General features: G+C 35.6%; 47 protein-coding genes (2 of these 47 running past the window's edge). 28 read left to right on the forward strand and 19 right to left on the reverse strand.

Going from position 1 to position 57671, the window contains the following annotated elements:
• The 3 genes in view from AACZ92_RS00480 to AACZ92_RS00490 are tightly spaced (at most 22 nt apart) and all read left to right on the forward strand, a layout consistent with a single transcriptional unit that may run on beyond the window.
• A protein-coding gene (locus tag AACZ92_RS00480; RefSeq protein ID WP_339695618.1) for a TolC family protein crosses the window boundary here: on the forward strand, positions 1 to 553 show its end. It extends 821 nt beyond the left edge of the window; only the last 553 of its 1374 coding nucleotides appear in the window; the start codon falls outside the window, past its left edge; it ends in the stop codon at positions 551 to 553.
• A gap of 22 nt (positions 554 to 575) precedes the next feature.
• Complete coding sequence (locus AACZ92_RS00485; RefSeq protein ID WP_339695621.1) at positions 576 to 1748, forward strand: efflux RND transporter periplasmic adaptor subunit; 1173 nt, start codon at positions 576 to 578, stop codon at positions 1746 to 1748.
• Positions 1749 to 1758: 10 nt separating this feature from the next.
• On the forward strand, positions 1759 to 5277 hold the full coding sequence (locus AACZ92_RS00490; protein ID WP_339695624.1) for an efflux RND transporter permease subunit: 3519 nt from the start codon (positions 1759 to 1761) through the stop codon (positions 5275 to 5277).
• A gap of 68 nt (positions 5278 to 5345) precedes the next feature.
• Here the strand turns inward: AACZ92_RS00490 and AACZ92_RS00495 are convergent, their stop codons facing one another.
• Complete coding sequence (locus AACZ92_RS00495) at positions 5346 to 6674, reverse strand: RagB/SusD family nutrient uptake outer membrane protein (protein WP_339695627.1); 1329 nt, start codon at positions 6672 to 6674, stop codon at positions 5346 to 5348.
• Positions 6675 to 6685: 11 nt separating this feature from the next.
• Complete coding sequence (locus tag AACZ92_RS00500; protein ID WP_339695748.1) at positions 6686 to 9610, reverse strand: SusC/RagA family TonB-linked outer membrane protein; 2925 nt, start codon at positions 9608 to 9610, stop codon at positions 6686 to 6688.
• Between the two features lie 188 nt (positions 9611 to 9798).
• On the opposite strand from AACZ92_RS00500, the gene aspS reads away from it, so the two are divergent.
• The 6 genes from aspS (at position 9799) to AACZ92_RS00530 (ending at position 15385) form a co-directional block, all read left to right on the forward strand.
• Positions 9799 to 11553, forward strand: a complete 1755-nt coding sequence (gene aspS, locus AACZ92_RS00505) for an aspartate--tRNA ligase (protein ID WP_339695630.1) — start codon at positions 9799 to 9801, stop codon at positions 11551 to 11553.
• A 1-nt stretch (position 11554) separates the two neighbouring features.
• Positions 11555 to 12115: a hypothetical protein gene (locus tag AACZ92_RS00510; protein ID WP_339695633.1), complete on the forward strand. Its 561-nt coding sequence runs from the start codon at positions 11555 to 11557 to the stop codon at positions 12113 to 12115.
• The gene (locus AACZ92_RS00515) at positions 12099 to 12929 is read left to right on the forward strand and encodes a hypothetical protein (protein ID WP_339695636.1); all 831 of its coding nucleotides are present in this window, start codon (positions 12099 to 12101) and stop codon (positions 12927 to 12929) included. Before AACZ92_RS00510 ends, AACZ92_RS00515 begins: the two co-directional genes overlap by 17 nt.
• A gap of 101 nt (positions 12930 to 13030) precedes the next feature.
• Positions 13031 to 14839: a chloride channel protein gene (locus AACZ92_RS00520; RefSeq protein ID WP_339695639.1), complete on the forward strand. Its 1809-nt coding sequence runs from the start codon at positions 13031 to 13033 to the stop codon at positions 14837 to 14839.
• Between the two features lie 10 nt (positions 14840 to 14849).
• Complete coding sequence (locus AACZ92_RS00525) at positions 14850 to 15095, forward strand: hypothetical protein (protein WP_339695641.1); 246 nt, start codon at positions 14850 to 14852, stop codon at positions 15093 to 15095.
• 95 nt (positions 15096 to 15190) lie between these two features.
• Positions 15191 to 15385 carry a cold-shock protein gene (locus AACZ92_RS00530; RefSeq protein ID WP_339695644.1) on the forward strand — a complete coding sequence of 65 codons (195 nt, stop codon included), beginning with the start codon at positions 15191 to 15193 and terminating at the stop codon, positions 15383 to 15385.
• Positions 15386 to 15445: 60 nt separating this feature from the next.
• On the opposite strand, the gene AACZ92_RS00535 is transcribed toward AACZ92_RS00530, so the two are convergent.
• Positions 15446 to 15901, reverse strand: a complete 456-nt coding sequence (locus AACZ92_RS00535; protein ID WP_339695647.1) for a nucleoside deaminase — start codon at positions 15899 to 15901, stop codon at positions 15446 to 15448.
• A 54-nt stretch (positions 15902 to 15955) separates the two neighbouring features.
• Here AACZ92_RS00535 and AACZ92_RS00540 point away from each other — a divergent pair, with 54 nt between their 5' ends.
• Positions 15956 to 17731 carry a 1-deoxy-D-xylulose-5-phosphate synthase gene (locus tag AACZ92_RS00540; RefSeq protein WP_339695650.1) on the forward strand — a complete coding sequence of 592 codons (1776 nt, stop codon included), beginning with the start codon at positions 15956 to 15958 and terminating at the stop codon, positions 17729 to 17731.
• Between the two features lie 218 nt (positions 17732 to 17949).
• On the opposite strand, the gene AACZ92_RS00545 is transcribed toward AACZ92_RS00540, so the two are convergent.
• Complete coding sequence (locus tag AACZ92_RS00545; RefSeq protein WP_339695751.1) at positions 17950 to 19290, reverse strand: deoxyguanosinetriphosphate triphosphohydrolase; 1341 nt, start codon at positions 19288 to 19290, stop codon at positions 17950 to 17952.
• Positions 19291 to 19475: 185 nt separating this feature from the next.
• Here AACZ92_RS00545 and AACZ92_RS00550 point away from each other — a divergent pair, with 185 nt between their 5' ends.
• Positions 19476 to 20750 (forward strand): hypothetical protein, encoded by a 1275-nt coding sequence (locus tag AACZ92_RS00550; RefSeq protein ID WP_339695653.1) that lies wholly within the window; start codon positions 19476 to 19478, stop codon positions 20748 to 20750.
• 84 nt (positions 20751 to 20834) lie between these two features.
• Positions 20835 to 23663, forward strand: coding sequence for a TonB-dependent receptor (locus tag AACZ92_RS00555; protein ID WP_339695656.1), 2829 nt, complete (start codon positions 20835 to 20837; stop codon positions 23661 to 23663).
• A 73-nt stretch (positions 23664 to 23736) separates the two neighbouring features.
• On the opposite strand, the gene AACZ92_RS00560 is transcribed toward AACZ92_RS00555, so the two are convergent.
• A complete protein-coding gene (locus AACZ92_RS00560; RefSeq protein ID WP_339695658.1) occupies positions 23737 to 24108 on the reverse strand; it encodes a nicotinic acid mononucleotide adenyltransferase in 372 nt (123 codons plus the stop codon).
• Between the two features lie 414 nt (positions 24109 to 24522).
• On the opposite strand from AACZ92_RS00560, the gene AACZ92_RS00565 reads away from it, so the two are divergent.
• Positions 24523 to 25749, forward strand: coding sequence for a porin (locus tag AACZ92_RS00565; RefSeq protein ID WP_339695660.1), 1227 nt, complete (start codon positions 24523 to 24525; stop codon positions 25747 to 25749).
• A gap of 76 nt (positions 25750 to 25825) precedes the next feature.
• A complete protein-coding gene (locus AACZ92_RS00570; protein WP_339695663.1) occupies positions 25826 to 28069 on the forward strand; it encodes an inorganic phosphate transporter in 2244 nt (747 codons plus the stop codon).
• A 78-nt stretch (positions 28070 to 28147) separates the two neighbouring features.
• Here the strand turns inward: AACZ92_RS00570 and AACZ92_RS00575 are convergent, their stop codons facing one another.
• Positions 28148 to 29014 carry a cupin-like domain-containing protein gene (locus tag AACZ92_RS00575; RefSeq protein ID WP_339695666.1) on the reverse strand — a complete coding sequence of 289 codons (867 nt, stop codon included), beginning with the start codon at positions 29012 to 29014 and terminating at the stop codon, positions 28148 to 28150.
• 317 nt (positions 29015 to 29331) lie between these two features.
• On the opposite strand from AACZ92_RS00575, the gene nhaA reads away from it, so the two are divergent.
• Positions 29332 to 30651 carry a Na+/H+ antiporter NhaA gene (gene nhaA, locus AACZ92_RS00580; protein WP_339695668.1) on the forward strand — a complete coding sequence of 440 codons (1320 nt, stop codon included), beginning with the start codon at positions 29332 to 29334 and terminating at the stop codon, positions 30649 to 30651.
• Between the two features lie 6 nt (positions 30652 to 30657).
• Here the strand turns inward: nhaA and AACZ92_RS00585 are convergent, their stop codons facing one another.
• The 8 genes from AACZ92_RS00585 to AACZ92_RS00620 form a co-directional block, all read right to left on the reverse strand.
• Complete coding sequence (locus tag AACZ92_RS00585; RefSeq protein WP_339695671.1) at positions 30658 to 31134, reverse strand: hypothetical protein; 477 nt, start codon at positions 31132 to 31134, stop codon at positions 30658 to 30660.
• Positions 31135 to 31215: 81 nt separating this feature from the next.
• Positions 31216 to 31491 (reverse strand): F0F1 ATP synthase subunit epsilon, encoded by a 276-nt coding sequence (locus AACZ92_RS00590; protein ID WP_339695674.1) that lies wholly within the window; start codon positions 31489 to 31491, stop codon positions 31216 to 31218.
• A gap of 41 nt (positions 31492 to 31532) precedes the next feature.
• Positions 31533 to 33038, reverse strand: coding sequence for a F0F1 ATP synthase subunit beta (atpD, locus tag AACZ92_RS00595; protein ID WP_339695677.1), 1506 nt, complete (start codon positions 33036 to 33038; stop codon positions 31533 to 31535).
• Positions 33039 to 33180: 142 nt separating this feature from the next.
• The gene (locus AACZ92_RS00600; protein WP_339695680.1) at positions 33181 to 34077 is read right to left on the reverse strand and encodes an aminotransferase class IV; all 897 of its coding nucleotides are present in this window, start codon (positions 34075 to 34077) and stop codon (positions 33181 to 33183) included.
• A 2-nt stretch (positions 34078 to 34079) separates the two neighbouring features.
• Positions 34080 to 34802: a sulfotransferase family protein gene (locus AACZ92_RS00605; protein WP_339695683.1), complete on the reverse strand. Its 723-nt coding sequence runs from the start codon at positions 34800 to 34802 to the stop codon at positions 34080 to 34082.
• Between the two features lie 134 nt (positions 34803 to 34936).
• Entirely contained in the window at positions 34937 to 36784 is a 1848-nt protein-coding gene (gene glmS, locus AACZ92_RS00610) for a glutamine--fructose-6-phosphate transaminase (isomerizing) (protein ID WP_339695686.1), read from the reverse strand.
• Positions 36785 to 36790: 6 nt separating this feature from the next.
• Positions 36791 to 38368 carry a DUF4270 domain-containing protein gene (locus tag AACZ92_RS00615; protein WP_339695688.1) on the reverse strand — a complete coding sequence of 526 codons (1578 nt, stop codon included), beginning with the start codon at positions 38366 to 38368 and terminating at the stop codon, positions 36791 to 36793.
• Positions 38369 to 38403: 35 nt separating this feature from the next.
• A complete protein-coding gene (locus AACZ92_RS00620; RefSeq protein WP_339695690.1) occupies positions 38404 to 39210 on the reverse strand; it encodes a glycogen/starch synthase in 807 nt (268 codons plus the stop codon).
• 105 nt (positions 39211 to 39315) lie between these two features.
• On the opposite strand from AACZ92_RS00620, the gene panC reads away from it, so the two are divergent.
• From panC to AACZ92_RS00640, 4 genes are all read left to right on the forward strand, one after another.
• Positions 39316 to 40161: a pantoate--beta-alanine ligase gene (gene panC / locus AACZ92_RS00625; protein ID WP_339695693.1), complete on the forward strand. Its 846-nt coding sequence runs from the start codon at positions 39316 to 39318 to the stop codon at positions 40159 to 40161.
• Between the two features lie 12 nt (positions 40162 to 40173).
• The gene (gene panD / locus AACZ92_RS00630) at positions 40174 to 40524 is read left to right on the forward strand and encodes an aspartate 1-decarboxylase (RefSeq protein ID WP_117158498.1); all 351 of its coding nucleotides are present in this window, start codon (positions 40174 to 40176) and stop codon (positions 40522 to 40524) included.
• Between the two features lies 1 nt (position 40525).
• Complete coding sequence (locus AACZ92_RS00635; RefSeq protein WP_339695697.1) at positions 40526 to 41491, forward strand: lysylphosphatidylglycerol synthase transmembrane domain-containing protein; 966 nt, start codon at positions 40526 to 40528, stop codon at positions 41489 to 41491.
• A gap of 68 nt (positions 41492 to 41559) precedes the next feature.
• Positions 41560 to 42708, forward strand: coding sequence for an alpha/beta hydrolase-fold protein (locus tag AACZ92_RS00640; RefSeq protein WP_339695699.1), 1149 nt, complete (start codon positions 41560 to 41562; stop codon positions 42706 to 42708).
• Here AACZ92_RS00640 and AACZ92_RS00645 read toward each other — a convergent pair.
• Together AACZ92_RS00645 and AACZ92_RS00650 are read right to left on the reverse strand one after the other, a co-directional pair.
• The gene (locus AACZ92_RS00645) at positions 42705 to 43352 is read right to left on the reverse strand and encodes a response regulator transcription factor (protein WP_339695702.1); all 648 of its coding nucleotides are present in this window, start codon (positions 43350 to 43352) and stop codon (positions 42705 to 42707) included. The genes AACZ92_RS00640 and AACZ92_RS00645 overlap by 4 nt on opposite strands.
• Position 43353: 1 nt before the next feature.
• Positions 43354 to 45366, reverse strand: coding sequence for a histidine kinase (locus tag AACZ92_RS00650; protein WP_339695704.1), 2013 nt, complete (start codon positions 45364 to 45366; stop codon positions 43354 to 43356).
• 47 nt (positions 45367 to 45413) lie between these two features.
• Between AACZ92_RS00650 and radA the strand changes: the two genes are divergently transcribed.
• The 3 genes from radA (at position 45414) to AACZ92_RS00665 (ending at position 49373) form a co-directional block, all read left to right on the forward strand.
• Positions 45414 to 46775: a DNA repair protein RadA gene (gene radA, locus AACZ92_RS00655; RefSeq protein ID WP_339695707.1), complete on the forward strand. Its 1362-nt coding sequence runs from the start codon at positions 45414 to 45416 to the stop codon at positions 46773 to 46775.
• 35 nt (positions 46776 to 46810) lie between these two features.
• A complete protein-coding gene (locus tag AACZ92_RS00660; protein WP_339695710.1) occupies positions 46811 to 47941 on the forward strand; it encodes a M23 family metallopeptidase in 1131 nt (376 codons plus the stop codon).
• Positions 47942 to 48008: 67 nt separating this feature from the next.
• Positions 48009 to 49373: an acyl-CoA dehydrogenase family protein gene (locus tag AACZ92_RS00665; protein ID WP_339695713.1), complete on the forward strand. Its 1365-nt coding sequence runs from the start codon at positions 48009 to 48011 to the stop codon at positions 49371 to 49373.
• A 4-nt stretch (positions 49374 to 49377) separates the two neighbouring features.
• Here the strand turns inward: AACZ92_RS00665 and AACZ92_RS00670 are convergent, their stop codons facing one another.
• From AACZ92_RS00670 to AACZ92_RS00680, 3 genes are all read right to left on the reverse strand, one after another.
• Positions 49378 to 49872, reverse strand: coding sequence for a DinB family protein (locus AACZ92_RS00670; protein ID WP_339695716.1), 495 nt, complete (start codon positions 49870 to 49872; stop codon positions 49378 to 49380).
• A gap of 90 nt (positions 49873 to 49962) precedes the next feature.
• Complete coding sequence (locus AACZ92_RS00675) at positions 49963 to 50916, reverse strand: OmpA family protein (RefSeq protein WP_339695718.1); 954 nt, start codon at positions 50914 to 50916, stop codon at positions 49963 to 49965.
• 27 nt (positions 50917 to 50943) lie between these two features.
• Positions 50944 to 51708, reverse strand: coding sequence for an exodeoxyribonuclease III (locus AACZ92_RS00680; protein WP_339695721.1), 765 nt, complete (start codon positions 51706 to 51708; stop codon positions 50944 to 50946).
• 234 nt (positions 51709 to 51942) lie between these two features.
• Between AACZ92_RS00680 and AACZ92_RS00685 the strand changes: the two genes are divergently transcribed.
• From AACZ92_RS00685 to serS, 6 genes are all read left to right on the forward strand, one after another.
• Positions 51943 to 52884, forward strand: coding sequence for a ribose-phosphate pyrophosphokinase (locus tag AACZ92_RS00685; protein WP_339695724.1), 942 nt, complete (start codon positions 51943 to 51945; stop codon positions 52882 to 52884).
• Between the two features lie 121 nt (positions 52885 to 53005).
• Complete coding sequence (locus AACZ92_RS00690) at positions 53006 to 53674, forward strand: 50S ribosomal protein L25/general stress protein Ctc (RefSeq protein WP_339695727.1); 669 nt, start codon at positions 53006 to 53008, stop codon at positions 53672 to 53674.
• An 81-nt stretch (positions 53675 to 53755) separates the two neighbouring features.
• Entirely contained in the window at positions 53756 to 54388 is a 633-nt protein-coding gene (gene pth, locus AACZ92_RS00695) for an aminoacyl-tRNA hydrolase (RefSeq protein ID WP_339695730.1), read from the forward strand.
• A 1-nt stretch (position 54389) separates the two neighbouring features.
• A complete protein-coding gene (locus tag AACZ92_RS00700; protein ID WP_339695733.1) occupies positions 54390 to 55322 on the forward strand; it encodes a bifunctional riboflavin kinase/FAD synthetase in 933 nt (310 codons plus the stop codon).
• A complete protein-coding gene (locus AACZ92_RS00705; RefSeq protein ID WP_339695736.1) occupies positions 55315 to 56655 on the forward strand; it encodes an HTTM domain-containing protein in 1341 nt (446 codons plus the stop codon). The genes AACZ92_RS00700 and AACZ92_RS00705 overlap by 8 nt, the downstream gene beginning before the upstream one ends.
• 479 nt (positions 56656 to 57134) lie before the next feature.
• Positions 57135 to 57671 carry part of the coding region annotated (gene serS / locus AACZ92_RS00710; protein ID WP_339695739.1) for a serine--tRNA ligase on the forward strand (this coding region is incomplete at its 3' end). The annotated region continues 697 nt past the right edge of the window, so 537 of the 1234 annotated nt are shown.

Genomic DNA, 57671 nt, shown 5'->3' on the forward strand with positions numbered 1-57671 from the left:
TGAAGACCAAACAAATCTTTCAGAAGTAGAGGTGAAGCTTGAAAAAAGTAAAGCGCTACCAACGCTTTCTGCTTTCGTTAATTATGGTGTTGCGGGTTATGGTGATGAATTCACATTTTTTGATAGCAATCAAGAATATTTTACACAATCCGTTTTGGGAGTTAATTTAAGTATTCCCATTTTCAGTAGTGGTATGCGAAGTGCTAGAACAGCTCAAAAACAATTGGCTTTTGAGCAATCTAAATTAGAGTTAGAGCAAACCCGCAATCAAGTAAAATTAGAAATTGCAAACGCTCGTAACGATTATCAATTTGCTTTGGAAAACTACGAAAACAAAGAGCGCAACTTAGAGTTGGCTGGACGTATTGAAAAGAAAAACAGCATTAAGTTTTTTGAAGGAATTGCAACTAGTTTTGAACTAAGTGAAGCCCAGCAGCAACTTTTTCAAGCACAACAAGATTATTTACAAGCTATGTTAGATGTTATAAACACTAAAGCAGAGCTTGAAACATTATTGGACACAACAAAATACCCTGAGACTAAAGACAACTAAAAACACCACAATCCATACAATTATGAAAAAGTTTATATACCTATTATTAATCACAATTACAGTAGCCTCCTGTGGTGGCGAAAATAAAAAAAACTCAGTAGAGAGTGTTATAGAAAGTAATGACCTAGAGGTAATACGTGAAAAACGCTCCAATCTAGTAAATGAGCAGCAAGTTCTTCAAGAAAAAATTAAAATGTTAGATGGTGCTATTTCAAAAATTGATACTGTAAAAAATGTTCCTTTAATTACAACCCTAACAGCAAAAGAAGAAATCTTTAATCACGTCTTGGAAATACAAGGGAATGTAACAACTAAAAACCTATTAGTAATTACCCCCGAATACAATGGTATTCTTACCAACGTGTATGTAAAAGAAGGACAGAGAGTAACAAAGGGGCAAACTTTAGCTAAGATAGATGATGGCGGATTAAGCCAACAATTAGCACAATTAAAAATACAAACAGGCTTAGCAAAAACTACTTATGAACGTCAAAAACGTTTATGGGAACAAAGTATTGGTAGTGAAATTCAATTTTTACAAGCCAAGTCTAATTACGAATCACAAAATGAAGCTGTTAATCAACTAAAACAACAAATAGCAAAGACTGTTGTAAAAGCTCCTTTTACCGGAACCATTGATGATGTAATTACAGAACAAGGAAGTGTCGTTGTATCAGGACAAACACAACTTATGCGTATTGTAAACTTAAAGGACATGTATATTGAAACCAATGTTCCAGAACGCTACATAGCAGATGTTACTAAAGGCAAGCAAGTAGAAGTAGAATTTCCTGTAATAGGAAAAACTATTGATACTGAAATTAGACAAGCGGGAGACTTTATAAACCCATCTAATAGAACTTTTAAGGTAGAAGTTGCTATTCCTAATGCAGATAAAACCATAAAGCCAAACTTAACCGCTAAACTTAAAATAAACGATTACACTAACGAAGAAGCGATTTTAATTCCACAAAGTATTATTTCAGAGAATGCAGAAGGTGAGCAATATATATATGTTGTTAATGAAAAAAATGCAAAAGATGAGGGTATAGCCAAGAGAGTGATCATTGAAACTGGAAAAACACAAGGCGATGTTATTGAAGTTCTTGACGGTATTGAAAGTGGCGCAGAAATAGTTCAAGAAGGTGCACGTAGCGTTAAAGACGGGCAAACTGTAAAAGTGATAAAATACTAAACCCCAAAACATGACAAAAAAGAAAAAACAAGTCGATAAAGAATTTGGTTTATCATCCTGGGCAATTGACAATAAAACTACGATGTATGTTTTAATTGCTGTTATTTTTTATTTAGGGGTTTCTGCATTCTTCAATATGCCAAGAGAAAGTTTCCCTGAAGTAAATGAAACTAAAATATATGTCAGTTCAGTATTTCCAGGAAACACAGCTGAAGATATAGAAAAGCTCATTACAGACCCTCTTGAAGACAAACTAAAGACCGTAAGTAACGTAATTGAAATAACCTCAACCTCACAAGAGGATTACGGGATGATCATTGTTGAATTTGATGAAAATATTACCGTTGAGCAGGCAAAGCAAAAAGTTAAAGATGAAATTGATAGCGAAACAGCAAGTGAAGACTGGCCAACTTTTAACGGCGCAAAAGTAGAACCTGATGTTTTTGAGTTAAGCTTATCTGAAGAAATGCCTATTCTTAATATTAATATTTCGGGTGATTATACCATTGAAAAATTAAAAGAATATGCTGAATATCTTCAAGATGAAATAGAAGATATACAAGAAATAAAAAAAGCAGATATTCGTGGTGCACAAGAAAAAGAAGTTGAAGTTGCTGTAGACATATATAAAATGATGGCTGCCGATGTAACTTTTAATGATATTATTAGTGCTATAAACAATGGTAACGTAACCATGTCTGCTGGAAATTTAAAAGCCAGTGGTCAACGTCGTACCATTCGCATATTAGGTGAAATTGACGACCCAAAACAATTAGAAAACTTTGTTGTTAAGTCTGAAAACAGCGACGCCATTTATCTAAAAGATGTAGCAACAGTTTCATTTCAAGAGGAAGATAAAACTACTTATGCACGAGAGTTTGGACATCCGGTAGTTATGCTAGATGTAAAAAAACGAGCCGGTAAAAACATGGTTGCTGCAGCAGAACAAATTCAAGTTATAGTAAAGGATGCTAAAGAAAATGTACTGCCACAAGACTTAACCGTAACGATTGCTAACGATCAATCTTCTGTAACTATAGGGCAAGTAGATGATTTAGTAAACAACATCATATTTGGTGTAATTCTAGTAGTTACTGTATTAATGTTCTTTTTAGGGTTTAAAAATGCCATTTTTGTTGGCTTCGCTATCCCTATGTCCATGTTTATGTCTCTCATGATATTAAGTTTATTAGGACAAAGCTTAAATACTATGGTCCTTTTTGGGTTAATTATGGGGCTTGGAATGCTGGTTGACAATGGTATTGTAGTAGTTGAGAATGTATACCGACTTATGGATGAAGAAGGTATGAGTAGAATGCAAGCAGCCAAAAAAGGTATTGGCGAAATTGCCTTCCCTATTATTATTTCTACAGCAACTACGGTAGCTGCCTTTATTCCTTTAGGACTATGGCCTGGTATTATGGGCGAGTTTATGATGATTTTACCTATTACCCTTTCGGTAGTTTTAGGTTCTTCATTATTTGTGGCTATTTTCTTTAACTCGGTATTGGTATCGCAGTTTATGAATACCGAAGATAAAGATATGCCTCTAAATAAAATTATAAGAACTACAGTTATTATGATTGTAATTGGCGTTCTTGTTCTTATCGTTGGAGGTGATTATCGTGGTTTAGGATCCCTTATGATATTTACAGCAATCATGCTTTGGGTGTATCGCTTCTTTTTAAGAAAATGGGCAAACAACTTCCAGACTAAAACTTTGGTTAAGTTAGAGCGTTGGTATGAGCGCCAATTACGTTGGGCACTTTCAGGAAGAAAGCCTTTAGTTTTAAGTATTGGTACATTCCTATTATTAATTGTTGCATTTATAGCATTTGGAGCTTCATTAGCAACACAACGAACAAAAGTTGAGTTTTTTCCAGACAATAAACCAAATCAAATTATTGTCTATATAGAATATCCACAAGGAACTGCCATTGAGAAAACAAATGCTATTACAAAAGAAATAGAAGAGCGTGTTTATAGTGTTATTAGTCAAGATCAATACACAGACGATGGATACAATTTTCTTGTAGAAAGTGCTGTATCTCAAGTTGGTGAAGGGGCAGGAAACCCCCAAACAGATGGCGGTTCTACAGCAGAAATGCCCCATAAAGCAAAAATTACTGCATCTATGCGTGAGTACAAATATCGTCGTGGTGAAGATAGTGAGCTACTGCGACAAAAAGTACAAGAAGCATTAGTAGGTATTTATCCTGGGGTCCTAATTTCAGTTGAAAAGGATGCCAATGGCCCACCTGCTGGATCACCTATTAATATTGAGATTGAAGGTGATGATTACAACCAGTTGATTGCCACTGCCGAAAATATGCGTGAATTTATAAACACTAAAAATATTGCAGGTATTGATGAGCTGAAGATTGATGTTAATAAAGATAAGCCTAGCATGCAAGTTGTAGTTGACAGAGAGAAAGCGGGCGAATTAGGTATTAGCGCCTCACAAGTTGGTCAACAACTCCGTAACTCCATTTTTGGAGCTAAAGCTGGTATTTATAAAGAAGACGGTGATGATTATGACATTTATGTTCGTTTTAACGAAGAAAACAGATATAATACAAGTGCCTTATTCAATCAAAACATCACCTTTAGAGATAATAGCGGGCAATTAAAAACTATTCCTATTTCTGCCGTTGCAAAACATGAAAATAATTCAGGATTTAGTGCTATTAAACACAAAGACACTAAGCGTGTTGTAACCGTATACTCTGCACTAGCACCAGGTTATACCGATGCTGGAGCTATAGTAGCTCAAATTCAAAATGAGATGAAGAGTTATGAAGGTTTACCTGAAAACATTAAAATTGATTACACAGGCCAGATTGAAGAACAAAACAAGCAAATGGCATTTTTAATGGGTGCTTTCTTTACTGGTCTTGGACTTATTTTCTTTATCTTAATTTTCCAGTTTAACTCAATATCAAAACCAGCAATAATCATGTTGGCTATTTTCTTAAGTTTAATTGGAGTATTTGGCGGTATTGTTATTACAGGAAGTGCTTTTGTTATTATGATGACGATGGTTGGGATTATCTCTCTAGCAGGAATTGTAGTAAATAATGGTGTTGTACTGTTAGATTATGCTCAACTTTTAATTGATAGAAAAAAACAGGAGCTAGATATAGATGAAGATCAATATTTAAAAACTGAAGATCTTTTTGAAAGTATTGTTAAGGCTGGAAAGGCTCGTTTACGACCTGTATTACTAACAGCAATCACAACCATTTTAGGTTTAATTCCATTAGCTATTGGACTAAACATCAACTTCTTTACGCTTTTTGCAGATTTTGACGCCAATATTTATATGGGTGGTGACAACGTAGTTTTCTGGGGCCCCTTGGCTTGGACCGTTATATATGGTCTATTAATAGCCACATTCTTAACATTAATAGTTGTTCCTATTTTATTTTTCTTATCTATGAAGCTAAAAATGTGGATTAGAAAGAAGTTTACATCTGTTGAAACAGATGAAGATGAAGAAATGAAAGAACAACCTTTACCTATAGATTAATTAATAAAGAAGAATAAAAAACCCTTTCCAAATGGAAAGGGTTTTTTGCTTATAAACTTATTTTATAATTACTGATTCTCTGTCAATGGAATTGGAAATTGAGAAAATACATCATCTTCTGGTCTATCTGTTGGAAGTTCATCTAATCTACCAAATCTTCTCATGTCAATCCAGCGATGTCCTTCAGCAAATAATGAATATCTTCTCTGGGTTAACATTTCATCTGTTAACGAAGCTGAATCTGTAGGCCCTGTATATGGATCCAATCCTGCACTTGATCTAATAATATTAAGTGCATTTACAGTTTCAGTTGAGTTAATATTTATATTGGCTTCAGCATATAATAGAACTAATTCCTCATTTCTAATAATTGGAATATCAGATATATTAGTCTCATATCTAAAAAGTGCAAAATTTCCTTCTAAATCATCTTGACTTATAGGTTCATCCAGTTCTACTACTTTTTCTAATCTATCATCATTGGCTTCTGCATCTGCAATAAAAGTAGGTTGAACTATTCGTGCATTTGCTGACGATAAACCGTCAATTGCTTGAAACAATGGATTTATAATATCGGTTTGATTTAAAGAAAAGTTATAAAAAATTCCCGTGTTTAAAGCGGAGCCGTCTAAAGAGAAAAAAGAATCGTCTAAGAAAGACAATACAGCAGGATAATCACCCTGATACGCAGCTACTCTCGCTGAAATAGCTTTATTTACTTGTAAAAAACTACTTGGCGCATCAAACCCATCAAATCCTGAGGATAAAATATATGGAAATTCTGCTCCACCATATGCCAAATCATTGGCGCCTTCTTCTAATAATGCTCTAATTCCGGTTAACGCAGCAGACTTAGACACAAACGGCCCAAGATTATTTTCATCGTCCACATCAAGTCGGATTCCATTATCATCGGTAAGGTTTAAATTCAGTAACAGTTCATAAGCAATAAAGGTTTTTAAAAATCCTTTAGTTCCCGATAATTCAGCACTTGTAAATTGTGCCGAAAGATCTTGCCCTTCAATAAATCCAATAATTAAATTAGCATTTTTAACCGTTCTATACCGTGCACCCCAAGGGCCTGTTATATAAAAGGTGTTGTTGTCTAGCATTAGGTCTTCACGTCCTAGCAAATCCCCAGTAAAGCGCGGTTCAGAATTTGAAAAGCGATAGTATTCACGCCCTATAACTCCACAATCGTCATAATAGGTTCCTAAGCGAACTCTAGAACTATAAAGAATACCTCCAACGAGATCTTGCAAATCTCCGCGCGTAAGATTTTCTTCAAAAACATCTACTTCCGCATTGTTTAGATCATTAAATTCTTCTACTTCGCACGAACCGAGGGTTGCGACTATCGAAGTGAAAAATAATATTTTAAATATATATTTTTTCATCATTTTTATTTTTAAAAGTTAACTGATACATTAAATAAGAATCTTTTTGACGAAGGGAAAGGTAATACATCCACTCCTGTAAAAATGGAGCCCCCGCCAAAGTTTGATACTTCAGGATCATAACTATTGTAATCGAAAAAGTTAAGTATATTGGTACCGGATACACCAAACTTTATACTATCTATACTTCCGTTTAGAATTCCTGCTAAAACTTCGCTTTGCAGGGTATAATACAACCCTACTTCGCGTAAGCGCACATAACTAGCATCCTCAACATGTACTTCTGGTGGTGCTCCCGGTCTGTATTCACCATTAGGTAATTCTCCAGATGGATCTACTCCAAAATCGTCATAATCATGGCTCGTTTCATTTAAATCGGTCAATAATGTAGTTAAGTTTACATTATCTCCTCCATTTTTCCATTGCCATAGCATAGTAAATTGAAGGTTTTTATATTTTAAATCACTGTTAAAACCCATTTGAAAATCAGGCTCTGCATCACCAATTACTCGTAATCCTTCAGGATAAGCCCCTACTATTTGTGTTGCACTTTGTCCTTCTTCAATTCTAAAAGAACCTAAACTTGGACCAAACGCTCCAGTATTAAACGCGGGAACATCTAACTGAGTAACTTCAGATTGGTTTTTAAAGAAGTTGACACCTAAGTTCCATTGTATATCATCTGTTAATATAGGAGCTGTGTTCAAACCTATTTCAATACCTTTATTCTCTAAGCTACCTGCATTAACAAATTGACTGGTAAAACCGGTAGAAGGTTCTAGGTTAGCTTGTAAAATAAGGTCGTCAATAGTTTTAATGTAATAGGTGGCAGATAGATTAACCCGGCCGTTAAAAAAGCCAATATCGGTACCAAACTCCAATTCTTTTTGACGTTCCGATTTTAAATTAGCATCTCCTCTTATCCCAATAAGGCTAATTCCCAATATACCATCTGTAGAAAAGGCGTTATAGGATGTAAACAATGCGCCAAAGGGTGGGAAGTTACCTGCTTCTCCATACGCTGCGCGTAGTTTAAGTTGATTCCAAGCAGATCCTTCATTCCAAAAATCAAACTCGTTTAAATTAACAGCTAAAGATGCTTTCGGGTAATAAAATAGTTCGTTTGCATCACCATTATTAGACGACTTATCACCACGAACACCCACAGTTGCTATAAACATGTCTTTAAAGTTCACTTCTTCTTGTGCAAAGAAACCAGAATCTTCCTGCAACAATCTTGTTTGGTTTACACCTGTATTAGCAGCTTGATCTACATTGGTTTCTGAAGCAACCAAACCAGTAGCTGTTATAAGCTCCGTATTTTGATCAAAATACTCTCTTGTTAAACCAAATTGAGTTCTAAAATTAATATCACTATCTGTAAAGTAATTATGTACTAAAAAAGCAGAAAGGTTATAGTTTTTATTTTGAGTATCTCCCTGAGCTGAAACTCCATTTAACCCTCCGTTAGATAGTTTTTGAAATTGTAACTCCTTAGGAAATATAGCTCTACTTTGTTGACCATAAAAGTCAATACCACCTCTAAGGATTAATTCTAGGTTAGAATTATCAGCCCTATAAATATCTAAGTTTGCAGTACCCCCCATTATAAGACGGTTTACTGTCTCTCTATTTGTAACCAAATCACGAGTTTGCAGTGGGTTTGATGAGTTATTAGGGTGATCTGGGTAGATGCCATCCTCATTAGGGAACAATTGGTCCCAAGGTCTAGTAGCTGTTAAAGCAATACCGATTGTTGTTCCAGAGTTATCGTTATTAAAAAAACCACGGTCTGATGAAGAGTAGATGTAATTAGAGCTCAAGGTAAACTTCAAAAAGTCTTCTGGATTGTGGTCTAAGTTTAAACGTAATGAGGTTTTTTCATATCCAGTATTTAAAACAATACCTTTCTCATTATTATGAGTTACACCAGCAAAAAATTTAGTTTTTTCACTACCTCCACTCATATTAAAGTTGGTAATACTTATAATTCCCTTTTCACCAAAGATTTCATCTTCATAATCGTGCAGTTGACCAGCATCACGTGCAGCTCTATAAGCGGCAAGGTCTGCCTCGCCAAAACTTTCTAAAACACGTTCTTCTGTATAATCACGCACACCTAATAAGTTAATTGCTTCACTCCAACCAGTTGTTTGTGAAAACCTGAATTTTGTTTCACCAGCTTTACCTCTTTTAGTAGTAATAATTACTACCCCTGCGGCGGCTCGCGAACCATATATTGCAGCTGCTGAAGCACCTTTCAATATTTCAATATTAGCAATATCTTCTGGGTTTATATCCGCAATACGGTTGGTAGGGTTATCTTGATTAGAAGCACTACCACCTGCAGAAGCTGCAGAAACAGTATTTAGTCCTGCTGCGATGGAAGAGTTATCTACATAAACCCCATCAATAATATAAAGAGGCTGTGTATTACCTTGTATGGAAGTTGCCCCTCTTAACTTAACAGAAAGCCCTCCTCCCGGAGCACCTGAGTTTGCATTCACAACAGCACCAGGAAACTTACCATATAAAGCTCCATCTAATGTAGGTGGAGGCGTTGTTCCTGTAATTTGTTCCGCCGAAAGTGACGCTACGGCATTTGCAGAATTAGTTCGTTTAACAGATGTCGCTAAACCAGTTACAACTACTTCTTCTAATGCCTGAGCAGACTCTCCCAACGTTATATTTATAGGGTTTCTGTTAATAGCCTGAAATTCTTGGCTTTTAAAACCCAGTGAAGAAAATACTAAAACTACGGGCACTTCACTTACTTCAATGGTAAATTTACCATCCACATCGGTTGTTGTTCCATTACTTGTCCCTTTTTCAATTACATTGACAAAGGGGACGGTTTCTCCATTTTCATCATTCACTGTTCCCGTTAAGGTTGTCTGTGAAAAGGCAAAAAACGGTAATAGTAAAATTAAGAACAGGAGATACCTGTGACTAAAGTTGTTTTGTTGTTAATACCTCGAATTTACTAAACATTTCTTAACAAATTATCATTACTACTGTTATTTATACACATTATTATTAACCACCAATAATGATTTCAAATATTCTTAGATAAATCTTCCCAAGTTTCTTTATCTTATTAAATTTGCAATTCAATTTTCTGAATATGTATAGAACGCACAACAACGGCGAGTTAAGAGCTAAAAATATTAATACCGAAGTAACCCTATCAGGTTGGGTTCAAAAAATTCGGGATAAAGGTTTTATGGGCTGGGTAGATTTGAGAGATCGATATGGAATTACCCAACTAATATTTGACGAAGAGCGAACTCCTAAAGAAGTGATGGACAAAGCTTCTAAAGTAGGAAGAGAATTTGTTATCCAAGTTACTGGAACCGTAATTGAGAGGGAATCTAAAAATCCTAATATGCCTACTGGCGATGTGGAAATATTAGTTTCTGAAATTTCTGTTTTAAACACCTCATTAACACCACCATTTACTATTGAAGACAAAACGGATGGCGGGGAGGATTTACGTATGAAATATCGATATCTTGATATTCGTAGAAATCCCGTTCGCAATAAGCTAGTTTTTCGCCATAAAGTAACTATGGCTGTTAGAAATTACCTGTCAGAAAAAGATTTTGTGGAGGTTGAAACCCCTTATCTTATTAAATCTACTCCTGAAGGCGCTCGCGATTTCGTAGTGCCTAGCCGAATGAATGAAGGTCAGTTTTACGCCTTGCCACAATCACCACAAACCTTTAAGCAATTGCTTATGGTTGGCGGAATGGATAAATACTTTCAAATAGTAAAATGTTTCCGTGATGAAGATCTTCGTGCCGATCGCCAACCAGAGTTTACGCAAATTGACTGCGAAATGGCTTTCGTAGAACAAGAAGACATCTTAAATATTTTTGAAGGGCTAACACGCCACCTACTAAAACAAATAAACGATGTTGAAATAGGTGATTTCCCAAGAATGACATACGACGAAGCCATGCGACGCTACGGAAACGACAAACCTGATATCCGTTTTGGGATGGAGTTTGGCGAGTTAAACGCAGTAGCGCAACATAAAGATTTTAAGGTATTTAATTCAGCTGAATTAGTGGCCGGAATAGCTATTCCCGGCGGAAACAGTTTTTCTCGAAAAGAAATCGATAAATTAATAGATTGGGTAAAGCGACCACAAGTAGGAGCTTTAGGAATGGTTTACGTGCGTTGTAATGACGACGGAAGTTATAAATCTTCCGTTGATAAATTTTACGATCAAGATGATTTGGCAAAATGGGCCGAAGCAACAGGAGCCAAAGCAGGCGATTTAATCTGTGTCCTTTCTGGTGAAATTAATAAAACGCGTTCGCAATTAAGTGTCCTGCGTATGGAAATGGCAGAACGCTTAGGGCTAAGAAAAGCTGATGAGTTTGCCCCTTTATGGGTTATCGATTTTCCATTACTAGAATGGGATGAAGAAACAGAGCGTTACCACGCGATGCACCACCCCTTCACATCTCCAAAACCTGGCCAAATGGAATTACTAAAAACGAATCCAGGTGCTGTAAAAGCCAACGCATATGATTTGGTTTTAAACGGAAACGAAATTGGCGGAGGCTCTATTCGTATTCATGATAAAGAAGTACAATCAAAAATGTTTGATTATTTAGGCTTTACCCCTGAAGAAGCAAAAGCACAATTTGGCTTTTTAATGGATGCCTTCCAATATGGAGCACCTCCACACGGTGGTCTTGCTTTTGGTTTAGACAGATTAGTTGCTATTTTAGGCGGTCAAGAAACCATCCGTGATTTTATTGCTTTCCCTAAAAACAATGCAGGTCGTGATGTTATGATAGATGCTCCTGCAGCAATTGACAAAGAGCAGCTTAAAGAACTTAACTTAGCGATCACCCTTAAACCTTAAGATGAATTGGAAAAAAACCTTTAAGGTTTCAGCAATTATAATTGGGTCACTTGTTGTTATAGGTGGTGTTTTTGTCGGCTATATCTATTACAAATATTACGGGAAATTTTCAGTAGACGAAAAAAAATATTCACACCATATTGGTTATATAAATCCTGAAAAGGCTTTGCTAACGGAAAATTTTCAGCTTTGTGACGTTGGAATCGCAGGAATTCATTCTAGTTCGCAGCCTAAAATATATAAAGGAGGTAAATATACTTTCAGAAACTATATTCAAGAGCATTATACAAATGATTCTTATACCGATAGTGGTTTTTTAGTATTTCGGTTTCATATAAACTGTAACGGGGAAACAGGAAATGTAGTTGTTTCTGAATTGAACCAAGATATGCAACCTATTTCTATGAATGATGATATGGTTCAGCAGCTATTAAAACTCACTGTTAGAAAAGAAAACTGGCAAGTTGGTTATATAAAAAGCGAAGATGGAAACGCCTGCAACCATTATATGTACATACTTTATAAAATTGAAAATGGGGAACTACTTGAAATATTACCTTAGTTTATTTTGTTTGGTATTGTTGTTTTCATGTGCTGAAAGTGATGATTATTCAAAATTGTCTAAAATCGAACGGAAAAAACTTTCTGAAAAGGTATTTAAAGAAGGCAGCCATCTTTTTCAAGGTTCACCTAAAAGTATGACCCGAATTGCAAAAGCTATTGAAATAGACTCCAATAACTGTGATGCCGTACGCGAACTTTCTGTGGCGTATTTAAAAAGAGGGATGCCCAATAAATGGAAAACACAGATAGATAAAGCTGTTGAATGCGATCCTGTTATTTGGCAACCTTATAGAGGGTACAACTACCTATGGTTTTACCGTGATTACAAAAAAGCAATTGCAGATTTTAATGCCAGCGATACCCTAACCCCAAACTTTGTAGACGCCCCACAAGGTCACAGTGTAGATTATTGGCGTGGTATTGCCTACCTAGGATTGAAAGACCATGAAAACTCGATAGCTTATTTCAGTAAAAACATAGATGCTGAAACCGAAGAATACGGCGAAGATTGGGTAGAGCCAACTGCTTTTTTATTTAGAGGCATTGCTTATTATGAACGTAATGAATTTAAAAAAGCAATAGCAGATTTTGATAAAGTATTGTTATATAATAACAATCGCTCTGCCGATGCAAAATACTATAAAGCGCTTATTTTACAATCTGAAGGTGAAAATAAAGAAGCGGTAGCATTAACCAATAATGCTATGGAGGATTTTAAAGCAGGTAGTTATAATAATAGGCATTATGTTGAAACTCTACGACAATTGTACCTAAAAAACTTTACAGAATTATTACGCGAATTGGAAAACTAACCTTATAATAGTCATAATTTAAAATACTTTTTTGTACTCTATACTTATCGTTAAAAAACAATAACAAGTACATACCAACTCTTTATTTATATCTTTATACAATGCCAGAGTCTAAAACGTTTCTGTCCAAATTTTTAAAGTGGAGATATAAACATATTTCCCAAAAAAACTTTGTACTTATTTTAAGCGCTTTAGTAGGCTTATTAGCGGGTATTGTATCATTATCTTTAAAAAACATAACCTTTACAATTCAGTCTTTTTTTGAGCACGCTCTTATCATTACTGAAAACCATATCTATTTTGTTTTACCTTTTGTAGGGCTATTACTAGTCTATCTACTGAAAAAATACGTTTTGGTGAAAGAGTTAAAACCCTCTGTTCCTTCATTTATAAAACGGTCTATCCCTTCGCTTCTCTATTCTTTATTAAGGCAAAAAGGATTATTATCCTATAGATTAATTTATCACCCCTTAATTATGGCACCACTAACAGTTGGTTTTGGTGGATCTGTGGGACTATTAGGACCTGCAATTACATCTGGTTCTGCTATAAGTTCAAATTTGGGCAGGATATTGCACGTCGATAAAAAAACACGAACCCTTTTAATCGCCTGTGCTACATCTGGAGTAATGGCGTCGATGTTTAAATCTCCCATTGCAGCCATTGTATTTGCAGTAGAAGTTTTTAGTTTAGACTTAACATTTGCCTCTTTGTTACCGCTGCTTATTGCTTCTATTTCGTCAGTCTTAACCTCTTTTTTCTTTTTAGGAGACGAATTGCTTTTCAATATACAAACCTCAAATAAGTTTTTAATAAATGACACACTCTTTTATATTCTGTTAGGTGTTGGTACCGGGATAGCATCAATTTATTTCACAAAAATATATTTTGCCATATATGGTTTCTTCGATCATATTAAATCAAGGTTTTTAAAGCTTTTGGTCGGAGGTCTTGCTATTGGCATTATGCTTTATTACATCCCGCCATTATACGGGGAAGGTTTAAGTTTTATTTCAGATTTATTAGAAGGGAATCATTTGCACGCTTTAGGAAGCACACCATTCGGTGATGCTACAGATAATATCTGGATAGTGATTGCTTTATTATTTGGAATCACTTTTTTCAAGGCAATCGCCATGACCACTACTTTTGCCGCTGGTGGAGTTGGTGGAGTTATTATTCCTACTATGGTTATGGGGAGTGCTTTGGGTAATGTAATAGCAAAAATAATAAACAACTTAGGGTTGGGTTTTTATGTTTCTGAAGCTAACTTTACATTAATTGGAATGGCAGGTTTAATTGCTGGAGTGATTAACGCGCCCTTAACTGCTATTTTCTTAATAGCTGAAATTACTGGAGGTTATGAGCTTTTTGTTCCTTTAATGATTACAGTTGCTATCTCATATATGATTACCAAAAAAGGAATGGAACATACTATATACACTCATGAGCTCGCAAAAAGAGATGCCTTATTAACATATAACCGAGATAAAAACGCATTACTTTTAATGGAACTTGATAAAGTTATAGAACAGAATTTTATAAGTATTACTCCAGAAATGAAGTTAGGCGAAATTTTAGACTATGCAGTTGCAAAATCAAACAGGAATATCTATCCTGTAGTAGATAAAGACAATACCTTTTTAGGCATTATTTTACTGAACGACCTCCGTAAAATCATGTTCGATCAAAAATTATATGATAAGGTGACAGCAAAAGATTTAATGGAAAGTGCTCCTTCTTTAATTTTTTATAAGGAAGACACTATGCAAGAAATAATGAAAAAGTTTGAAGCCAGTGGCGCTTGGAATCTACCTGTAATTAATAAGGGAAAATATTACGGTTTTATTTCAAAATCTAAATTACTTACTGCTTATCGTAGAAAATTAATTGATTTTTCAGGAAACTAATAAAACATTTATGAGATCTGTTTTAATTATAGTATTTATAGCAATTGTTGGTTGTGGTAGTTATGGGTTTTACATCCGTCCAGAAGATTACAGTACGGGTGAGCTCTGTGTAGGCCTTTCCATAGTTGGTTTATTTTTTGTTTGGATGCCGCTTTTTATTTACCATAGATGGCGAAAAAGAAATTTTAAAGACTATATGCTTACCAAAGAAAACCTTGATAAAATGAGAGAAAAAGGAAAAGAAGAAAAGATGTAAATAGACTACTTTTTTCACTTTTTTTACATTTTTTTAACGTTTCAGCCTAAATTAATAGTACCTTTGGGTTATTATTAATTTATTTTTTTATTACAATGGAAGGAACAGTAAAGTTTTTTAACGAATCTAAAGGTTACGGATTTATCACAAATGATGAAACCGGAAAAGACATTTTTGTACACGTTACCGGTCTTAATGGCGAAGCTCTTAACGAAGGTGACAAAGTAGAATATGTTGAAGAAGAAGGAAGAAAAGGAATGACTGCAGCTCAAGTACGCGTTATTCACTAAGTGATATACTTTTACAGATTTTATCAAACCCTCCACAAAATGGAGGGTTTTTTAGTGCCTTTAATTCATATTTCGCTTTTCAATAAAAAACTTTTTAAGCAATTGTGAAGCCTCTTCTTCTAGAACCCCGCCACTCATCTTGGTTTTAGGATGCAGTTTTGTGTTCATTGTAATACAGCCTCGCTGTTCATCTCTTGCTCCGTATACTATTTTATCAATTTGGCTCCAATACAACCCTCCCGCACACATTTGGCAAGGCTCAATGGTAACATACAATGTACATCCTTTCAAGTATTTACCTCCTAAATAATTTGCTGCAGCAGTTATAGCCTGCATTTCGGCGTGGGCAGTAACATCGTTTAGCGTCTCAGTAAGATTATGGGCCCGAGCAATTATCTGGTTATTTACAACAATTACAGCTCCAATAGGTATTTCATCTTTTTCAAAAGCTGCTTCAGCTTCCATAAGAGCGCGTTTCATAAAATAAGTGTCGTCGTAGGGTTCTAATAAATCCATGAGTATCTTTTATAGAATATTCAAAAGTACAATATCAAAATGTATCTTTGTTATGTGTCAAAAAAGATATTAGATAGTATTCAATTTCCCAAAGACCTTCGGAAGGTTTCAAAGGAAAAATTACCGCAAGTTGCAAAAGAACTGCGTGATTTCATTATTAATATCGTAGCAACCAAAGAAGGCCATTTAGGAGCCAGCCTCGGTGTTGTAGAACTCACTATTGCCTTGCATTACATTTTTAAAACACCAGATGATATTTTAGTATGGGATGTGGGGCATCAAGCATATGGACATAAAATTTTGACTGGAAGAAAAGATAGTTTCCACACAAATAGAAAACTGAACGGAATTTCTGGGTTTCCTAAAATAGGTGAAAGCAACTATGATGCTTTCGGTGTTGGACATAGCAGTACGGCAATTTCGGCAACCTTAGGTATGGCCATTGCTTCACAAATTAAAGGAGAAATACAAAAACAACATATTGCAATAGTAGGTGATGCTTCCATAGCTAGTGGAATGGCTTTTGAAGCCTTAAACCACGCAGGAATCGCCAATACTAATATTTTGGTCATTCTTAATGACAATGCTATTGGCATAGACCCAAGTGTTGGGGCACTTAAAGACTACCTAACAAAGGTCACCTTAGATGGAGCGCCAGAGACAGATAACATTTTCGAAGCCTTGAACTTTAATTATTCTGGTCCTGTTGATGGTCATAATTTAGAAGAATTGACTTTAGAATTGGAGCGTTTGAAAAACGTTTCCGGTCCTAAATTAATGCACGTCATCACCAAAAAAGGGAAAGGATTACGTCAAGCGGAAGAGAACCAGGTGGAATATCATGCCCCAGGAAAGTTTGATGCGCTTACCGGTGATTTATTGCCAAGGGATAGCAACGGACTTCCTCCTAAATTTCAAGATGTTTTTGGTGAAACAATCGTAGAACTGGCTAAAGAAAACGAAAATATAGTAGGCATTACACCAGCTATGCCAACAGGAAGTTCGCTAAAATACTTTATGGAAACCTTCCCCGAACGCGCTTTCGATGTTGGTATTGCTGAACAACACGCTGTTACGCTTTCTGCTGGTCTTACTACACAAGGTCTGACCGTTTTCTGTAATATTTATTCTACATTTTTACAACGTGCTTACGACCAAGTGATTCACGATGTTTGTTTACAAAACCTACCCGTGATATTCTGTTTAGATAGAGCTGGTATTGTTGGTGAGGACGGTGCCACACACCACGGTATTTTCGATCTTGCTTTTTTACGATGCATTCCTAACCTCATCATTTTTGCTCCTAGAAACGAAATTGAACTCCGGAACATCCTTTATACAGCTCAATTAGGGCTTAAAAACCCAATTGCCATTCGGTATCCACGTGGGAGAGGCTCCATAAAAGATTGGAAAAAACCGTTTTCTGAAATTGAAACAGGAAAAGGAGTTTGCCTACAAAAAGGTTCTGAAGTAGCTATCTTGACCATTGGTACAATATCTGAAACAGTTTTGAATGCTCTTAAAAGTATTTCAGAAAAAGAAAAAGTGGCCGTGTATGATATGCGCTTTATAAAACCATTGGACACTGAATTATTGAATGCTATTTTCAAAAAATACCAAACCATCATCACCGTAGAAGATGGCGTAATTAAAGGCGGATTTGGAAGTGGTGTTTTGGAATACGCTTCAGAAAAAAACTATAAAGGAACCGTCAAAATACTTGGGATTTCAGATTACTTCCCCCAACACGGAACGGTTGATGAATTGAAAGATGAAGCAGGGGTTTCTATAGGAAAAATCAAACAAATTATTTTAAAATGTATACAGTAAATTATGGAATTATTCAATTTCTGTAAGTCTTGTAGGAAAAAAGATCATATTCTTACAAAACAATGAACTATCTATGGAGTATCCGTGGAGTATCTATGGGGCATACTAGGCAACTCTTTCACTTTATTATCCGTTAACACGACTAGATGTTTAATTTTAATATTATATCTGAAAATTAGTAATCTAAAATGGAATTGATAAATTAAAAGTTTTAAGTTCTATTTAAAATCCCCACGTACTCTATCAAAAAGCTGCAACGATTTACCATCTGTTAGCCTTGACACATAATGGCAAGCGGCTAAAATAGTTTTATAAAGCGATTCTTTTTCAGATATAGTGTTGTTGAAATTTTTCAAAATCAAGCGATCGTAATGTCTTTCTTCACCGCTAACTACACGCTCAACGGAGGTTGTAAAGGTGTCTATTAAAGTTTCCAGCACTTTGTAGCCAGCTATTTCTTTCTCCACCACTTCTTTGCTTTGGTATACTTTTTCGATACTAATTTTAATAATATCATTTATCTGTGCTTGGTATCGACTTTTATCCAACAATGCCTGGGAGAATTCGCCTTGTAAAATATCTTCTTCGTGCTTTAAAAAAACCTCAACTGCTTCGGTTATCAATGTATTGATTGCCAAAGAACGTAAATATGCCAACCGATCAGAGCTTTGTTTTAGGTTATGGTATTTTTCAGTGTTAATCGTGTTTTTTACTAAGTTGATTAGATATTCTAACGCAAACTCCTCTTCTATTAAACCAAGGTTAATACCGTCTTCAAAATCGATAATGGTATAACAAATGTCATCGGCCGCTTCAACCAAATACGCTAAGGGGTGACGGTAATAGCTCATATTATTATCTTCACCACGTTTCAGCAACCCTAATTCTTCAGCAACTTCTTTAAAAGAGTCTTTTTCAGATTGAAACACGCCATACTTTTTATCTGCTATGTGGTTAGTAGGTTTCTTCGGCAGGGATTCTTTAGGATATTTTGTAAAAGCACCTAAGGTTGCGTACGATAAGCGTAACCCTCCATCAACGCCATTTTTAGTTTCCGTTAATATTTTGAATCCATTAGCATTTCCTTCAAAGTCTACCAAATCTTGGTATTCTTTTGGGGTTAACTTTTCTTTGAAACGCCTTCCTCTTCCATTTAAAAAATAATCGCCAATCGCTTTTTCACCACTATGACCAAAAGGCGGGTTACCAATATCGTGTGCTAACGCTGCTGCTGCTACAATAGCACCAAAATCGTTAAACTGATATCCATGTGTTTTTTTAAGCTGTGGGTGTTTTTCAAGAATAGCCTTCCCTACTTGCCTCCCTAATGACCGACCGACCACAGAAACTTCCAAGCTATGTGTTAAACGCGTGTGTACAAATGATGTTTGAGAAAGCGGAATAACTTGGGTTTTATCCTGTAAGCTTCTAAAGGCAGAAGAAAAGATAACACGATCATAATCTACTTCAAAACCTAAACGAGTTTCGTCTTGTTCCATCCGTAGTCGCTTATTGGTATCGCCTTGGCGTTTAAGTGAGAGTAGTTTTTCCCATTGCATCATAACACAGAGTTTTACTTGCAAGATACTATTTTGACCACACCGTGCAAAGTGAAAAGGCAATGTTAAGCAATTAACATTAAGATAACTTTCTTATGACAAATTAGTAATGACTAGTTAACACCAGCTTTACAGTATGTGAGTTTCTTTGTGGCACTAAATAAAACTAAAAAATAGATTAAAAAATGAAAAAATTCTTTCTTTCTTGTATAACGATTACAGCAACAATATTATTTGTTGGCTGTAGCAGTGATGATAATGATCCAATCGCAGTGGATGATGATCCAACTCCTGTAAACTCTGTACTTACAGGCCAAATTACTGAAGATTTCACATTAACTAACGATGTAATATGGACTTTAGACGGTCGTGTTACTGTAACTAATGGAGCAACTTTAACAATTGATCCAGGAACAATAATTAAAGCCGAAACTGGTCAAGATTCAAATGCTTCTGTTTTAATTATTGCAAGAAATGCAAACATTGAAGCTAATGGGTCAGCTAGCAACCCGATAATATTTACTTCAATAACTGATAATATTGAATTAGGACAAACTGCTGGTACTAACCTAAGCGAAAGTGATCGTGGCCTTTGGGGTGGTGTAATTGTTTTAGGAAATGCTAGAGCATCTCTATCTGGTGATGCTACAGAAAACCAAATTGAAGGGATTCCTGCTAGTGACAGAAATGGATTATATGGTGGTAATGATGATTCTGATGATTCAGGAACGCTTAACTACATTTCTATCCGTCACGGTGGAGCTTTAATTGGTGAAGGAAATGAAATTAACGGTCTTACTTTAGGTGGTGTAGGTACAGGAACAACAGTTTCAAACATTGAAGTGGTAGGGAATGTAGATGACGGTATCGAATGGTTTGGAGGTTCAGTAAACTCTTCTAACCTATTGGTATGGGCACAAGGTGATGATGGTCTTGATATTGACGAAGCTTACTCAGGTACTATATCTAATGCTGCAGTAGTTCTGGGCGATATTTCTGACCACGGTCTTGAAATTGACGGTCCTGCAGGTTCACTAGAAGGTAGCTTTACTATTGACGGTCTTACTTTAGTTGGAAATACTACAACCGAAAATGGTGAGTACGCAGATTTTAGAGATAATGCAATGGGAACTGTACGTAACGTTTACGCAACAGGTTTTAAAACTTCTTCAGATGTAGAATTAGACAACAATGTAGTTTCTCAAAACTATTTAGATGGAAAAATAGTATTCCAAAATTGGATACTTAATGGAGCTGATAATACTGTATTCGTTGAAAAAGGAGGTTGTATTGAAAACTGTGATGATGAAAATGATGAAAATGACGTATTTGAAGACTTAATAATTTTAAACCCTTCTTTTAGCGAAAGAGCTGCTAACTGGACCTCACAAGGAACTAGTGGTGGTGCTAATATGTCTGTATTCTCTTGGACATTCGCAAGCTCTAAAGGAGCACTTTAATTCGATTGATTAAATTTTTGTTCTCATATAATTAGCCAACTTGCTCGCTTTAAACAAAGCGGGCAAGTTTTATAAATAATAGTTATGAAAAATACGTTACTAGTAGTATTACTTTTTTTAGCAGAATTAGCCTTTAGTCAAACAGGTTCTGTAAACGGTACCATAAATGATGGAGAGTACAACGATGTCCTTCCATTTGCAAATGTTGTAATTAAAGGAACCCAAACAGGAACAACATCAGATTTTGAAGGCAAATACACATTAGATTTAAAACCAGGTACCTATACATTGGTTTTTTCGTTTGTTGGATATCAAACTAAAGAAATAACAGATATTATTATTTCTGAAAACGAATCTACTGCTGTTAATGTAACGCTACAAGCAAGTGCTGGTCAACTAGACGAGGTAATAATTACTACAACTGCCCGAAAAAACACTGAAGCAGCTGTACTTAGCTTACAGAAAAATTCAGTTAATTTAATGGATGGTCTGTCTCTTGAAAGTATTAAAAAAACAGGAGCTAGTAGTGTAGCAAATGCTGTTAAAAATGTACCAGGTGTTTCTATTCAAGGTGGAAAATTTGTATATGTAAGAGGGCTTGGCGACCGGTACACAAAATCTATTTTAAACGGAGTAGATGTTCCAGGTCTTGACCCAGACAGAAATACATTGCAACTTGACATTTTCCCTACCCAAATACTAGAAAATATTTTAGTTGTTAAATCGGCTACAGCAGATCAACCTGCAGATTTTACTGGTGGTGTTGTTGATATTGTAACAAAAGACATCCCAAGCCGAGAAGAGTATAGTTTATCTATAGGAGCAAGTTATAATTCAGATTTCCACTTTCAGGATAATTATTTAGTATCTGATAAAAGTAACACCGACTTTTTAGGTTTTGATGATGGCTTGAGAGATAACCCACTGGCTCCTAATCAAGATGTGCCATTACCACAACAAAATGGTGAAGTTGCGCAAGTTATAACACAACGTTTTAACCCTACCTTGGCTGCACAACGTGAACAAAGTTTGATGGATTTTAAATTATCGGCCACAGCTGGTAATCAATATGAAATTGGTGATAACAAACTTGGGTTTTTAGCTTCATTATCTTATAAAAATGAAACTAAATACTATGATGAGTATGTTGATGGCCAGATATACAGAAAAGATGAAACCGATAAATCTAACTTTGAACTACTTGCTGATAGAACCCAAAATGGAGAAGTAGGTAACAACAATGTATTAATTAGCGGTTTAGCTGGATTGTCTTTTAAAACTGAAAAATCTAAATATAGATTTAACGTACTTCATATCCAAAATGGAGAATCTGAAGCATCAATCTTTAGACAAAGTAACTTTATTATAAGTAGCAATAACGTAAAGAAGGATAATTTAATTTACACTGAAAGAGCTATAACCAATGGTCTATTAAGTGGAAAACACTCGCTGGGAAGTGAAAATGATTGGACTATTGAATGGAAATTATCCCCTACTATAGCCCGAATTGACGATAAAGATTTTAGAGTAACGCCTTTTAGAGTTTCTACTAACTCTCAAACAGGTGAAGAAATTTTCACAATCGAACCTAGTGAGTCTGGCTTACCTTCAAGGTTTTATAGAAATTTAGAAGAAATAAATTTAGCTGGAAAATTAGATATTGAAAAAAAGCACACCCTATTTGGTTACGATGCTAAAGTAAAATTTGGTGGTGCTTACACATATAAGCAACGTGATTTTGAAGTAGTTAAATTTGCAATTCCATTCTTAAACTTTCCATCGGCTTCTTTAGGCGGAAACCCTAATTTAATTCTAGATGATGAGAATGTGTATGATCCAACTACCAATAGTGGTTTTTATATTAGAGATGACTCAAACGATTCAGATTCATATGATTCTGAAGTATCTGTTGCTGCAGGTTATCTTTCAGAAGAGTTTAAAGTTACTAGTTGGTTTAATGCTATTTTAGGAGTTCGTTTTGAAAAATTCGATTTAATCTACACTGGAGAAAACCAAAATGGAACAGAGTTAGTTGATGCTACTATTTTAGATAAGTCAGACTTTTTCCCTTCAGCAAATTTAATCTTTGACCTTGATGAAGATGGCAATGAAAAAATACGAGCTTCATACGCACGTACTACCGCAAGACCTTCATTTAAAGAAGCTTCATTAGCTGAAATTTTCGATCCTATTAGTAGTACCACTTTTATTGGTAACATTGACCTACAGCCTAGTTATATCAATAATTTTGACCTACGATTTGAAAAATATGGTGAAAACAGTGATTTCTTCGCATTAAGTGGTTTCTATAAATCATTTAATGATCCCATTGAACTTTCATTTATTAGAAGAGCATATGGACAGTACACTCCTTTAAACCTTGGAGACGCTAATGTTTTTGGAGGAGAAATTGAGGTTCGAAAAAACCTTGGCTTTATTGATGGGCTTCAAGACCTTTCATTCAACGCCAATTTTTCATTAATAGAATCACAACAAGATTACAGTGATGATGAAAGAGAAGGAAGACTTGATAACCTTAGAGAAGGTGAAACACTAGACGATACACGTCAACTTCAAGGTCAATCTCCTTACTTAATTAATATTGGACTTAATTACAACAATGACGACAGTGGCTGGCAAGGTGGTTTGTTTTACAATACACAAGGTAAAACACTACAAATTGTAGGTGCAGGTGATGTAGCCGATGTATTTACGCTACCATTCCATAATGTTAAGTTGAATCTTTCTAAAACATTCGGTGAAAACAAAAATTCTACAATTAGTTTACAATTTGAAAATTTATTGGATGACGACGTAGAAAGTGTTTACCAATCTTTTGGTGGAGAAGATCAAATTTATTCTAAGTGGAACCCAGGACAAGAAATTAGCCTTTCTTATAGTATTCGGTTTTAGAATAATAAATAAGCTGCTAAAAAAGCCCGACAGGTTTAAACTGTCGGGCTTTTTTATTTTATTGTTTTAAACTCTAGTTGGAAACAATCTGCGTGTTATCCTTTTTAAAAGTGTTCACTTTTGCAATTTTAGAATTCATATAAGTAACTTCTCTAATAGTCTCCCCTTGAAAGAAAACCCAAGATCCTACTTTTTTTCCTTTGTCATATTCTGCAATAGCTGTTTTGTTTCCGTTAGTGTCATAACTTACCCATTTACCTTGTAATTTATTATCTAAGGTATAAAAACCTGTTTGTGCCACTACACCATTATCGTGATACAAGGTTGCCTCAACAACATTACCGTCCAATCCAGTAAGCACATACTTATCCTTATTATTTTTTTCTTGAGCTGTACCTATTGCTACTATCGCTACTAAAGCTAAAAGTGTGATTATATTTTTCATAATATTCTTTTTTTTAAATCTATATACCAAATATACAATATATTTTACATTAATTAAATGTTTACTTAACATTAAATTTACATTGAAACAACAATATGCTTATAATCAGTATTTTATACATTAAAACTTAACATTGGAATCAATACTGAAATAATAATTTGATAATATTAGCATGATGCGTAAGCCACATTAGAGTTATTATTTTGTTGCGTCTATAGACTAATTTACACCTATAATAAATCGTTTAAGTTTTTGTCGACTAGATTTTTTTAAGTGTATGAGCTGCCCTGATCAGGCAGCTTTTTTTTGTGATTAAATTTAAAAATAGTATTATATTAAATTAATATTCACGAAACGTTATCTTAACATTGAATTATGTTCTTTGCAGCGACAAAAACTTAATAAACGATTTAAATGAAGCTACGCTATATAGCATTGCTTGTGGCACTATTTGTCTTTATTTTAAAGGCAAATGCTCAAGACACCACTAACACTTCTTATGGAGATGGGCTACTTAACCTTGTGGCCAAAGACAGTTCATGGAGTGTTAAGTTTGCCCCTCGCATTCAATTTAGGGCACTTTCTACTTGGGATCACAATGGAGAACAGTATACAAAGCCAGATCAAAAATTTTTGATTAGAAGAGCTCGATTAAAGTTTGATGGTTTCGCTTATTCCCCCAAACTGAAATACAAAATTGAGCTAGGGCTTTCTAGTCGTGATATATCTGGTGGAAATCAATTTACTAGCGATGCTCCACGATACATCTTGGATGCCGTCCTTATGTGGAATTTCTATGAAAATTTTGAATTATGGGCCGGACAAACCAAGCTTCCTGGTAACTTAGAACGAATAGTCTCATCAGGGAACCTTCAGTTAATAAATCGATCCTTGTTAAACCGTGATTTTAACGTAGACCGCGATTTAGGTATCCAGTTGCACCACAAAATTAAATTTTCAGAAAAAATTATTCTACGTGAGAAATTTGCACTTTCACAAGGAGAGGGCAGAAACATTACCTCAGGCAACTTGGGTGGCCATCAATATACTGGAAGATTAGAGCTTTTCCCTTTTGGAGACTTTACTAATGGCACTGAATATGTACAAAGTGATTTAAAGCGTGAACAAACCCCAAAATTAATGATAGGCGCAGCCTATGATTATAATGATAACGCTGTAAAGACAAGAAGCAACCAAGGAAGCTATATGCAAACTAGTACCGGTTTTTACGAGACAGATATTTCAACTGTATTTGTAGATGCTATGTTTAAATACAAAGGCTTCTCTTTTATGGGCGAATTTTCCAATAGGGATGCTGACAATCCTATTGCGACAGAAGTCGATGGTTCAGTTGCTTTAGATGAGGACGGAAACCCGACTAACGATGTTGTTCTAGTAGGAAATGCTTTAAACCTTCAAGCTGGTTATCTTTTTAAAAATAATTATGAGCTTGCCGGACGCTTTACCTCTCTAAGTTTTGATGAGATAACTAAAACACAAAACCAAGAACAATACACAATAGGAATATCTAAATATATTGTAGGTCATAAACTAAAGGTTCAAAGTGACTTTAGTTATAACACTGTTGAAAATGAGAAAGGTCCTTTGGCTTTTCGTATTGGGTTTGACCTTCACTTTTAGCACTTTAATAGATAACAATTTGGTAACAATAAAAGGCAATTAAATTAAGAGATTTGCACCACTTTAATTAAAGAAAATGGAAAACATATACTTATTAATGATCGTAGCATTGGCAGTACTTGCCGTGGCCGATCTTGTTGTAGGAGTTAGTAACGACGCCGTTAATTTTCTTAACTCGGCCATCGGTTCTAAAGCCATATCATTTAAATCAATTATGATTATTGCAAGTATTGGTATATTTATCGGTGCTGTGTTCTCTAGTGGAATGATGGAAGTAGCTAGAAAAGGTATTTTTGAGCCCGGCCAATTCTACTTTGAAGAAATCATGATCATTTTTATGGCAGTTATGATAACTGACATACTCTTGCTCGATTTTTTCAATACGCTTGGTTTACCAACATCCACAACCGTTTCTATTGTTTTTGAATTATTAGGAGCCGCCGTGGTGATGTCGTTAATAAAAATTGGTGCTAATGAAACTGAAACTTGGGCAGACTTAGGTAAATACATAAACACTGCAAAAGCCACCGAAATTATTCTGGGTATTTTACTCTCGGTAATTATTGCCTTTTCAGTCGGTGCCGTAGTGCAATGGTTATCACGTTTAGTTTTCTCTTTCCACTATGAAAAGAGAATCAAAAATTTTGGTGCTTTGTTTGGTGGTGTTGCCCTAACTGCTATTGGATATTTCATCTTTATGAAAGGATTGAAAGGAACCCCTTACTACGGAGATTTTAAAGAGGTAGTAGAAGGGAACGAGCTTTACTTTGTTGGAGGAAGCTTTATTTTCTGGACACTCTTTTCTTTTCTCTTTATGAAACTGTTCAAGAAAAGCATACTTATTATCGTAATTGCAATAGGTACCTTTGGTTTAGCACTCGCTTTCTCAGGAAATGACTTAGTAAACTTTATTGGTGTACCTATGGCAGCATTTCATTCATATGAAGCTTGGTCTGCCTCAGGCGAATCTGCCTCTACTTTCTCTATGACTGTGCTTTCAGAAAAAGTTCCTGCAGAGCCATTCCTTCTCTTTATTGCTGGAGGTGTAATGGTACTCACCCTTTGGTTTTCTAAAAAAGCACGAGGGGTTGCTGAAACCGAAATTGGTTTATCTAGACAAGGGGAAGGTCATGAAAAATTTCAACCTAATATGCTGTCTAGAATAGTAGTAAAAGGTACTTCAAGAATTTCGCAAGGATTAAATTATATATTACCAAGTGCTACCACAAAAACCATAAACGCACGGTTTGAAAAACCTGTGGTAGAATTACCAAAACACAGAACATACGAGTTGCCAGCTTTTGATATGATTCGTGCTTCTATTAACTTAGTCGTGGCAGGAGTACTTATCTCAATAGCTACTTCTATGAAACTACCTTTATCTACAACATACGTAACCTTTATGGTTGCTATGGGTACTTCTTTAGCCGATAGAGCTTGGGGACGAGAAAGTGCTGTTTATCGAGTTGCTGGAGTACTTAATGTAATTGGCGGATGGTTTTTTACAGCGTTTAGTGCCTTTGTGGCTGCCGGAACGTTAGCATACCTTATCTTTTTAGGAAAAGGAGTCGCTATAGCTATCCTACTAATGTTAGCTGTACTTCTTTTGGTTAGAAATTACCTTTCTTATAAAAAGAAAAGCAACGCCATAATGGATGAAACCGGACTTAAGAAAACCGAAAGCAATACCGTACAGGGTATCATTCAAGAAAGTGCAGATAATATTGCAAAAGTAGTACACCGAAGCAATAAGATTTATTCTGATATGTTACGAGGATTAGCAAAACAGGACACCTCTAAACTTAAAAAGAGTAAAAAAGGAGTTAAAAAACTGAATGATGAAATTGATGAACTACGCGATAATATTTTCTATTTCATTAAAGATCTAGATGAAAAAAGCGTTCGAGGAAGTAACTTTTACATTATTATTTTAGGGTATTTACAAGATGTAGCCCAATCGCTTGAGTTTATTTCTAAAGCGAGCTATAAGCACGTAAATAACAATCACAAAGCGTTACGATTTAATCAAATTAAGGACCTTCAAGAAATTGATCAATCCCTTCAAGACCTCTTTGTTGAAATTGAATCTATTTTTAAAGATCTTGAAATAGAGAAAATTGAAATGGTATTGGATAAAAAACAAGATCTGTTTACACATGTTTCAGATAAAATTGAAAAACAGATAGCTAGAACCAGAACCGAAGAGTCGAGTCCTAAAAACACGGCGTTATACTTCAGTTTACTGTTAGAGACAAAAGATTTGATTACCGCTTTAATGAACTTAATGGAAGAGTATTATATAAGCTACAAAAAAGCATAGTATTATATTCCTTCAGAAATAAAAAGAGCCTTCTACAAAATTTGTAAAAGGCTTTTTTTTGTTTATATAACATCTCGATTACCGGTCTATCCCAAGTTTGTTATGTGTTTTGGTAATCGCTTTTCTATTTTTTTGATCAATCCAATCTTGCCCTTTCAATTTTCGCATTAGCGTATCAAAATGACGCATAATAACGATGTTGTAAATGGCTTTTCCTAAGTTTTTGGGGTTTCTTGCAATAGCGCGTAAACTCATAGAGAACCCAGGTGTTATATATCGCATATAGTGCCAATAGCCCTCAGGCATATATAAAACATTACCGTGCTCTAAATGCGCTTTAAAACCTTTTGCTTTTTTTAGAGCAGGCCATTTATTATAATCTGGATCTGCAAAATTGATATCCTCACGAGTTATTAGTGAATGAGGAATTTTATATAAATAGTCGTTCTGTTTTTGATCAAATAAGATCACTTCTTTTTTTCCATGGAAATGAAAATGGAAAATATTAGCCAGATCAATATCGTAATGCATAAAGGTATAACTGTCTTCCCCACCAAAGAAAAGCATAGGAAGTCCTTTCATTAATTTAACACCAAAATCTGGATATGAATAGTCTTTCTGTAGTTCAGGTACTTCTTTTAAGACATTCCACAGAAAAATACGGTATTTGGTAGGTTCTTTTTTAAGCAAATCGATATACTCGCTCATTTTCATAGTAGCGTGCGGCTCGTTAAACCCATCTTCATGGCTAACTGGTCTATCGTCATAAAGCGGCACCTCTTTGTCTCCCGCAACGTTGGCCATGTAATCTAAGTCCCACTTTTTAAAGGCAGGCCAATCTTCAACAAAACGTTCGATAACTACTGGTTTTTGAGGCTTAAAATATTTTGAAATAAAGTCTTTTTTTGAAATTGTCTCGACTCTATCTATTTCTTGTAATTGCATAAATAATCTGAAAACGACAAAACTACAAAACTTAGCCGAAAGGTTTTCTTAAAGAAAAGTTTACTTTGTGAAGGCCTTCCCTTTTGTGAGATTAAATGTTTCTTTACACACACACCTATATGTATAGTTGGTATAAAAAGGCAGGGTGCCGAATAGAAAGTTAGTGAGTTTTTCTTCAGAAACCCTATGCAATGTATTAAATTGCCAATGAGGTGATATTTTAATATATATTAAAGATTGACATATTTTTAATACTTAAACAGAATCACATTTTATAACTTTATAGCTTTAAAAACACAAATAAACACCTTACTAATTTGAGAATAGCTAAAAACCCCGTCGAAACGTTTATAAACAGCTCAACATCGGGTAGTTATATCCTACTTTTATTTACGGTTATTGCTTTGGTTTGGGCAAACTCACCTTGGCACGAAAGCTACCATACTTTCTGGAGTGAAACTTTTGCCATTGGTTTTAGCAATACAGATTTTATTATTGAAAAACCGCTATACCTATGGGTTAATGATGGACTAATGACCATCTTCTTTTTCTACGTAGGCTTGGAAATAAAACGTGAAATTCTCGATGGCGAACTTACCACCATGCGAAAGGCTTCTATGCCTATTTTTGCGGCTTTGGGAGGTATTGTAGTACCCATTGCTATTTTCTTATTGCTACACGATCAAGACCGTGGTGCTTCGGGATGGGGTATCCCTATGGCAACAGACATTGCTTTTTCACTGGGAATACTCAATTTACTAGGTAAGCGTGTACCCTTAGGATTAAAAATATTCCTGACAACCTTCGCCATTATCGATGATATAGGAGCCATTTTAGTAATTGCAACTTTTTACAGCCATGAGATGCATCTTTCTTATTTATTTATTGCGCTTGGCATTTTGACTTTTTTAGCTTTTTTAGCTTACAAAAAGTTTCATTCAAAATACTTATTACTTATCTGTGGTATTGCAGTGTGGATACTTTTCTTAAAGTCTGGAATTCACCCAACAATTGCAGGGGTTTTATTGGCATTGGTAATTCCTTCGAGCAGGAATATGAATTTAGATAACTTTTTTGAAGAAATACGAGAATCCCTCACCCTTTTTAAGAAAACAAAAGTTAAAAGAATTGTCTTATCGGACGAACAACAAGATGCTGTTGATAAAATAAACCTGATAACCGACCGTGTACAAACCCCTATGCAACAATTGGAAAATGGTCTTAGCGGTTGGGTAGCCATTGTTATAATGCCCATATTTGCACTCGCTAATGCTGGAATCACCATCAACTTTGATTCATTAAGTGAAACACAGCTTATCTCGCAAATAGCCATTGCTATGGTTGCAGGGAAAGTAATTGGGATTTCTCTCTTTAGCTATTTAGCTTATAAGTTAAAAATTGCTGTATTACCTACAGGAATAAATTTTAAACAAATTATTGGAGTTAGCTTTTTAGGAGGGGTAGGCTTTACCATGTCACTCTTTATAGCCGAATTAGCATTCCGCTCAGACGATTTATTAACAACCTCTAAAATTGGTATATTATTAGGAACTGTAGTTGCAGGTATAACGGGTTATATAATTTTACATATTCAGCTTAAAAAGAAAGAGAAAGAAAAGGCTGCTGCCCCTCATTAATTGATGTTATAACTTAACCCAAATAGAATTTCTTGGGTCTGTGGCAGCATCTAAAAAGTCGATTTTAAGTTTTTCTGCAATACTTTTTCCTATATCAAAACAATCTTGAAAATTGTCGAGCGTAGTTATATTAAAGTGTTTATTTCTATTGTACCATAGATTGACTTCGTAAAACCCTTTTCCGTTTTTAAAAATTGAAATATATTCTAACTTTTTAAAATCTTTCCATTTACCAAACTTTAAAGGACCAATGCATTTTTCAGTTTTATACCTCTTTTTTTCAAAATCAAAATGGTAATCTCTAACTAAGGAAAACGTTACCCCTGTTGAAAATAGAAAGCTTGCCGCGTATAGCCAGCTTATATTCGGTTGTATCGTAGATTTGTAAGCGCAGACTAGCATAAGAGTATAGCAAAGCGCAGCTATAATTCTATGCCACAGTGGTCGGTTTCCTTCGGAAATATAAACGTCTTGTTTATTCACTAATCAATAATACACACTTTACTAAAAAACCCCAAATTTCATATATGAAATTTGGGGTTTAATTGTTTTGATATATGCTGTTTAATCGGCCAACACAATCGCTTTATTGTTATTCATTTCAATGGTTCCGCTGGTAATTTCAAGTACCCACTTCCCATCTTCTTTATTAAATCTATTTTCAAATCCTTCAGCTATAGTAGGACTTCCGGAAAACTTTACTTTCCCTTTCGCTAAAACAGAAACGATAGGAGCGTGATTGTTCAACATTTGAAATTCACCTTCTACTCCTGGTACTGTTACCGAATCTACTTCGCCACTTACCAATAATGCCTCTGGGGTTACTATTTCTAAATACATTGTTTTATGCTTTAGGCTTTAAGCTTATAGCTTTAAGCAATTTATGATTCAGCTAACATTTTTTCTCCAGCCTCGATTGCTTCTTCAATAGAACCTTTCAAGTTAAAGGCAGCTTCTGGAAGGTGATCTAATTCTCCATCCATAATCATGTTAAATCCTTTAATAGTTTCTTTGATATCTACCAATACTCCTGGAATACCTGTAAACTGTTCTGCTACGTGGAATGGCTGAGAAAGGAAACGTTGTACACGACGTGCACGGTTTACCGCTTGCTTATCTTCTTCAGATAATTCTTCCATACCAAGAATAGCAATAATATCTTGTAATTCTTTATAACGCTGTAATAGCTCTTTTACTCGCTGTGCACAATCGTAGTGTTCTGCTCCTAAAATATCTGCTGTAAGAATTCGAGAAGTAGAATCTAGAGGATCTACCGCTGGATAAATACCAAGCTCAGCAATTTTACGTGACAATACCGTTGTTGCATCTAAGTGAGCAAAGGTTGTTGCCGGTGCTGGATCTGTAAGGTCATCTGCAGGTACGTAAACCGCCTGCACAGATGTAATAGATCCTTTTTTAGTTGAAGTAATACGCTCTTGCATCGCACCCATTTCGGTTGCTAATGTTGGTTGGTAACCTACCGCAGAAGGCATACGACCTAGAAGTGCTGATACCTCAGAACCTGCTTGTGTAAAACGGAAAATGTTATCAACGAAGAAAAGTACATCTTTTCCTTGTCCATCTCCTGCTCCATCACGGAAGTATTCTGCAATCGTTAATCCTGAAAGCGCCACACGAGCACGTGCTCCTGGTGGTTCGTTCATTTGTCCAAATACGAAGGTTGCTTTACTTTCTTTCATCGCAGATTTATCAACTTTAGATAAATCCCATCCGCCATCTTCCATTGAATGTAAGAAGTCATCGCCGTACTTAATAATTCCAGATTCAAGCATTTCGCGAAGTAAATCGTTCCCTTCACGAGTACGTTCTCCTACCCCAGCAAATACAGAAAGACCACCGTGACCTTTTGCAATGTTGTTAATCAATTCTTGAATTAATACTGTTTTACCTACACCGGCACCACCAAATAATCCAATTTTACCACCTTTTGCATATGGCTCAATCAAGTCGATTACTTTAATACCTGTAAATAATACTTCGGTAGAAGTTGATAAGTCTTCAAATTTTGGCGCTTCACGGTGAATTGGAAGTCCGTCTTTTCCTGCTTTAGGAAGGTCTGGCATACCATCAATAGCATCTCCAATTACGTTAAATAGACGACCATATACATCATCACCAATTGGCATTTGTATAGGTGCCCCTGTTGCTACAGCTTCTACACCTCGGCTTAAACCATCAGTAGAATCCATAGAAATGGTACGTACTGTGTTCTCACCAATGTGAGATTGTACTTCAAGAACCAGTAGGCTTCCGTTGTTGTCAACTTCTACTGAGTCGTATATCTTTGGAAGTTTTGCTCCGTTAGCAAACTCTATATCTACTACTGGGCCAATGATCTGTGCAACTTTTCCTTTAACTTGTGACATTATTAACTGTTTATTTTTTAGTTATCTAAGGGTGCAATTATCACCCTGTTTTTGAACGGTGCAAAGATAGTTTTTTCTGTTTAAATTACGCAATGGAAATTAGTGAATTTTTAACTCTAAAATTTAAACAACCATTCTATCGTTAATCAAGCGGCTCGCAAAAGCTCCTCACATTACTCTTAAATAATTCCAAAACTTCTTTTGATAGCTTATTTTCTTTTGGAATTTCACGTCCATCAATCTCTACAATTGGCGTGAGCTCTCCCATCGTTCCAGTAGCAAAAACTCCCTCTGCATTGTACAGCTGTGAAAGTGTAAGATCTGCTTCTTCAATAGGAATATTATTTGTCTTACATAATTCTATAACTGTTCCGCGGGTAATACCCGGTAAACAAGCGTGAGCATACGGAGTGTAAATAATACCCTCTTTTATCATAAAAATATTGCTTCCGTTTAGTTCGGCTACAAAGCCACGTTCATCTAACATTAGTCCAGCATCTTTGCCGGCGACATTGGCTTGGATTTTTGCAAGGATGTTGTTAAGAAGGTTCGCATGATGAATTTTACTATCTAAAAACTGCGGCGCATTACGGCGTTGACTCGTACTTATTACTTTAATACCACTACTATTATCATACACCAAAGGTTTCCATTCGGCTAAGACGATTAAACAAGAGCCATTTTGATTAACACGCGGATCCATACCACTGGTAATTTTCTCTCCTCTTGTTAGCGTTAAACGGATATGCACCTCATCGTTCATGTCATTTGCATCGAGTGTTTTTTGAATCGCCTCTTTTAGTACTTTTTTTGACGGAATATCAACAAAAGCAAGTGTTTTTGCACTCTCATGCAAACGTGTAAGATGCTTATCTAAGCAAACAATCCCTTCTGGATATACTCTCAACCCTTCCCAAACGGCATCGCCACCTTGTACCGAACTATCAAAAACCGATACTTTAGCTTCGTCTCTGTGATACAGTCTGTCTTTTATAAATACTTTAATATCGCGGTTGCGTTCGTCAAATTGTTGTAGCATACTCAATCGTTTTTTAAAATGTGTTTTTTTAAGGTGTTGTAATAAGGCATGGCCTTTTCCAACACAGGCTCTAATTGTTTTGGAAGTTTTGAATGTAATCTTGATTGTTTCTGAAATCCTTCGGAATTATGAACGTTTGTATACCAATAAGGAGCCCAAACCCCATCTTCTGGAATACCTTCTTTTTTCCAACTAAGCATATATGAAGTAAATGGAACTTCTAATTTATTGCAAAGCTTTTTTAAATAGCGTTCAGGATCTATCATCAATTCGTCACTATCGATTACAATAGGAATGCGTCCGTTTTCCTTCAGAAATAAAAATAGTTCTGAAGCTTTTTTAAGTCCTATATCGTCCAATTTTGGGTTATCAATAACTTTTGAAAAAGAAACAAGCAATTTTTCAGGATGTCTTATTAAAATAACATTATCCCATTTTAGAATAAAATCAGGCCGCTTATTTATATAATGATGCGCCATTCCTTTTACAAAAACATGTTTCAACCCTGAAAGTGACTGAATACTATCTACGACAATTTCTTCTTTTAAATCCATCGTACGGAGGATTTCATGTGTTGCGGGATGGTCTATTTCTGTTTCAGTATTTTTTAAATAATACCCATAAAAAGGCTCATCTAACACATGGAAGTCATCCCGTTGTGCAAATGAATACATAAGTGCAGTAGAGAGATTTCTAGGACCTGAAATGAGGTTGACGATTTTCATATCTATAGCTCGTGAATTAGAGAAATAAATACTAAAAATACATCAAAAAAAATACTTTAACACACCTTGGGTGAAGGGAAACAAAAAAGCCTTCGCAGTTTGCAAAGGCTTTTTAAAAAATATATTTAATCTTATTACTCTACTGTAACAGATTTTGCCAAATTTCGAGGCTGATCCACATCCCTATTAAGCATAACGGCGATATGGTATGACAATAATTGCAATGGAATAGTGGTCACCAATGGCGATAGTGTTTCAGGGGTAACAGGAACTTCCATAACATAATCTGCCATTTCTTTTACAGTGGTATCACCTTCGCTCACCACGGCAATGATTTTTCCTGCTCTGGATTTAATTTCCTGAATATTACTAACCACTTTTTCGTAATGGTTGTTATTAATTGCAATCACCACAACTGGCATTTGCTCATCGATTAATGCGATGGGACCGTGCTTCATTTCGGCAGCGGGATACCCTTCAGCGTGGATGTATGAAATTTCTTTTAATTTCAATGCTCCTTCTAATGCAACTGGAAAGTTATAACCTCTCCCTAAATAAAGGAAGTTTTTAGCATCTTTAAATACTTTTGAAATTTCCTTAATTTTCTCATCACTTTTCAAAGCTTCTTCCACTTTGCCAGGAATCATATCCAGTTCGCGCAAATGCAACATATAGTCACTTTGCGATAGGGTTCCTTTAGATTTTGCCAATCTAAGAGCCATCATCGTCAATACTGTTATTTGTGTAGTGAACGCTTTGGTTGATGCTACTCCAATTTCAGGTCCAGCATGTGTATAGGTACCAGTATGGGTTTCCCTAGAAATAGTGGACCCAACTACATTACACACTCCATATACAAATGCACCCTTTTCTTTAGCAAGTTTAATGGCTGCTAATGTATCTGCTGTTTCGCCACTTTGCGAAATAGCAATTACCACATCTTTTTCAGTGATTATTGGGTTTCGGTATCTAAATTCTGAAGCGTATTCCACCTCAACAGGAATTCTCACTAAGTCTTCAAAAACATATTCGGCTACCAAACCAGCATGCCAAGAAGTACCACAGGCTACTATTATTATTCGATCTGCATTTGTAAATCGTTTAATATGATCTTCCAACCCTCCTAAGCGAACAATCCCCTTATCGGCTAACAAGCGGCCTCTATACGTATCTTTAATTACTGAGGGCTGCTCGTAGATTTCTTTCAGCATAAAATGTTCATAGCCTCCTTTTTCAATCTGCTCCAAGTTAAGTTGAAGCTCTTGAATATAAGGAGTAACCAGTTTATCGTCTTTAATTTCTCGTACTTTAACGTCACGACCTCTTCGGATAACAGCCATTTGCTGATCTTCAAGATAAATCGCACTTTTTGTAAATTCAATAAAAGGAGAAGCGTCGCTAGCTACAAAAAATTCATCATCACCAATACCTATAGCAAGTGGACTTCCTAACTTAGCAACAACTATTTCATCTGGCTTATTCTTATCAAACAACGCTATAGCATAAGCACCCACTACTTGATTTAAGGCAATTTGAACTGCCTTCCCTAACTTAACGTTTTCTTGTTTTTTTACTTCTTCAATTAAGTTTACTAACACCTCGGTATCAGTATCTGAAGTAAAAGTATAACCACGATTGATTAATTCTTTTTTTATAGAAGCATAGTTTTCTATAATTCCGTTATGAATAATCACCAAATCACCACTATTCGAATAATGAGGATGCGAATTTACATCGTTTGGTACTCCGTGTGTTGCCCATCTAGTATGCCCAATTCCTAAACTTCCTTTTAAAGAAATGTTTTTTTCGGCTTTTGCTTCAAGACCAGCTACTTTTCCTTTTGTTTTACACAACTGAATGTCTTCTCCATCAAACAATGCTATTCCTGCACTGTCATAACCCCTATATTCTAAACGTTTTAATCCGTTTAATACAATCGGGTAAGCTTCTTTTTTACCTATATATCCTACAATTCCACACATAGCTATCTATTCAGGTTTAGTATAATAAAGTTGTAATTTTAGTTTTCTGTCTTCATCAGAAGAATTACTTCCATGTAAAACAGTTCCTTTTGGTGTTAACACACTAGTCCCTGGAACTTCTTCTAGCCCTGGCTCTTGTGTGTTTTGAAGGCTTTTAAAATTAGGACTCACAACATTATCGGTGACCATAAGCCCCAATGGAACATTTATAGAGTCGTTATTTATAAGGTCACTTATATGAGTAGTCAATCTAATTTTATAATAATCACCTCTATCACTGGCATCCCTTACAAGGGGTCCCAAGTGGCTTGTCTTGTGAGTTAATGGCAGCTGTGTACTTAAACCATCTATAACGTAATCGATAAGTACCGTTCCATTTTTTGCATCGAAAATAATCACTCGTTCTGGTTCATTATCTAAACCTGCTGTTTTATCTTTATCTACATAAAATACCAAGTTGGCCTCGTTTATAATTGGTTTTTGTTCTCTAAGCATATCAAGTTCATCAGGAATTCCATTTGACCCTTCTTCTAGATTAGCGTTTAAGTTATCTTCTGTTCCAAATAATTGTATTACTGCTGCAATACCGTCGCCTCCTTTTATATAAAGATTTTCATCGCCGTTTTCAACATCTGGATTTTCGATAGCTGAAATTATATTTTGCGGAAGTTCATCTTGTAATAAGCTAACATTTATTCCTCCTAAATTTAATCTTAAATTATCATCTTCTCTTTCATCTTCTTCATCAAATGAGTAATACAAGATTATATTTGCCTCTGAAGGGTTAAAAAGGAAAAAGTTTCCGTTTTCATTAGCAGATTCAGCTTTGAAGTATATACCTCTAAAATACTCCTTGAAATTATTGTTACTTAAAAGCTCTGAGGAACCTTCTTTATCAATGATTTTTTCTTGAAAAAACTCAATAGGTAATTTGGCTCGCAATCCTGGAGCTACGGTTTCATTTATAGTATCTCCAGCAGAATTATATGAAACTAAGTTAAAGCCCTCATCATTTGGCGTAAAGTTTTCAATCTCATGAATTAAATCTCCAACAAGCGCTGGGTTATTGTCAAATGTTTTTTCTAGATCTGAATAATATTTTTGAGGATCCTGAAAACCTGATTCAGGATCTAAATCTCTTAAAAAATAATTAGATTCATACATTGAAATATTTATAGGGTCGCTACCAAATACTGAATCTAAGCTATAACTAAGGGTATCTTCGCCTACTACTTCGCTTTCACTAAAAAATGGAATGTAAAGCACAACACTATCGAGAGTTGTCCCTTCACCAAATTCAGGCTCTACTTCCCCCAACGTTACTTGAGATAGCAAACTAGCAGTAGATTTACCATAAATAGGGTCGTTTTTAACCCCCAATTGATAAGCACTAAGCCCATTTGTTTGTATAGGCAATAATTTACGGCTATATGCTACTACTGAATTGGTTTGATCTGGTTCGATGAAGGTATTGTCACCAACAATTTCCGATCCAATTATATCTATATCCTCTTCGCAAGATGCCACTATTACAACCAATAGTAAAACGGTTGCTAGTTTTGGCAACATATTCTTAATCTTCATAAGCAAATTTAAATGTGTACGGCTACTTTATTTTATTATGATAATTCTGACTGGTAAAAGTCTAAATACGCTTCGGAAAACTCTTCTTTTTTGTGATATTTTAACACCGGTTTGTCCCAGTTGTTAAGGAAGTTTTCCATTTCTTCAGGTAGTTCGTCAGAGCCAATAATAGCTGCATCAGAGTTTTTCACAGCTACCTTCATCATATTAACATAATTAGGCTCTTTCAATTCTTCTATACTTTCCTCTTCAATACCATCAAACAATATTTTTTCCATTACGTTATTGTTTAACGTTCCATCAAAGCCTTGATTGTATACAGAGGTAACTATTTTACTATTTTCGAACAAAGGTTCTGTTCCGTAGTAGTTTCTTAGGTATAATGGTAAAAAGGAAGCCAGCCAACCGTGAACGTGGATGATGTCTGGAGACCAATTTAATTTTTTAACCGTTTCAATTACTCCTTTTGCAAAAAAGATTGCACGCTCATCATTATCACCAAAATAGTTTCCTTCTTCGTCTGCAAAAGTTGCTTTACGTTTAAAGTAATCGTCATTATCAATAAAATAAACTTGCATACGCTCCTTGGGAATGGATGCTACTTTAATGATCAATGGCATATCTAGATCATTTATCACCAAATTCATCCCACTTAAACGTATTACTTCGTGTAGCTGATGGCGTCTTTCATTTATATTACCATAACGTGGCATAAAAATTCGAATTTGACCACCATTGTCATTAACCATTTTAGGGGCTTCAAACGACATGGAAGAAATCTCGGTCTCCGGCAGATAAGGAATTACTTCAGAAGACACATACAAGACTCTTTTATCTTTCATATATTTATTACTTTAATAGCTTAGTTGTTTTGAAAGTGCAAAATTACGAAAATTTATGTAGATTGCTCATAATCTATTAATTTTGCCGCCACTCAATTTAAAATCATGAGCGTATATACCAACCGAGAATCGCTTTTAGCTGCTCTCACACCTTGGCGGAAATCTAAAAAAATTGGTTTTGTTCCTACTATGGGAGCTTTACACCAAGGACACCTAACCCTTGTTAATAAAGCACTAGAAGAAAATGACTGTGTGGTTATAAGCATTTTTGTAAATCCCACTCAATTTAACAATCCAGAAGATTTACAAAAATACCCCAGAGACCTAGAAACAGATGTAACATTATTAAAATCGTTAGGGAAAAATTTAATTATCTATGCTCCAGAAGCTTCCGATTTATATGGGGATTCAATTACTGCTACAAAATATAGCTTTCAAGGCTTAGAGCACGAAATGGAAGGCAAACACCGTGAAGGACACTTTAACGGGGTAGGTACTATTTTAAATATTTTCTTCCGAATTATTGAACCGGATAATGCTTATTTTGGGGAAAAGGACTTTCAGCAATTACAAATTGTGAAAAAACTCGTTGAAGTTGAAAACCTCCCTCTAAACATAGTGGGAGTGCCTATTGTTCGTGAAAAAAGCGGTCTCGCATTAAGTTCTCGAAACAAACGTCTTACCGAAACTCATAAAAAGGAAGCCGTTTTAATTTCAAACACGTTAAAAGAAGTAAAAGAGCGGTTTGCTTCGCATACTATTTCAGAATTAAACCGTTTTGTGAAAGAAACATTCGATAAAAACGACCAATTAGCGTTAGAATATTTTGAAATAGCTAACGAAAAAACCTTAAAAACAGCAATAGAAAAGTCTAAAAACCAGAAATATAGAGCCTTTATAGCTGTTTTTGCAGGAGAAATAAGATTAATAGATAATATGGCTCTAAATTAATACCTTTGCAAAATGCAAGTACACGTAGTAAAATCTAAGATTCACAGAGTAAAAGTTACTGGTGCAGACCTCAACTATATTGGCAGTATTACCATTGACGAAGATTTAATGGAAGCCGCTAATATTATTGAAGGTGAAAAAGTACAAATTGTTAATAATAACAATGGCGAACGGCTCGAAACATATGCAATACCAGGACCTCGCAATAGTGGCGAAATAACCCTTAATGGCGCCGCTGCCAGAAAAGTTGCTCCAGGCGATATTTTAATACTCATTACATACGCTATGATGAGTATAGAAGAAGCCAAACAATTTAAACCTGCCTTGGTTTTCCCAAATGAAGAAAACAACCTTTTAAAGTAATTTGAAAAAATCACTTACAAAGTTTCTTAAAAATGCCAAGGCCATTGGCGTGGGGCTTTTTTTAGTCTATTATTCATACACTAAATTCACTCCAGAACAACTAGACGAAATTGCTTTTTACTTTAAAAAAGCAGATTACACCTTTATTGTATTATCGGTTTTCCTCAGTTTGGTAAGCCATATAATTAGGGCTATCCGGTGGAATTTACTTTTAGAACCCGTAGGATACAAGCCTAGCGTTATCAATAATTTTATGGCTATTTCAGTAGCCTACTTAATGAATATGTTTATTCCAAAAAGTGGTGAAATTTCACGAGGGATTGTGCTTGACAAGTATGAGAAAGTACCTTTTGACAAGGGTTTCGGAACCATTATTTCAGAACGGGTAGTCGATCTGGTTTTTTTAATGGCTTTTACCGCTTTAGCTCTATTTCTAGAATTTGATGATTTATATGCTTTTTTAACCGAAATAATCAACCCCTCAAAATTAATCCTTGTATTTGGAGCATTACTGGCTTTCGGGATCATTTTTCTACTTTTCTTGAACTATTCAAAATCAAAACTAACCCAAAAGATTAAGCAATTTTTACTAGGGTTGAAAGATGGGGTTTTCAGTATTTTCAAGATGAAGAAGAAATTTTCCTTCATTATTCAAACCTTTTTAATCTGGGGGTTATACTTACTTTCTTTTTATACAGCTATGTATGCGCTTGAGGACACCGCTTCTATTCCTATTGGAACGGTAATTATCGCTTTTGTAGTAGGTAGCTTTGCATTTGCTTTTACTAATAGTGGCTTTGGCAGCTACCCGTTTTTTGTAGCTGCAATCCTCGCTGTATTTGGTGTTGCTGAAACTGCCGGAACTGCATTTGGATGGATTGTTTGGACATCAAACATAAGCTCTATTATTATTTTTGGCGGGTTATCATTTTTGTTTCTTCCTATTTATAATAAAGCCAAAAGCTAGTTTTCTTTTTTTCTGAAAACAGTGTTTTTTAAATTTTAGTATCTTTCCCATCCTAAAACGTAACCTGCATGAAAAAAATAGTATTCCTCGTCCTTTGTTGCATAGTAACCATTTCAACTTCCGCACAAATTCTTTATGAAGAATTCAACTCCGAAAAACTACAGGAAACCCGAAAATTAAAAATACAACTTCCTCGAAATTACGATACAAACTCTGAAAAAGTATACCCCATAGTTATTGTTCTCGATGCCGATTATCTATTTGAGCCTGTTGCCGGAAACGTAGATTACCTGAGTTACTGGGAAGATATGCCCGAAAGTATTGTTGTAGGCGTTATGCAAGGCGAGTCGCGCTATGATGACTGTAACTATGATGACACTAATTTTTTCCCTGCTGAAAAAGGAGCCAATTTCTTTGAATTTATTGGTCTTGAGCTCTTACCCTATATAGATAATAATTACCGTACGGCAAAATTTACCATTGCTGTAGGTCACGATTTTACTGCAAATTTTATTAATTATTATCTTTTTAAAGACCCACCACTTTTTAACGGATACATTAGCTTAAGTCCAGACTTAGCTCCGTTGCTCGACGAGCGCATACCACAACGAATTCCTGAAATAGAGTCCAAGGTTTTTTATTATTTGGCTACGGGAACTGATGATATTAAATCATTGATGGACGTTACAAAATTACTTAACGAACCCCTACAAAAAATAGAAAAAGACAATTTTGAATATTATTTTGATAATTTTGATGGTGCTACCCATTATTCACTAGTTAGCCGGGGAATTCCTAACGCCTTAGAAAAAATATTTTCTGTTTATCGTCCTATTAGTAAAAAAGAATACAATGAGGTACTTTTAAAAATGGAAAGCCCTGTAGACGAATATCTCAAAGAGAAGTACAATACTATTGAAACTCTTTTTGGCCTCACAAATCCTATTAGGGTAAATGATTTTATTGCAACTGCTACAGCAGCCGAAAAATTGAAGCAATGGGAATCACTTCGAGAAATTGGGACAATGGCAAAAAAGCAATATCCAGATAAAAATATGAGTGATTACTACCTAGGTCGTTATTATGAAGAAATAGGAGAGTCTAAAAAAGCCATGCGAACCTTTCAAGGAGGTTTTGATAAAGAAGAAACCGATTTTATAACGGTAGATATGCTATTAGATCGTGCCGATAAAATAAAAGCAGACTTTGGTTATTAAATCTCACTAATAACCACACGATTAATCAACGCCCAGTTGGTAAGAGCGTTGGTGCCTTTTTCAATTAGAAGTTTATTAATAATATTGCTTCTATGTTTTTCTACGGTTCTTGTGGAAACACAAAGTTCATCTGCAATTTCCATTGTATTTTTTTGCAACGCTATTAATTTAAGTATGGTAATTTCAGAAGGGGTTAATGTTTTCAGTTTTTTCATTTCTTCTGAAGCGGTATTTAAAGAATCACTATCAAAAGATTCACTGAAATATTCCCGTCCGTTAAGCACAGACTCCATGCACTCACCAATTTCTTTAAAGGAGTCTTCTTTCAGCAAATATCCATCAATTTGAAGAGCCTTAGCTTGTACCACATATTCGGGCTCACGATGAAAGGAAAGGATTATAAACTTAGTCTCACAGTCGTTCTCTTTCGCAGCTTTAATAACCTCTAGACCAGTCATTAAGGGCATATCGATATCCAACAAGGCAAGGTTAGGTTTTAACTGTAAAATTAAACTCAACGCTTTATTACCATTGTTAGCCTGGCCAATCACATTATATCCATTACGTATTAATTCTTCATTAAGTCCGCTCAACAACATAGGGTGATCATCGGCAATTACTATCGTAAAGTTTTTATTGTTCATATTAAGTGGGAATTTGCAATAAAATAGACGTGCCTTTTAAATGTGCACTTTGTATGGTTAGTTTAGAGTGAATTATTTTGGCGCGTTCCAATAGGGTTTTCATGCCCAAACTCTCACCATTGTTAAGTTTTTCTGAATACTCAAAACCATTTCCATTATCTTTAATAAGTGCTTCAATGGTTTTTCCTTTTCGATGTATGTTTACTGAAGCTGCTTTGGCTTCGGCGTGTTTTACCATATTGTTGAGTACTTCTTGTATAATTCTATATAAATGCAATGATTGATCTTGGTTTAGAACTCCATCAATGTTTTCAATTTCATTGGTGAAGAAAATATTCGTATTCGCATCAACCTCGTTTATCATCGTTTCAATGGCTTTGGTGACACCTAACTTTTCAAGGGTTGCTGGATGCAAACCTCTGGAAATGCTTCTAAGTTCTTCCAGTGTATTTCCTGCTAACGACTCCATATCGGCATCGCCTGTCGTTTTTGTCCTTTTGGTAAGTAGCATTAATTTTTGTCCCACACTATCATGAAGTTCCCGTGCCACGCGGGTTCGTTCCTCTTCTTGTGTTTTTATTAAATCTTGTAAAAATCGTTCTTGCAGTTTCTGTCGTTTTTTAACTGCAGACCGGGAACGTGCCAACAAGACTACTCCAAAAAGTCCTAACAATCCTATACCTCCAAAAAGCAACCATTGGTTTTTAAGCCTATTTTCGGCATCGAGCAACGCAATGTCACTTTGTTGCACTTCTATTTGTGAATCCCTTTTTTCAGTTTCATACAAGGTTTGATAATAACTTAACCCTTTAACTTTTTGCACGTTTGAAATGGAATCTTTTATCCTCTCGTATGCTTTAAAATGTTGATATGCTTGAGAGCTATTATCCTGTGCTTCATATACATCAACCAAAAATTTTTCGGCATTCATAACATTTTCAAAATCGGAAGTTTTCCTGTTCATCTCTAGGTGCTCTTTCCCGTACTGCAACGCTTTTGAATAGTTTCCTTTGGCAAACCAAACGTTTTTTAAAGCCTCAATATAATCTACTTTGTTTTGTTGATTTTCATTAAATTTTAATATTTCTTCTAGTTCTTGTAAATACCTTTCTGCAAGAACAATGCTACCTTGCTGTGCATAAGCAACACTAAGATGTGAGCACAAAATTGAATTGTAAAAACTTGAATTAGAAGAGTTATCTGATATTTTTTTTGCCATCAACAGATTTTCAATTCTGCTTTTGGTTTGATTTTGTTTTTTGGCATCGGTTGCCGCATTAACATAAAATGAAATTAAATGTGTTTTGCTATTAATTACTTTCGCTAACTTAATTGCTTCGTCACGTTCTTTTTTGGCTTCATCAAAAAAACCATTTTGGCTATATAATATAGAGAGTGAGTTTTTAGCACTTATTATATTGAAAGTGTCTTTTGATTGTCTAAATATTCTAATTGATTCTTGTAAGCCTTGTGAACTTTCAGCAAAGTATCCCATTTGGCTTTGCGTGCCCGCTTTGTACATCATTGCAAGACCCAGTAATTTTTTTTCTTCTGCACGTTTTGCAAAAACTTCTGTAGTATCATAGTATTTAATAGCCCGCTCATATTGTTTTAAAAAATAGTGGCTGTCGCCTATATTTAAATACAGTTTCGCCTTTGTTTTATTGTTTTGTAGTAAAAAAGCTTGTTCGCTGAATTTTTTATATTTCTGCAACGCTTTTTCAGGGTTTGTTTTCCTGTTATTTAAATAATCCATCCAATTTGAAAGCTGATAGATGGCAATATTCAATGAATCTATTTGTACTGCAAATTCAATAGTTTCCTGTAAAATTGAATCGGGTTCTCGTTTGGTTTCAAAAAAAATAAAGTTGGACAAACTGTCCATCCACTTCAATTTTTTTGCTTTTTCTGAAGTGTTTATTTTTTGAGTAAGTTCATTTATCGTAATATCGGTTTCTTGAGCAGATACCGACAGACATACTATACATAGTAGAAGAAGTAAAAGTTGTTTCATGGGGAACGCCATTACTTGTGTAAATATACTTATTTTAGCAAAAAATTATGGCAAAAACAAAAACGACTTTTTTCTGTCAAAACTGCGGCGCACAATATTCCAAATGGCAAGGAAAGTGTACGTCTTGTGGCGAATGGAATACCATCGCCGAGGAAGTTATTCAAAAAGCTGAAAAGGTAACCTGGAAACCGGCTTCAGCTATCGCAAAAAGAGCAGCTCGACCCTTACGCATTTCTGAAATATCTAACGTTTCAGAAGCAAGAATGAACACAAAAAACAACGAGCTTAACCGTGTATTAGGGGGTGGTTTGGTTCCTGGTTCTCTAACGTTATTGGGTGGTGAGCCTGGAATTGGAAAAAGTACGTTAATGCTTCAAGTAGCGTTACAATTACCTTATAAAACGCTCTATGTTTCAGGCGAAGAAAGCGCGCAACAGATTAAAATGCGAGCCGAACGCATACAACCGGTTTCGGAAAATTGCTACATTCTTACCGAAACAAAAACACAGAATATCTTCCGAAATATTGAAGAAACCGAACCTGATATCGTAGTAATCGATTCTATTCAAACACTACACACAGACCATATTGAAAGTAGTGCCGGAAGTATTTCCCAAATACGAGAAACCACTACCGAGCTTATAAAGTTCGCTAAAGAAACTGCCACACCTGTTATTTTAATTGGTCATATTACCAAAGACGGAAACATTGCCGGACCTAAAATTTTAGAACATATGGTCGATACCGTTCTACAATTTGAAGGTGACCGAAATCATGTGTACAGAATTCTTCGTGCTCAAAAAAATCGTTTCGGAAGTACAAACGAATTAGGGATATACGAAATGCAAGGCAGTGGACTTAGAGAAGTCTCTAATCCTTCAGAAATATTAATTTCTAAAAATCAAGAAGACCTCAGTGGAACAGCTATTTCAGCGACATTAGAAGGAATGCGTCCGTTGATGATTGAAATACAAGCCTTAGTTAGTTCTGCCGTTTACGGAACACCACAACGTAGCGCAACTGGTTATAATTCGAAACGATTGAACATGCTATTAGCCGTTCTAGAAAAACGTGCTGGCTTTAAATTGGGAGCTAAAGATGTATTTTTAAATGTTACTGGCGGAATTTCGGTAGACGATCCGGCTATTGATTTGGCAGTAGTTGCCGCCGTGCTATCTTCTAATATTGATGTTGCGATTGACAAATCATTATGTTTTGCTGCCGAAGTTGGTCTAGCAGGTGAAGTACGTCCCGTTACCCGAGTAGAACAACGTATTCTGGAAGCCGAAAAGTTAGGTTTTGGCAGCATCATTGTTTCCAAACACTGCAAATTTCCGAAGCAAAAATTTACGATAAACATTATTAAGGTAGCAAAAGTACATGATGTGGTCCGGCATCTGTTTGGCTAATTTTTGGTACAGTTTCTGCACAGTATCAGGTAGCTATGAAAATAAAAATATTCGCTATTGCAACATTCCTTATAACAATGGGTTGCAAACAAATACAAAAAGCAACCGATGTCGTTACACAACCTACTGCTAGAGAAGTGTACGAACGTGATTTCGATGATGAAAACTTACAATTTTCTTTATGGAAAAACACCTACAATCGAGCGCTTAACGACAGTTTAAAAATTAAGCTTCCTTATACTGAGACGGGAGTTTTCAATGCTAGAAATAATCCTATTTATAGTTATTTAGTTTCTGTGCAAGAAGGAGAAAAACTCATTGTTTCTACTGAAATGGAAACGGATTCTCTTTCGGTTTTTATCGATCTATTTCAGAAGAAAAACGATTCTGTATTTCAAGAAAAACCAAAAATAAGTAATGAGCCAAATACGGCATCAATAACCTATGAAAACACAAAAAATGAAACCATAAAAGTTATTATTCAGCCAGAAATACTAGCAAACACTTCTTTTTCTTTTAAAATTTATTCTGTTCCCACCTATGGTTTTCCAGTGAGCGGTGCCACAAACAAAAACATACAAAGTTTTTGGGGAGCCACTCGAGATGGCGGAAAACGCTCCCACGAAGGGGTCGATATTTTTGCTGAACGAGGAACACCTATTTTAGCGGTAACCGATGGCCGAATTTCATCTACAGGCAACCGTGGATTAGGTGGAAAGCAAGTTTGGTTACGCGATGGAATTTTTGGTAGTTCCATTTATTATGCTCACTTAGACAGTATTGCAACCTCTAGCGGAAAGCGTGTAAAAAAAGGTGATACCTTGGGCTTTGTGGGTAATACCGGAAACGCAAGAACCACTGCACCACATTTACATTTCGGAATTTACAAAGGCTATTCTGGAGCTATTAATCCATTGCCTTTTATTAAAACACAAGACATCCCTAAAATTAAAAATAATAACACAAATATCTTCGGAAAAGTAACTCGAAACAATGCCGAATTGCGATTAGGCTCCTCCACCAAATTTCAGCAAATAGCTAGTTTGGAAAAAAACGATTCAGTTTCAATTCTTGGAAAGAACAATAGTTGGTATCACATTCAGAAAAACGATTCGTTAAAAGGATTTATGCATCAATCGTTACTGAAACCCGCTGTCTCAAATTAACACTTCTTTAGGCTGTAAAATAAAACAGACACGGTATCTTTAAGATTCAATCTTAAAAACGCACCGCATGTCATTCTTTTCAAAAATTAAACAAACCATCTCGCTTTTAAAAGATGTCGATCTCGATGCTTTGGGCAAATTATCGCAAAAAGTAGATTTACCTGAGGTCATGACTGCGGTTGGCCAATTAGATGACCGCCAACTAAGAGGGTTGATGAAAATGCTGAAAAGCCAAGGTAAAAAAGGGCAGCACAATTTGCCGCCTATTGATGGTGATTTTTACAATCTAAGCTTAAAATTGACCGAAAGGCAGCGTGAAATACAAATAAAAGTGCGTCAGTTTATGGAAAAAGAGGTAAAGCCCATTGCCAATGAATATTGGAATAAAGCTGAATTTCCTTTTGAAATAATCCCTAAAATGGCCGAATTGGACATCTGCGGTATCGCCTATGAAGGCATTGGCCCCGACGAACAAAGCTTTTTAATGGAAGGGATTATTGCCATGGAATTAGCGCGTGTTGATGTATCCATATCTACCTTTTTTGGTGTGCACAGTGGCCTCGCGATGGGTTCTATTTATGTATGCGGAAGTGAAGAGCAGAAACAAGAATGGCTCCCGAAAATGCAGCGGATGGAAAAAATCGGCGCCTTTGGTTTAACCGAACCTGACGTAGGATCGGCCGTGGCTGGAGGTTTAGGAACTACTTGCAGAAAAGAGGGCGATGAGTGGGTACTTAACGGACAGAAAAAATGGATTGGGAACGCCACCTTTGCCGATGTTATTATTATTTGGGCGAGAGATGAAGAAAGTGACCGAGTTAAAGGATTTGTAGTACGAAAAGGGAACCCAGGTTTTAAAGCCGAAAAAATGGAAAACAAAATGGCGCTCCGTACCGTACAAAATGCACTAATTACGATGAAAGATTGCCGTGTCCCAGAAAGCGATCGATTACAGAAATGCGACTCTTTTAAAGACACAGCACAAGTACTGAAGATGACACGTGCTGCTGTTGCTTGGCAAGCCGTGGGCTGTGCAAGAGGCGCCTATGAAAGTGCTTTAAAGTACACTAAAAAACGTGAGCAGTTCGGGCGACCTATTGCTTCATTTCAATTAATACAAAATCATTTGGTTGAAATGGTTTCCAACTTAACCGCGATGCAAACATTGTGTTTCCGTCTGTCCGAATTACAAGATGAAGAGTTACTAACCGATGAACATGCTTCCCTTGCCAAAGTGTTTTGCAGTATGCGAACCCGTGACGTAGTGAGCCGTGCCCGCGAAGTGATGGGCGGAAACGGTATTTTACTGGAACACGATGTAGCCCGCTTTGTTGCAGATGCTGAAGCTATTTACAGTTATGAAGGTACTAAAGAAATAAACTCCCTTATTGTAGGTAGAGCGATTACTGGCTATAGTGCTTTTGTGAGTTAAAAAATTAAAATTTGGCTCTCTCTTTTTCTCGAATCCATTCAATATAATCTGTCTGCGATATATCTGAAATTCCAAGTTGTCTCATCATCATTACAACTTGTCCACGATGAAAACTTCCGTGATTAAAAACGGTCTGAATTATTTCACGTGAAGGGATTGAAAAGAGTTTTCCTTTATGCTCAAATTTAATTTCTTTTTCCAAATCTGATTTTTCTACGAATTTTTTAAAATTCTCGGAAGTAGCACGCCAAGAATCAAACAGTTGCTTGTTATTACCTAAGAAATTTAAAACATCAGACACTTTCCAATCATTTCCCTGTAAGCGAGAAAGCCACCCCATTTCTGCAAGCCAAATATGTGAAACGGTGGCACGAATAGTCGGGAAACTACCAACCAATTCTTTACTTAATAACTCTTCATTTTGTTTTAATAAATCGTTAGCCAATCTATTGTTTGCCCACATGTTATAGCTAGCGTAGTCGATATAACTTTTATTCATTTTTATCCTTTTAGATTTATGATTCAGTTATTTTTCTTTCTCAAAATTTTCTTTGGTAGAGTATAACATATAAATAAAAGACAAATAAATTTAAATATCATTTAACAACTTAGAAATTTCATCCAGTTTAGGGGTTAAAATCACTTCAATCCTACGGTTTTTGGCTTTTCCTTCAGATGTTGCGTTTGTTGCGATAGGTGCAAATTCTCCACGTCCGGCAGCTGTTAGATTATCTTTTGGTATCGAGGCGTTTTCAGTCAAAATATTGACTATTGCTGTGGCTCGTTTTGTAGAAAGATCCCAATTGTTTTTTAAAGGTCCGTTGCCGCCGTACGGCACATTATCGGTGTGACCTTCAATTAACACGGCTATTTCAGGATTTTGAGCCAACACACTTCCTAACTGAACTACCGCTTGTCTCCCTCTAGAGTTTACTGCCCAGCTTCCGCTTTCAAAAAGTAGTTTGTTTTCCATAGACACATATACTTTTCCGTCACGTTGTTCTACGGTAAGGCCGTTGCCTTCAAAATTCGTCAAAGCAGCAGAGATAGCGTCTTTTAAGGCTTTCATTTTAGCATCTTTTGCAGCAATGATCCCTTCCAATTCATCTACACGTTTAGAGCGGGCAGCTAAATCTTTTTGTAACTTGTTTAATCGTTGGCTTTCCGCTGCTAACGCACGTTCTTTTTCTTCTAATTGCGTTAAGAGCTTTCGGTTCCGTTCTAAGTTTTCAGTCAGTGCTGATGAGCTATTTGCCTCCAACGCATCATACGATTCTTGCAAACGGGCCAAGCTTTTTTCTGAAGCAGCCAAATCCATTGCCAACCGAGTATTTTCGGCTTTTAATTTTTCAATTTCTTCTCGTAACTGAGCAACGGAATGTACTTCTCCATTAGAAGAACCATCGTCTAATTGCGACATTAATGATTCGTTTTCAGATTTTAAATCGGCATAGCGATTTTTTAAATCATCATAGATTTTTGATGAAACGCAAGAAGTTGTCATTGCAGTAATAAAAATTCCGAAGAACAATTTTTTAAGCATATTCTGTATCGATTTGGTATTATTATTTTAAAATTCGAGCTCAACCAACAAAGGACAATGATCACTGTGTTTGGCTTCGGGTAATATAACGGCTCTTTTCAGGTTTTCTTGTAATGGTTTTGCCACCATATTATAATCGATACGCCATCCCTTATTATTATTGCGGGCATTGGCACGATAACTCCACCAAGTATAATTATGTGGTTCTTTGTTGAAATGACGGAAGGAGTCTATAAATCCACTATCCATAAAATTTCCTATCCATTCCCGCTCTACTGGTAAAAACCCTGAAACATTTTTATTCCTAACTGGATCGTGAATATCAATCGCTTCATGACAAATATTATAATCGCCACAAATAACCAAGTTGGGTATTTCTTCCTTTAATTGATTAATATAATTTTGAAAATCATCCATATAACCTAATTTATGTTCTAGGCGGGCAATATTGGTTCCACTAGGCAAGTACAAACTCATCACCGAAAGATTATCAAAATCTACCCGAATGTTTCTACCTTCGTAATCCATATAATCAACGCCTGTACCATAAGCTACATTATTAGGTTCAGTTTTTGAAAATATAGCGACCCCGCTATATCCTTTTTTTTGGGCACTATACCAATATTGATACGGATAACCGGCTTCGGTAATTGCATCTGTATCAACCTGCTCTTTCATCGCTTTGGTTTCTTGAATACAGATAACATCGGGGTTAGCACTCTGTATCCAGTCTAAAAATCCTTTTCTAATGGCAGCTCGAATGCCGTTTACGTTGTAGGAAATAATTTTCATAATATTCGCTGCCAAGGCAGAGGTTTCTTTATAGGTTATCAATTATTTTATGGAAGGCAAGTTAAAAATCTAAAACGCGTTAGGCAACTCTAGTTCTAAATCTTTACCATCTTAATCCGTTTAATCATGAATAAAAGAAGTTTTTAAAATTACTATATATTTCTATGGTCTATTCTCAATCAGCTAAACAATTAATTTTTACATTTGCACACAACCAATTTCAAAACAAAAACCATGTCTGCTCCTATTCCTGAACCCAAAATTTTTGCCTGTAAACAAAGTGAAACCTTAGCTACTAATATAGCTGAAGCCTTTGGTATTCCATTAGGTAAAGTAATTACCTCTACATACAGCGATGGTGAATTTCAGCCTTCTTTTGAAGAATCTGTTCGTGGAAGCCGTGTATTTATAATTGGTTCCACACACCCAAACAGTGACCATTTAATGGAAATGCTGTTAATGCTCGATGCTGCAAAAAGAGCTTCTGCAAGGCACATTACAGCAGTGTTACCATATTTTGGATGGGCTAGGCAAGATAGAAAAGACAAGCCGCGTGTACCTATTGCTGCAAAATTAGTGGCCAAAATGCTAGAAACAGCAGGAGCTACTCGGATTATCACTATGGATTTACACGCTGACCAGATTCAGGGCTTTTTTGAAAAACCAGTAGATCATCTCTTTGCTTCTACCATCTTTTTACCGCATTTAAGAAAGTTAAATTTAGATAACTTAACAATCGCCTCGCCAGATATGGGTGGTAGTAAAAGAGCGTATGCGTATTCCAAGGCACTAGAAAGCGATGTTGTTATTTGTTATAAACAACGTGAGAAAGCTAATGTAATCTCTCATATGGCATTGATTGGCGATGTAAAAGGAAAAAATGTAGTTCTAGTAGACGATATGGTAGATACCGCAGGGACCTTAACCAAAGCTGCCGACCTTATGATGGAACGTGGAGCCTTAAGTGTACGAGCCATTTGTACACACCCTATTCTGTCAGGGAATGCTTATGAACGTATTGAAAATTCGAAATTAGAAGAGTTGATTGTTACAGACTCTATTCCGTTAAGTCAAGAAAGTAAAAAAGTAAAGGTACTTACCTGCGCCAGTCTTTTTGCTGATGTCATGCTAAGTGTAAACCACAATAAAAGCATTAGTTCTAAGTTTTTAATGTAACCCCCAACAAAACAGATAGAAAAGCGGTAAAATAACCGCTTTTTTATTTTCAGTACAGAGAAAAAAACCGCATCTTTGCACTCCAAAATTTTTAATATATACTAATTTACAATTCATTACAATGAAATCAATTACAATCAAAGGATCTAAAAGAGAAAGCGTGGGCAAGAAAGCAACGAAAGCCCTACGTAATGCTGGAAAGGTTCCTTGCGTCGTGTACGGAGGGGATAGTACCATTCATTTTTCAGCAGATGAATTATCATTTCAAAACCTAGTTTACACACCCGACGTTTTTAGAGTTGAGTTAGAGTTGGCAGATGGCGATACAATTGACTGTGCTTTACAGGATATTCAATTTCACCCCGTAACAGACCAAATTCTACATATTGATTTCTATCAGTTATTCGATGGTACTCCAATAAGCATGACCATTCCGGTACGTGTTTCAGGTAACGCTGCTGGAGTTAAAAATGGTGGGGTATTACGTGTTATTAACCGTAGATTGAGAGTAAAAGCATTACCTAAAAATCTTCCAGATTTTATCGATGTTGATATTACTAATATGAAAATTGGTGATGTAAAAACTGTTGGTGATATTGAAACTGAAGATTTTGAATTCTTGCACGAAGACAAAAAAGTAATCTGCCAAGTTAGAACTTCTCGTACAGCTATCGTTGATGAAGTTGACGAAGACGAAGACGAAGAAGGAGCTGAAGGAGCTGAAGGCGAAGAAGGAACTGAAGCAACTGCTGAAGGAGGAGAAAACAAAGAAGGATCTTCTGACGAATAAACCTCTCTATCTTAAGATATACAAAAAGCATCCTATAATTTGGGATGCTTTTTTTATTTTTACTGCTGAAACATTTAATCAATGCTATCATTTTTTAAAAAGCTTTTTAGCACAACCAAAAAACAACCCTTCACAGAAGGTGATCCCATGAAAAAATTTTTAATTGCCGGATTAGGAAACATAGGTCCAAAATATCATAATACACGCCATAATATCGGTTTTAAAATTCTAGATGCTTTAGCAAAAGAACATGATTTAACCTGGGAAACAGAAAAACTAGGCGATATTACAATCCATAAAAAGAAAGGACGCACTTTTTTATTATTAAAACCCAGTACTTTTATGAACCTCAGCGGAAAAGCAGTAAGATATTGGCTGGATAAAGAAAAAATACCGCTAGAAAATTTGTTGGTAGTGACCGATGATCTAAACCTACCGTTTGGAACACTTCGAATAAAAACAAAAGGGAGTGATGGGGGTCATAATGGATTGAAAGACATACAAAACACCTTACAGACAAATAAATACAATCGATTTCGGTTTGGTATTAGTGATGAATTTAGCAAAGGCAGGCAAGTAGACTATGTTTTAGGCGAATGGGATGAAGAAGAAAATAAAAAATTACCTGAACGCTTAGAAAAAGCAACTAAAGCCATTGAATCTTTTGGGTTGGCAGGCATAAACAATACTATGAACACTTTTAACGGAAACTAAGGTGAAAGAATACAGCTCAGCTTCAAAGTATGATAATGAAAGACCTTGTGTAATAACCATCGGCACGTTTGATGGTGTTCATATTGGCCATAAAGCTATTTTAAAACGCTTGGTTCATTCCGCAGAAAAAGACAATTTAGATTCTGTTTTGCTAACTTTTTTTCCACATCCACGGATGGTGCTTCAAAAAGATTCAAACATCAAGCTCATTAATACGCTTTCAGAAAAGAAAGAACTGCTAGAAAAAACAGGCTTAGACCATTTAATAGTTCATACTTTTACTAGACAATTTTCTCGTTTAACTGCAGTAGAATACGTACGTGATATTCTGGTAAATAGCTTAAAAGCCAAAAAAGTAATTATTGGGTATGATCATCGTTTTGGCAGAAACCGTACCGCAGATATAAATGATTTAAAAGAATATGGAAAGACCTACGGTTTTGAAGTAGAAGAAATAAGTGCTCAAGAATTAGACGAGGTTGCGGTAAGCTCTACCAAAGTCCGAAAGGCATTGGAGGCAGGCGATATTAGTACGGCCAACGAATATCTAGGCTATCAATTTATGATTTCGGGAACAGTAGTGCAAGGAAAAGCCATTGGAAGAACAATAGAGTACCCGACAGCCAACCTACACCCTACTGAAGATTATAAGTTAATTCCAAAAAATGGAGTGTACGTGGTAGAAGCCACAATTAACGATAAACAAGTTTTTGGAATAACAAGTATTGGCACCAACCCAACCGTTGGAGGTAGAAAAAAAACTATTGAAACTCACTTTTTAGATTATAATCAAGACTTGTACAATCAAACTTTACAAATAGAGTTTATAACCCATATTCGTGATGAAGAAACATTTGACGGAATGGAAACTTTAAAAAAGGCTATTAAACAAGACGAATTATTTGCAAGGAATTTCCTTAAAAACCGTGAATAGATTTTTATTTAAACATATAGATAATACTGGTCTCGTATTATGGCGAGTGGTTTTTGGGGCATTAATTGCCATAGAAGGATTTGGCGCAATTGCTTCTGGTTGGGTACGACGCACCTTAGTTGAACCCAAATTTACATTCAACTTTATCGGCTTTGAGTTTTTACAACCATTACCTGGCGATTTAATGTATTGGTATTTTGCTTTAATGGGCACTTTTGGCGTTTTGGTTATGTTAGGTTACAAGTATCGGTTTAGTATGTTTTGCTACGCGCTTATGTGGAGCTGTGTCTATTTAATGCAAAAATCATCTTACAACAATCATTACTACTTAATGATGTTACTATGTTGGCTAATGGTTTTTTTACCAGCCAACCGATGGTTTTCTATCGATGCCAGACAAAACTCTGAAATTAAGTCACCATCCATGCCTAGATGGGTACTGTTAATATTGATTCTTCAAGTATGGATTGTTTATACATACGGTTCTATAGCAAAATGGTATCCTGGCTGGTTTGATGCCAGTGTACCCGCCCTTTTTATGAAAAGCAAAAGCGATTACTGGTTGGTGGGAGGATTGCTTCAGGAAAATTGGGTGCATTGGTGCATTGCATACGTTGGTATTTTGTTCGATTTATTAATTGTCCCATTATTACTTTGGAAAAGGACCCGATTGGCAGCTTTTATTGTTTCCATATTCTTTCATTTATTCAACTCAATTATATTCCAGATTGGAATATTCCCTTATATGTCCATGGCATTTGCTTTCTTTTTCTTTTCTTCGGAAATATTACAAAAACGATTTCTTCCGAAGAAAAAATTATATACCAAAGGCGAAGTCATCGTACCAAATTATAAACCAGCACTACTAACTATATTTTCCATCTATTTTATAATCCAAATAGGTTTACCGTTACGCCATTGGTTTTTTAAAGACGACGTACTCTGGACCGAAGAAGGTCACCGTTTAAGTTGGCGCATGATGCTACGTAGCAAAGCAGGTAGTTTAACCGTTTCGATAAAAGAAAAAGGAGATACAGAGAAAAAACGCTATAATTACAACTTGCTACTTAGTAAAAAACAACAACGATCTGTAAAATCTAAGCCTGATATGCTTTGGCAACTCGCACAGCGTATTAAACAAATTGAAGAAAAAAATGGAAAGAAAGATGTAGAGGTTTACATGGATTCATATATACGAGTAAACACAGGGCGTTATAACCAATTAACCAACCCAGAAATTGATATAGCCGCCCAGCCATGGCATCATTTTAAACACACTGATTGGATTTTACCTTCCCCAGATGGCTTCGCTAGGAAAAAAAATAATCTATGAATCATCAATTAATCTCAAATTCTTTACAATGGTGGGAAAAAAAACGAATTTGGTTTAATTTAACTGTTCTTAGTTTTGGCATATGGCAGATTTTTAATGAAAACCCTGATGTCTTTCGTTTTAATGATATCATATGTATTTTAATTTATGGAATAATTGCTAATATTTTCTATTCTATTGGAATACTCCTTGAATTATTAGATAATTATTATTTAAATAATTTTTTCAAGCTAGATAAGTTCAGATGGTTCTTTTTAATCTTAGGAACCATGTTCTCTATAACATATACTTTTTTTTCAATTAAAGTTCACTACAATGGACCTATGTTTTTGTGGTAATTTTATTCTGATAAGACATAGAAAATTTTAAGTAACTAAATAAATAGCCCTATATTTCTTTACAAGACAAGTAAAAACCTATAAAAAAACAACAATAAAACTTCCATTTCCCTAACTTTGCTTTCTTAAAATTTTAGGACTATGTTACAAGTACAAGAAATCCGAGAAAACAAGGATCAATTTATCAAAGCACTTGCTAAAAGAGGCATTGATGCTACTAACGATCTGGATGCGATTATTGCTGCAGACGAAACTCGTAGAAACACCCAGACTAAACTAGATGATATATTATCAAAGTCCAATAAATTTTCAAAAGAAATTGGGATGCTTTTTCAAAAAGGAGAGGCTCAAAAAGCAAACTTGTTAAAAGAAAAAACAACCCAATTAAAACAAGATTCTAAAACGCTGCAAGAGGAATTAAACACCGCGGAAGAAAAACTGCAAGAATTGTTGTACAATATTCCCAACGTGCCACATGAGAGTGTACCAGCTGGAAATGACGAAGAAGATAATGAAGAAATTTTCCGTGAATTAGACATTCCAACGCTAGAGGAAGGATCGTTACCACACTGGGAATTAGCCAAAAAATACGACCTGATCGATTTTGAATTGGGAGTAAAAGTAACTGGAGCCGGATTTCCTATTTATAAAGGAAAAGGTGCTAGGTTACAGCGTGCG

It is taken from the genome of uncultured Marixanthomonas sp. (assembly GCF_963974425.1).
Classification (GTDB): domain Bacteria; phylum Bacteroidota; class Bacteroidia; order Flavobacteriales; family Flavobacteriaceae; genus Marixanthomonas.

Bases quoted from the DNA above. Each gene is read 5' to 3' on its own strand.
- AACZ92_RS00530 (WP_339695644.1), top strand. From the start codon at position 15,191: ATGGAAGGAACAGTAAAGTTTTTTAACGAATCTAAAGGTTACGGATTT.
- AACZ92_RS00570 (WP_339695663.1), top strand. From the start codon at position 25,826: ATGGAAAACATATACTTATTAATGATCGTAGCATTGGCAGTACTTGCC.
- AACZ92_RS00640 (WP_339695699.1), top strand. From the start codon at position 41,560: ATGAAAAAAATAGTATTCCTCGTCCTTTGTTGCATAGTAACCATTTCA.
- AACZ92_RS00685 (WP_339695724.1), top strand. From the start codon at position 51,943: ATGTCTGCTCCTATTCCTGAACCCAAAATTTTTGCCTGTAAACAAAGT.
- pth (WP_339695730.1), top strand. From the start codon at position 53,756: ATGCTATCATTTTTTAAAAAGCTTTTTAGCACAACCAAAAAACAACCC.
- AACZ92_RS00565 (WP_339695660.1), top strand. From the start codon at position 24,523: ATGAAGCTACGCTATATAGCATTGCTTGTGGCACTATTTGTCTTTATT.
- AACZ92_RS00600 (WP_339695680.1), bottom strand. From the start codon at position 34,077: ATGCTACAACAATTTGACGAACGCAACCGCGATATTAAAGTATTTATA.
- AACZ92_RS00525 (WP_339695641.1), top strand. From the start codon at position 14,850: ATGAGATCTGTTTTAATTATAGTATTTATAGCAATTGTTGGTTGTGGT.
- AACZ92_RS00680 (WP_339695721.1), bottom strand. From the start codon at position 51,708: ATGAAAATTATTTCCTACAACGTAAACGGCATTCGAGCTGCCATTAGA.
- AACZ92_RS00545 (WP_339695751.1), bottom strand. From the start codon at position 19,290: ATGCAATGGGAAAAACTACTCTCACTTAAACGCCAAGGCGATACCAAT.
- glmS (WP_339695686.1), bottom strand. From the start codon at position 36,784: ATGTGTGGAATTGTAGGATATATAGGTAAAAAAGAAGCTTACCCGATT.
- atpD (WP_339695677.1), bottom strand. From the start codon at position 33,038: ATGTCACAAGTTAAAGGAAAAGTTGCACAGATCATTGGCCCAGTAGTA.
- AACZ92_RS00550 (WP_339695653.1), top strand. From the start codon at position 19,476: ATGAAAAAATTCTTTCTTTCTTGTATAACGATTACAGCAACAATATTA.
- AACZ92_RS00690 (WP_339695727.1), top strand. From the start codon at position 53,006: ATGAAATCAATTACAATCAAAGGATCTAAAAGAGAAAGCGTGGGCAAG.
- AACZ92_RS00650 (WP_339695704.1), bottom strand. From the start codon at position 45,366: ATGAAACAACTTTTACTTCTTCTACTATGTATAGTATGTCTGTCGGTA.
- AACZ92_RS00645 (WP_339695702.1), bottom strand. From the start codon at position 43,352: ATGAACAATAAAAACTTTACGATAGTAATTGCCGATGATCACCCTATG.
- AACZ92_RS00670 (WP_339695716.1), bottom strand. From the start codon at position 49,872: ATGAATAAAAGTTATATCGACTACGCTAGCTATAACATGTGGGCAAAC.
- AACZ92_RS00560 (WP_339695658.1), bottom strand. From the start codon at position 24,108: ATGAAAAATATAATCACACTTTTAGCTTTAGTAGCGATAGTAGCAATA.
- radA (WP_339695707.1), top strand. From the start codon at position 45,414: ATGGCAAAAACAAAAACGACTTTTTTCTGTCAAAACTGCGGCGCACAA.
- AACZ92_RS00495 (WP_339695627.1), bottom strand. From the start codon at position 6,674: ATGAAAAAATATATATTTAAAATATTATTTTTCACTTCGATAGTCGCA.
- aspS (WP_339695630.1), top strand. From the start codon at position 9,799: ATGTATAGAACGCACAACAACGGCGAGTTAAGAGCTAAAAATATTAAT.
- AACZ92_RS00605 (WP_339695683.1), bottom strand. From the start codon at position 34,802: ATGAAAATCGTCAACCTCATTTCAGGTCCTAGAAATCTCTCTACTGCA.
- AACZ92_RS00520 (WP_339695639.1), top strand. From the start codon at position 13,031: ATGCCAGAGTCTAAAACGTTTCTGTCCAAATTTTTAAAGTGGAGATAT.
- AACZ92_RS00555 (WP_339695656.1), top strand. From the start codon at position 20,835: ATGAAAAATACGTTACTAGTAGTATTACTTTTTTTAGCAGAATTAGCC.
- AACZ92_RS00620 (WP_339695690.1), bottom strand. From the start codon at position 39,210: ATGAAAGATAAAAGAGTCTTGTATGTGTCTTCTGAAGTAATTCCTTAT.
- AACZ92_RS00615 (WP_339695688.1), bottom strand. From the start codon at position 38,368: ATGAAGATTAAGAATATGTTGCCAAAACTAGCAACCGTTTTACTATTG.
- panD (WP_117158498.1), top strand. From the start codon at position 40,174: ATGCAAGTACACGTAGTAAAATCTAAGATTCACAGAGTAAAAGTTACT.
- AACZ92_RS00490 (WP_339695624.1), top strand. From the start codon at position 1,759: ATGACAAAAAAGAAAAAACAAGTCGATAAAGAATTTGGTTTATCATCC.
- AACZ92_RS00590 (WP_339695674.1), bottom strand. From the start codon at position 31,491: ATGTATTTAGAAATAGTAACCCCAGAGGCATTATTGGTAAGTGGCGAA.
- AACZ92_RS00660 (WP_339695710.1), top strand. From the start codon at position 46,811: ATGAAAATAAAAATATTCGCTATTGCAACATTCCTTATAACAATGGGT.
- AACZ92_RS00675 (WP_339695718.1), bottom strand. From the start codon at position 50,916: ATGCTTAAAAAATTGTTCTTCGGAATTTTTATTACTGCAATGACAACT.
- AACZ92_RS00575 (WP_339695666.1), bottom strand. From the start codon at position 29,014: ATGCAATTACAAGAAATAGATAGAGTCGAGACAATTTCAAAAAAAGAC.
- AACZ92_RS00535 (WP_339695647.1), bottom strand. From the start codon at position 15,901: ATGGATTTATTAGAACCCTACGACGACACTTATTTTATGAAACGCGCT.
- AACZ92_RS00510 (WP_339695633.1), top strand. From the start codon at position 11,555: ATGAATTGGAAAAAAACCTTTAAGGTTTCAGCAATTATAATTGGGTCA.
- AACZ92_RS00485 (WP_339695621.1), top strand. From the start codon at position 576: ATGAAAAAGTTTATATACCTATTATTAATCACAATTACAGTAGCCTCC.
- panC (WP_339695693.1), top strand. From the start codon at position 39,316: ATGAGCGTATATACCAACCGAGAATCGCTTTTAGCTGCTCTCACACCT.
- AACZ92_RS00665 (WP_339695713.1), top strand. From the start codon at position 48,009: ATGTCATTCTTTTCAAAAATTAAACAAACCATCTCGCTTTTAAAAGAT.